Origin of the sequence: Bradyrhizobium lupini, assembly GCF_040939785.1 — a bacterium.
In the GTDB taxonomy this organism is placed as follows: Bacteria; Pseudomonadota; Alphaproteobacteria; order Rhizobiales; family Xanthobacteraceae; genus Bradyrhizobium; species Bradyrhizobium canariense_D.
This window is the reverse complement of sequence record NZ_CP162553.1, coordinates 3468111-3525179: the sequence shown is the minus strand read 5'-3', so window position 1 is coordinate 3525179 and position 57069 is coordinate 3468111. Positions and strand designations below refer to the sequence as shown.

The following is a 57069-nucleotide window of genomic DNA, read 5'->3' as shown; positions in this document are numbered from 1 at the left end:
GGCGCGATCGCGGCGGGTGCGGCCGGGATCGATCCGAAGTTCGTGGTCATGCATCAGATGTGGCTCGGCGGCGGCTTTGGCCGCAGGCTCGATGCCGACATGATGATTCCGGCGGTGCAGGCGGCGAAGGCCATCGGCAAGCCGGTGAAGGTGATCTATACGCGCGAGAACGACATGACGATGGATTTCTCGCGTCCGCTCACCTACCAGAAAGTGAAGGCAGGCGTGGACGGCGACGGCAAGCTCATCGCGCTCAGCCACGACGTGGTTTCGGCGTGGCCGACCCAGCGCTGGGGAATACCCGATTTCCTGACGCCCTCGGTCGACAAGAAGGGTCCGCTCGACTCCTTCACGGTGAACGGGGCCGACTTCTTCTACACCGTGCCCAACCATCATGTGCGCGCGATCAAGAATGAGATGGCGCACAACGCGACGCCGTCCGGCCAGCTCCGCTCGGTCGCGCCGGGCTGGACCTTCTGGGCGGTCGAAAGCATGATCGACGAGATCGCGGCGGCGGCGGGCAAGGACCCCGCGCAGTTCCGCATCTCGCTGCTCGACGGTGCAGGCAAGAACGACGGCGGTGCGCAGCGGCTGCGCAATACGCTGCTCGCCGCGATGGGTCTTGCCGGCTACGGCACCAGGAAGCTGCCGAAAGGTGAGGGCATGGGCGTGGCCTGCGTCTCGTCGCAGGAACGCGCGACCGCAAGCTGGACGGCCTGCGTCGCTCACGTCGCCGTGGCGCCATCGGGCGAAGTGACCGTGAAGAAGCTCACGGTCGCCACCGATGTCGGCACGCAGGTGCATCCCGACAACATCCGCGCCCAGGTCGAGGGTGCGGCGCTGTGGGGCCTGTCACTGGCGATGTACGAGAAGGCGACGCTGAAGGACGGTGGCATCGAACAGACCAATTTCGACAGCTACACGCCCTTGCGCATGAGCCAGGTGCCGGAGGTCGCGATCGCCGTGATCGCCAATGGCGAAAAGGCCACTGGCGTCGGCGAACCCGCGGTGACAGTGATCGCACCCGCGATCGGCAATGCCATCTTCAACGCCTCGGGCGCCCGCGTCCGGGCCCTGCCGATCACGGCCGAAGCCGTGAAGGGCGCGATGAAGGCGTAAGGCTGGTTGCGATTGTTGACCTGACATGATCCGCCGGGGGCAGCCCCCGGCGGATTCGTCGTTAAAAAAGCTCTGTGTTTGCAACCACATCTCTACTGTGCATGGGGTTGTTTTCGAGGTTTTTGATTGGAACCGCCGGGGACGCGAATTCCGTAAAATTGTCCCAGATTCCGCAGGGTTCCATTGAGCACGCCTCTTAAGGGCCGGAGAACCTGATCCGGCTTAGGCTTTTGCCCGAAACACGCCCGTGCTCTTGGGGAAGCCATGAACGCCTCAGCCAAACCCGCCGCCAAACGCCGGCTTCTGCTCGCCTCCGACCGGAGCGACGAGAGCACCGAGCTCGCCAGCATTCTCAAGGCGGTCGGCGACGTTGCCACTGTAACGACGCAGGAGCTCCCCGAGCAGCCCTCGCGCGATCTCTCCGGCCTCGTGGTCGACATCAATCTGCGCTCGCCCGACAGCGTGCAGCGGGTGCGCAACAAGCTGCGCGGCGACGCCTATCGCGCCATGCCTCGTCTGTTCGTGCTTGCGGACGCCCTGCATCACGGCACCATGCAGGCCTGGGCGCTGGGCGCCACCGACACCATCTCGCGGCCGCTTCAGCCCGAGGACATCCTGCAGCGCATCCGTGCGGCCTTCCCCGACACCGCCGTCTATGACGCGACCGATCGCGGCAAGACGCTCAATCGCGGCGTCGAGGCCGCGCACGCGGTACTGAAGAAGATGTTCGAGAAGCTGCCGCTCGGCGTACCCCTGACCTTCGACGACATCATCGCCGCCGAGAGCAAGATCCTGAAGGCGATCAAGCACTCCTCGCTGCGCGAGTGGCTCACCACGGTTGGCTGCCACCATGTCGGCAGCTACCGGCATTGCCTGTTCGTGACCGGATTTGCGGTCTCCTTCGCCCAGCACCTCGGCATGCGCGAGGACGACCAGCGCCGGCTGACCCGTGCCGCGCTGCTGCACGACGTTGGCAAGGCGTTCGTTCCCTCCGCGCTGCTCGACAAGGCCGGCAAGCTCACCGACGAGGAGATGGCCGAAGTCCGCCAGCATCCGCGCCGCGGCTATGACGCGCTCGCGGCTCAAGGCGGCTTTCCGCCGGAGATGCTGGACGTCGTGCTGCATCACCACGAATTCCTCGACGGCTCGGGCTATCCCAACAATCTCTCGTCGAACCAGATCAGCGATATCGTGCGGGTCACGACGATCGTCGACATCTACGCGGCACTCGTGGAGAAGCGCGCCTATCGCATGCCCTTCACCCACTCGCGCGCGTTTGCGATGATGGAGGGCATGGGCGGCAAGCTGGACCAGCAGCTGTTGCAAGCGTTCCGCCCGGTGGCGCTGGGGTCGTTCTGAGCTCGGTGTCGTCCTGGCGAAAGCCAGGACCCATTACCCCGAGCGCTCGTTTGGCGAACACTGTGGCAACGACCATCCGGCCCATTGCATAGATCACGCGGTATGGGTCCTGGCGTTCGCCAGGACGACGTTGTGGTAATCGCTCGTGCTACCCCACCATCTTCCTCAGCTCCGCCTTCGCCACCTTCTCCAGCGTCGAGCGCGGCATGTCGTCGACGAAGCGGATCTCGCGCGGCACCTTGAAGTCGGCGAGGCCGGCGCGGCAGGCGGCCATCACGGCCTCGTGCAGATCGGGCCGCGCAGCGGCGACGCCACCCTGCGGGATGACGAAGACGACCGGCACCTCGTCCAGCATCGGATGCGTCTTCGCCACCACGGCGGCCTCGCGCACGCCGGGGACCAGTGCGACCACCTGCTCGATCTCCGACGCGGCGACGTTCTCGCCGCCGACCTTCAGCATGTCCTTGCTGCGGTCTGCGAAGCGAATGTAGCCGTTCTCCAGCCGCCCCACGCGGTCACCGGTGAGAAAGAAGCCGTGCTCGTCGAAGCTCTCGCGCGTCGCCTTTTCGTTGTGCAGATATGCGGCGAACAGCGACAGGCCGACAATGCCCTTGATCGAGAGATTTCCGGTGCCGTCGATTTCGGTCGGCCGCCCGTCGTCGTCGGTGATGCGGATTTCATATTCCGGCGCGGCGCGGCCGATCGACATCGGGATGTTGGGCTGGTCGATCTCGCCGACGATGCCGTGGGTGATGGTCTCGGTCATGCCCCACCAGCCGATGATCTTGACGCCGAAGGCGGCGAAGGCCGGCGGCTCGTTGATCGCGGTGCCCCACAAACGGAATTTGTGATCGCGCGGGATGTCCTGTTCGAGCAGCGCCTTCATGCAGAACGGGATCGTCGAGGTCCAGGTCGAGCCGTGCTCGCGCGCAGCGCCCCAGAACCGGCTGGCGGAAAAGCGCGGCTGGATCACGCAGGTGGCGCCGACCCATAGCGTCGCCAGCATCGAATAGGCCAGCGCGTTGGTGTGGAACAGCGGCAGATAGGCCTGATGCACGTCGCTTGCGTGCAGGTCTTCGTGCGCGGCGTTGATCTTGGCGCCCCACAGCGCGTTGGCGTGGGTCCACAGCACCGCCTTGGGGCGCGATGTCGTGCCCGAGGTGTATTGGACGCTGCACGGCGCGAGCGGATCGATCGCGCGCCTGGGACGGTCGGCGCTGTCGGCGAACAGCTCCTCAAAGCTGTCGCCGCGTGAGACCGGGTTCTCGGGCGGCGCGCCCGCATCGTGCGAAGTCACCGCCATCCAGCGGATGTTGCGGCAATTCTGCGCGACGATCTCGGCATAGGCCGGCTGTGTGATCCCGGCGACCGCGCCGCAATGATCGGCAAAATAGTCGAGTTCGGCCGGCGCCGAGCGCGTGTTGGTGGTCACCGCGATGGCGCCGAGTTCGACACAGGCGAACCAGGCCAGCAGCGCCTCGATGCAATTGTCGAGGTGAATGAGCACATATTCGCCCGGCTTCACGCCGCGCTTCGTCAGTCCCGCCGCGAGCGCGCCGACCCGCTCGTGAAACTCGCCATAGCTCCAGCGCCGCGCAGGCGCGTCGAACGGCGCCCAGATCAGGAACGGATGTGAGCTGCGCACGTCAGCCCGCATCTTCAGCAGCCAGGGCACATCGAGCCCGTCGAATGGGCCGACGATTCCGGCGGCGGCTTGCGAAGTCGGCATATGTCCTCCCGTGCAGCCTGCATCTTGCCGGCGGCCGCGTTTTGATGATTGCGTCTTCCTGCTCTCTCAGCCCTCATGCGACGGTGCGTGGGGCAGGCGGCTTGGCCTTACCGGCCGCCGTCCTCGTATGACGAAATCTCGATCAGGCTGCCATCCGGATCCCTGCAATAGACCGAGCGCAGCGTGCCGCGGGCGCCCTGCTTGGGAATCGGGCCCTCTTCGATCGCAACGCCATGTGCCTTCAAATGCGCCACCACCTCGTCGGGGCTGGCGGAGGTGAGGAAGCACAGATCCTCGCTGCCGGCGGTCTGGTGGTCCGCGGTGAACCACTCCACCTTGTCGGCATCGCGCGGCCGGACGTTGATCTTCTGGTTACCGAATTGTAGCGACGTCCGCGGCGCTTTGCCGCCGCCGGGGTCGAACACCTTGACTTCCATGCCGAGAATCTTGCCGTACCACTCGGCGGTCACTGCGACGTCCGCGACGTTGATCACGAGATGATCGAGGGCTTCGACCTTGACCGCCATGCCTTATCCTTTCGTCGTGATGCGCCCCGTGTACTTTCCGCCTGCGGCAAGCTTTGTTACAACCGCGCCGACGCCATTTTCAAGCTATCTGGCTTCAAGAACAACACGTTGGGAGAACCCTTGAGATGATCACACGCCGTACCGCGCTGAGCCTGCTCGCCGCCAGTCCGCTTGCAGCCAGCCCGCTGTCGAAGGCCCTTGCCGCCGATTACCCGACCCATCCGGTGAAATGGGTGGTCGGCTATCCGCCGGGCGGAGCCACCGACATCCTGGCGCGCCTGATCGGCCAGCGGTTGTCGGAGAAGTTCGGCCAGCAATTCGTGATCGAAAACAAGCCGGGTGCCGGCAACAATATCGCCACCGAATCGGTCGTCAACGCCGAACCCGACGGCTACACGCTGCAACTGGTCAATCCGGCCAACTTCATCAACGCCTCGCTCTACACCAGCCTGAAGTTCAACTTCGTGCGCGACATCGCGCCGGTCGCCTCGTTCCAGCGCGTGCCGAACGTGATGACCGTCAACAAGGACGTGCCGGCCAAGACCGTCGCCGAGTTCATCGAATACGTGAAGGCCAACCCCGGCAAGGTCAACATGGCCTCCTCGGGCAACGGCACCTCGGTGCATCTGTCCGGCGAGATGTTCATGGCGCTGACGGGCTGCAAGATGCAGCACGTGCCCTATCGCGGCGCCGCACCCGCGATCACCGACATGCTCGGCGGCCAGGTGCAGGTGATCTTCGACAACATGCCCTCGATCATCCAGCACATCCGCTCCGGCTCGCTCCGCGCCATCGGCGTCACCACGGCGGAGCGCTCGCCGCAGCTGCCCGACGTGCCGGCGATCGGCGAGACCGTGAAGGGCTATGAGGCGAGCGCGCTGTTCGGCATGGGGGCGCCGAAGAACACGCCCAAGGAGATCATCGCCAAGCTCAACAGCGAGATCAACACGCTGATAAAGGAGCCGGACATGGCCAAGCGCCTGGTCGAGCTCGGCGGCGAGCCGCGGGCGCAGACGCCCGAGGCGTTCGGCGACGAGATCAAGGCCGAGACCGAGAAATGGAAGAAGGTGGTCGAGTTCGCCGGCCTGAAGGTCGAGTAGCGATCTTGTGATGTCCGGGAATGGAGCCCTGCCGTTCGGCAGGGCTTTTTTTCTTGGATGCCGTGCCATTGAGCTGGAATAAAGCGGCTTCGTGAAACCTGATGGGTATATGGCGCGTATGATGCGCTGTGAGGAGAGGAGTAGATCATGCGTAAGACGCAATTGGTGCTGGTGGCACTCGGCGTGACGGCCCTTGCCGGCTTCGCGACGGTTACGCCGGCAGCGGCGCGCGACTATCCTTGGTGTGCCCAGGGCGGTGAGTATGATTATCCGGGGGAATGCTCCTACAGCAGCTATGAACAATGCCAAGCCAGCGTGTCCGGCCGGCTGCTGTACTGCGATCGCAATCCCCGCTTTGCCTACAGCCAGGTTTCTCCGGCGCAACCGCGATCGCACCGGCGGCCGCGCCCCGTCGCGCCGTACTAGCGAGCTGGCTGACTTCAGCCCGGTTGGAGCGCCTCGTATAGGCTCGACGCCTCCAGCCGGCCCGCGTTGCCGCTACCGCTTCGCGTCGGCCTGCTCGATTCCGTTGCATGAGATCAGCATCGTGTAGGGCCGCGCATTGCCCGCGATGTCTGTGGTCTTGATCTCGCCTTTCGGTTCGGCAGTCTGGTAAGGCACCACGGAGTTGTCGAGGAAGTCGCGCAACGCGCCGGTCTTGATCGCGAAGTTGATGTTTTCGGGGATGTTGCCGGTCGCAGCGGCCATCCGTAATCCGTCCAGCTTTCCCGTAACGACGCCAACGATCTGCCCGGTGGTGTCGAACAGCGGGCCGCCGCTATTGCCGGGCTGCACCGGCGCACTGATTTGCAGGAAACGCGAATCGTTGCGCATGCCGCTGAGCGAGCTGACGATGCCGGTCGTGACGGTGAAGTCCGAAGTCAGCAGCCCATGGAAGGGAAAGCCGATCGCGACGACGGAATCGCCGGAGCGGATCGAGCGGTCGCGGATCCGGGCGAACTCCTTGAACATGGTCGTCGACGGCGCCTGCAGCAACGCGAGGTCGTTGTTGGCGTCGCTCGACACCACGCGCAAAACCATTCCGGCTTCGCCCGTGAGATTGCCCTTGATGTCGCCGATGCAGCCATTGATCACATGGTTATTGGTGACGACGTGTCCGCTGGCACTCACGACGAACCCGGTGCCGCTCTTGGCTCTGGCAGGTTTGCTGCCGTTGGCTGGCGGTCCCTGCTTGTCCGGCGCTGGCTGCGGCTTGGCGGCGATCTTGGTGAAGTCGCCGGCCTTGTCGAGCCCGTCGGCTTTCACCTTGGTGACGCAATTGGCCAGTGCCGCAATCACGGGCCCGGCCGAGGTCAGGTCGAAATTCAGCACGGTGCGGCCGCTCGTCGCGACCATCAGGCTTGCCTTCTGAAACGTTCGTACCACGTTGGCAGGCATGACGGAGCTGAGCATGTTCGTCTGGTTGGCCGTGGCGAACAGTCTGGCCTGCTCGTGTCCGTCAAAGATGACGTCGATCGCGGCGTTCTCGCCCTGCTTGAAGCGGTAGCTGGGACTGGCAAAGCTCAAGATCCACGAGCCCCCAGCATTCTGGCCGACGACGAGAATGACGCCGTTGGCATAAGGCGCCGTCGCGGCACAATGCGAAAAGGCTCCCGTTTCGTCATTGCTGAACGCGCCGCCGACCCAATTGCCGATTTTGACGCTGCCGAATGGGCCGGCTGCCTGTGCTGCGGTGACGACGCTCACCTGCAATAATGACGCAACGATGAATGACTTAAGCCACATACTCTCCCCCCAGCGCGTTCGCGCGCATCTTATCTGCGGGAGGACGTCTCGCGCAACCGGCAGTTGTCTGTTGAGGACGGATCCTCTCGGGCGACCTTCGGGACTTGCCTTTACTTTGCAATCCGATATACTTTGCGGTACAAAGTAACGGACGGATAGACCCGGCAGGGATAGGCGGAGCGAGGTTTTGGCGTTGCCAATGCGCGATCTCGACAAGGCACTGGCCGACATCGTGGCGATCCGCAGCCAGATTGCGGCAGGCACGGCATTTCGCGGTTACGGCCCGGCGACGATGGCCGCGACCGGCGCGGTCGCGCTTCTCACCGCGATCCTGGAATTCTGGCTGCTTGGTGATGCCACCAGCGAACCGCTCGGCTTCTTCTTCGGCTGGTTCATTGCCGCCGCGCTCTCCGGCCTGATCATCGGCATCGAGATGCGCGCGCGTTCGCGCCGCCATCATTCGGGCCTCGCTGATGCCATGATCCACCAGGCCGTCGAGCAATTCCTGCCCGCTGGCGTTGCCGGTGTGCTGCTTGCGGTGGTGATGTGGAAGTTCGCGGGCGAAATGCTGTGGCTGCTGCCGGGCCTGTGGCAGATCCTGGTGTCGCTCGGCATTTTTGCCTCCGTCCGTTCGCTGCCGCGCACCGTGGCGCTCGCCGGCGCCTGGTATTTCATATCCGGCTTTGCGGTGGTGGTGCTCGCGAGCCAGACCCATACGCTGTCGCCATGGACCATGGGCCTGCCCTTCGTGATCGGGCAATCGGTGATGGCGGGCATTCTGTATTTCGCATCGGGAGACCATGATGTCGAAGATTGACAGCGCACCCTTCTCTTATGAAGGACTGGACCGCGTGATCCACGAGAAGGCGAGGCTCGGACTTCTGACCTCGCTGATGGCGCATCCGAAAGGTCTGGCGTTCGCCGATCTCAAGCAGCTCTGCGGCCTCACCGACGGCAATCTCAGCCGGCATCTCGCCGTGCTCCAGGAAGCCGGCCTCGTCGAGGTGACCAAGGGCTATGAGGGCAATCGCCCGCACACGACCTGCCGCCTGACCAAGGCCGGCCGCCGCCGCTTCCTCGACTATCTCGCCGTGCTCGAACGCCTGGTGCGCGACGCAGCCAAGGCTGCCGGCCGCGAGGCGGCGCCGCTCGGCCGTCTCGGTATCGTCTCGACCTGATCCTCCCCCTTTTTTGACCGGAGACTTTGCAATGCAAAGTGACCTTGTGTCCCGCAACGACAAGCTTCACGTCGGCATCATCATGGATGGCAACGGCAGATGGGCGACGCGGCGCGGCCTGTCGCGCGTGCGCGGCCATGAGGCCGGCGTCGAGGCGATCCGCCGCATCGTCGAGGCCGCGCCCAAGCAGGGCATCGGCACGCTGACGCTCTACGCCTTCTCGACCGACAATTGGCGAAGGCCGAAGGCCGAGGTCGCCGCGCTGATGACGCTTCTGAGATTCTACCTCGGCAACGAGGTGCAGAGCCTGGTCAAGAACGGCGTGCGCCTCACCGTGATCGGCCGGCGAGACCGCCTGCCCGACGGTATCGCCAATGCGATCGCGCGCGCGGAAGACGCCACCGCGCACGGTGGCACGCTTCATCTGCGCATCGCCGTCGACTATTCCGCCCGCGACGCCATCCTCAACGCGGCGGCGAAGGCGGCGGCGCTGACGAGTCTCACCCGCGAGGCGTTCTCGCAGCTCGTCACCGGCGAGGCCGGTTTGCGCGACGTCGACCTCATCATCCGCACCTCGGGTGAGAAACGGCTGTCGGACTTCCTGCTCTGGGAAGGTGCCTATGCCGAGCTGCACTTCACCGAGCGGATGTGGCCCGAATTCGACGCAGGCGATCTCGCTGCGGCCCTGGCCTCCTTCCACGGCCGCGAGCGTCGCTTCGGCGGCCTCCAGGCGATCGTGCCGGAGGAGGTGCCTTCACTCTCTCGCGTGTGACGCCCGGCACCGAGCAACGAACTGTTCGTTTTCGGCCGCAAGATTGGCAGCACCGTCCAAGCGGTAAGCGCGCGGTCTCGGCTAGGTGTGCATTCGATGCAACCTGCCGAGAGCCGCGCGCATGTCACAGCCATTGCTGGATGCCATTGTCGAGTCAGCGCTTCGTATCAGGCCGGCCAGTGCGTCCGATGTCGAGATCCGTTCGATCTATTTCACGGGCCTCTCCACGACATCGCGCAACAAGCGCTTCATGGGCGCGCGGGCGGACTTTGCAATGATCGCGGCCGAATGCGTCGCCAAGCCAGCGATCCCGATCATTTCACCCTGCTGGCCGAGATCAGGCAGGAAGGGCAGGGCACGATCATCGGCGAAACCAGATACGCCTACGATGCGGCTGCACGGCATGGTGATTTCGCCATCTCTGTTGCCGATGGCTTTCAGCGCCAGGGCGTCGGCCTCCAGATGATGACGGCGATGGAGAGGCACGCGAGCGATCTCGGTCACGAGATGATTGCAGCCGAGACCGCGCGCGTGAACGCCGAGATGCGCGGTCTTGCGAAGAAAGCGGGGTTCGAGGACACCGGTCTCGGAGACTGGCAGTCGGTCCATCTCGCGAAGCGTCTGTCGCGATAGCCGGGCTTGCCGCGAACCGAGCAAGCGCGACCGAAGTCGGCGGACGTGGCGGAGCTGGACCCGAGCGTCGAATTCTGGTGTCGTGGCACACCCTCAATCGCGTGTCTCCCAATGACCTCCTTCAAGACCATTCGTGCTCGCGCCGAAAAACGCAAGGGCGGGCCCAAGGCGCTCGAAAAGCTGATGCCGGAAAAGCCCGACCTGAAGGGCCTCGCCAAACGCGGCGACGACCGCATCCTCGCAGAGATGACGAAGCGTGTGTTTTGCGCGGGCTTTGCCTGGAGCGTGATCGAGACGAAATGGGACGGGTTTGAAGACGCCTTCCTGCGTTTCCTGCCGGCCAAGCTCACCTTCCAGCCGGAGGATTATTGGGAGGGCCTGCTGCGCGACGCGCGCATCGTGCGCAACGGTGCCAAGATCATGTCGGTGCGCGACAACGCGGCTTTCGTCCAGGCGATCGCAAGAGAGCACGGCAGCTTCGGCAGGTTTCTGGCGAAGTGGCCGCCGTCCGACCAGATCGGCCTGCTCGATCTCCTGAGCAAGCGTGGCAGCCGGTTGGGTGGCAACACCGGCCAGATGCTGCTGCGGTTCGTCGGCTGGGACGGCTTTGTGACGTCCAGGGACGTCGTGGCCTGCCTGCGCGATGCCGGTCTCGACATTGCCGAAGAGGTCAAGTCGAAGGGCGATCTCGCCAAGGTGCAGGCGCAGTTCAAGGCTTGGGCCGAGGAGACCGGGTTGTCCTACACATATCTGTCACGCATCTGCGCGCTCTCTGTTGGCGAGAACCGAAGCGAGTAACGAATTCGGCTCTTGGAATCAGCTCTTGGAATTTGGCTCTTTGGGATGTTGAATCATGTGCATCCTGTGGCGATCTGGTGCCGCAAGCGCGGCAGACGCGACGCGCGATCACGAAATGCATTTCTCCGGAACATTTGTGCGCAGCACCTGTTCGGGAGATTGGGCCAGGCGAACATAGGCGCAGGGAACGCCCGCTCTGGCTCAGCTCAATGAAACCGACGTGACAAAAAACGGAGCAGCTCATGAAGCTCACATCCGAACAGGTGAAGCAGACCGTCAACCAGCTCGGCGCTCAAGTGCTGCCCGACGAGCATCCCGCCATGCCGCAGCTCAACAGCATGTTCGGCGAGCACACTTTCTTCGTCGATGAGACGGGGCTGAAGGTCGTCGAGCCCACGGCGCCGCCGGGCACCGAGCGCCAGAGCGGCGAAGTGGTCAGCCTCGCGGATTGGGGCGATTCCGAGCTGACTCGCCTGATGGCGCACGAGCCCGAACCGACGGGCGTGATCGTCGTGTTCGAGCACGTGAGGCATTGATCGGGCCCCAGCGGAGCGACCTTGGGTGGCAAGTCTGAAAACCCGCCACCGTAGATTCGCGTTGCGAGCGCGCTCTACGTGGCTGTCTGCGTCCGTCGAAAGCCCGTCGGTTTGGTTCAGATGCCGAGAGTCAGCTGCGGCGGCTCCGCATCGTCCCCGGCTTGAGCGAAGACAGCGAGACCCCCAGCAGCCTGACGCTCTTGGGCAGCGGAATCTCGACTTCGAGCAGGCCGCAAGCCAGCCGCTCAAGATCGTCCCGGCCTGCAACCGGCGAAAGAGCGGACCTGCTGCGCGTGATGATCTCGAAGTCGGCAAACTTGATCTTCAAGGTGACGGTGCGGCCACGGCTGCCCGTCGCATCGCAATGGCGCCACACCTTGTCGACGAGCGGCTTGAGCTCGGCGACCAGCGCGTCGAATTCGGTGAGATCGCTTGAGAACGTGGTCTCCGCGCCGATGGACTTGCGGACCCGGTTGGCCCGGACCGGCCGTTCGTCGATACCGCGCGAAATCCAGTAGTAATAGGCGCCCGACTTGCCGAAATTCGCATTCATGAACTCCAGCGTCTGACGACGAATATCGAGACCGGTGAACATGCCGAGCGAGTTCATCTTCGCACCCGTGGCCGGGCCTATCCCATGGAATTTTCCGACCGGCAGGGTCTCGACGAAGGCGGGTCCCATCTCCGGTGAAATCACGAACTGACCGTTGGGCTTGCGATGATCGGAGGCGAGCTTGGCCAGGAACTTGTTGTAGGAGATGCCGGCCGAAGCGTTGAGGCCCGTCTCGGCCTTGATCCTCTCGCGGATCCTGAGCGCAACATCACGCGCCAGCGGGATGCCTTGCAGGTTTTCCGTCACGTCGAGGTAGGCCTCGTCGAGCGACAACGGCTCGATGATCGGGGTATGCTCCGCGAAGATGTCGCGGATCTGCCTAGAGATCGCCTTGTAGACCTCGAAGCGCGGCTTGACGAAGATCAGATCGGGACATTGTCGCTTCGCCGTCACGGATGGCATGGCAGAGCGAACGCCGAACTCGCGGGCCTCATAACTGGCGGCCGCGACGACGCCACGTTCCGCGGAGCCTCCGACGGCGACCGGCTTTCCGCGCAGCTCCGGATGGTCGCGTTGTTCCACGGACGCGTAGAAGGCATCCATGTCGATATGGATGATCTTGCGGACGGGCGAAGCTTCGCCGGTCGCCGTGTCGGATTCGCTCATGGCAAGATGATACAATCGAGCGATGAGAAGCGCGAGGTGGGTGTGGTTCAGCGCTCGAGACAGGCTGGCCGCCGCTCCGGGATGTCCCACTTCATCAAAAAACAATCTCAGGCTTGTGAGTGGCCAGCATGGCCACGCGCTCTAATATGAGCCTGCGGAGGACAGCCCATGCAATACAGCTCCGAACTCATTCGAACGATGCGTCAGGCGCTGGAGGCCGTGATGGCCAGCGTGCCGCCCGATCAGTCGGTCTTCGGCCTGAAGGCGGCCGTAGCCGAATGCATCCTGATAGCAGCCGCACATGGTCAGACGTCGTACGCCGGACTGGTGACGTCGGCTTCCGACCAGGTCCAGACGATCATCTCGATGCTGAATTGAGCGTGGGGCTTGCGCTGAGCAGGCGATGGCTCCGGCGCGAGCGGTATCAAGGAAATTCGGGTGAGGGTGCTCCCAGCGCGGACTGGAAGAGACTGGCGCACCCGACACGATTCGAACGTGTGACCTTTGCCTTCGGAGGGCAACGCTCTATCCAGCTGAGCTACGGGTGCTAGTCGAGGTTCATTTAGCCGATTGGCGGAGGGTGGGCAACCGCTTCCGCCGGCTTCGTCCAGGCTGATTTGGGCTAGGCTGATTTACGAGTCGCGCGGTCAGGAACCGGCACGCCGTCCCGCCCGAGCTTGGCGAACTCGGCGAGCAGCCGTTCGGAGCACATGACGCGGTTGCGGCCGAGCCGTTTGGCCGCATAGAGCGCCTGGTCGGCCGCGCCCAGCAGCCGTTGGGGGCTGTCGTCGGTTTCGTCCGGAATGTGGCTGGCGACGCCGACGCTGAGGGTGACGTGGTCACCGGCCCCGATGGCGCCATGGGTGATCCGCAAGGTCATCACGGCGCAGCGGATCTCGTCGGCGATGGCGCAGGCGGCATCGCAATCCATGTCCGGCAGGATCAGCGCGAATTCCTCGCCGCCATAGCGGCTGGCGAGATCGAGCGGGCGCACGGCATGCCGGCTGACGACGGACGCGACCGCGCGCAGGCATTCATCGCCGCTCTGGTGGCCGTGGCGGTCGTTGAACAGCTTGAAATGATCGACGTCGACGAACAGCAGCGCCATCGGCTTCTGCGTCCGCTGGGCGCGGGCCCATTCGCTCATCAGCATCTGGTCGAACGCGCGGCGGTTCGACAGGCCGGTCAACCCGTCCTTGGTGGCAAGCTCCTTCAGGGCCATCTCGGCGCGCTTCTGGTCGGTAAGGTCGCGCAGCGTCTCCACCACCGCGATCAGATGGCCGGCCTCGTCGTGGATCGGCCCGGCGTCGATGGCGAGATAGAGCTGGCTGCCGAGCTTCGGCATCACGCACCAGTTTTCGGCGCTGAAGCCAAGCCCGTTGTGGCCGCGCGCGCCATACTCCGAATAGAACTCCGGCAGCTGTTCAGGGCGGTCGAGTGCGACGAGGTCAGCGAGGCAAGGGCGCCTGGTCTCGTAGAAGGCCTGCCAGTGCTTATTGGTGCCGATCACCTCGGAGGCGGCGACACCGGTCAGCCGCTCGCAGGCCCTGTTCCAGATCACGACGCGGCGCTTGGGGTCGATCACGAAGGTCGGCACCACCAGATGCTGCATCAGCCGCACGGCATAGGAATCCGCAACGTCGACCGTCTTGGCTGGCGTTTTCCCCGGCTTCGCCACCTCAGGCCACCGCCGCCACCGGCAAGGCATGGCTCGAACCGAACAGCTTTCGCACTTCGCTGGCCGGCTTCGGTCTGCTGAAGAGATAACCCTGCATCTCCGTGCAGCCGAGCGCACGCAGCATCTCGCGCTGCGCCTCGGTCTCGACGCCCTCCGCGACCGTGGTCATGTCGCTGGCGGCGGCGATGTTCACCACCGCCTGCACGATCACGGGCGCGCCGCTCGTCTCGGCGATATCAGCGACGAAACAGCGGTCGATCTTGATCTTGTCGAACGGGAAGCGCTTCAGATAGCTGAGCGAGGAATAGCCGGTGCCGAAATCGTCGAGCGCGATGCGCACGCCGATGGCGCGGAGCTGGTGCAGGATCGAGAGCGCCGCCTCGTCGTCGCGGATCAGCACGGCCTCGGTGATCTCGAGCTCGAGCCGGGAGGGGGCAAGTCCGGAAGCGGCGAGCGCGCCGGCGATCCGCAGTGCCAGCGTGTCGCATTTGAGCTGCACCGGCGAGACGTTGACCGCGACACGCACATGCGCCGGCCAGGTCGCGGCCTCGTTGCAGGCCATGCGCAGCACCCAGTCGCCGAGCTCGTTGATCAGGCCGGTGTCCTCGGCAATCGGAATGAACTCCGCCGGCGACACCATGCCGCGCTCGGGATGCCGCCAGCGCAGCAGCGCCTCGCAGCCTGTGACCTCATTGGTGCGCAAGTCGACCAGCGGCTGATAGTGGATCTCGAAACCGCCGTTCACCAGGGCCTGCCGCAGATCCTGCTCCAGGCTCAGGCGCGCCTTGGCGCTCGCATCCATCTCCGGCTCGAAGAAGCGGTGAGTGCGGCGTCCTCCGGCCTTGGCGCCGTACATCGCGAGATCGGCATTCTTGATGAGCTGGTCGAGATCGGTGCCGTCCTGCGGCGCCATCGCGATGCCGATGCTGGCGTCGGTGGAGAGCTGATGGCCGAAGCAGTGATAGGGCCGGCGGATCGCCTCGAAGATCCGCGTCACGAATGACACCACGTCGGCGGACGACTTGATGCCGGTCTGGATCATCGCGAATTCGTCGCCGCCGAGCCGCGCGATCAGGTCGTCCTGTCCGAGGCAGCCGCGGATGCGGGCGGCGATTCCTTCAACAGCTCGTCGCCGATGTGATGGCCGAGCGAATCGTTGATGCCCTTGAACTCGTCGACGTCGATATAGAGCAGCGCGAACTGACTGCCGCCGCCGACCTTCTCAAGTTCGCGCTCGATCTGCTCGCGGAATAGCGTCCGGTTGGGCAGGTCGGTGAGCGCATCGTAATGCGCCATATGCGCGATCTTTTCGTCGGCGCGCCGTCGTTCGGTGACGTCCTCGACCACGTTGATGAGGTAACGCGGCTCGCCGGAATTGTCGCGGATCCCGATCCGGGTCGAGGTGATGTAGCGCATTCCCTTGGCCTGGCTCTGCCAGGCATGTTCGTCTTTGAACAATCCCTCGGTCATCTGCAGCGCCTTGCTGTCGTCGTCGGTGACGACTCTGGCGGAGGCATCCGGGTAAATGTCGAAGGGAGTCTTGCCAACGATGTTTTCACTCGATTGGCCGAATTGCTCTTCGGCGGTCCGGTTGACGAGCAGATATTGCCGCGTTTGAGCATCCTTCACCGTGATCTGCGATGGGATGTGGTCGATGATCTCGCGTAGGAACATGTAGTTGCGGTCGCGTTCCTGCTCCAGATTGCGGCGTTCGGTGATGTCTTCGATCGTGGCCACCCACCCGCCCTGCGCGAGTGGGGGTGTTGATGACCTGGAAAGCGCGGCCGCTCGGCAAGTGATGGCTTCTGGTGGAGACCGTGCCCTCCGCGACGATCCTCATGACGTCGGCGCAAAATGCCTCGACATCGCCTTCGAACGCGCTGCGCTCCTTGCGATGATACATCGCCTCGCGGATGTGACAGCCGGGCTTGATGACGTCGTGGGAGAGGCCGAACATGTCGGCGTAGCGGCGGTTGCAGGTGACGATGTATCCGGCTGCATCGTACAGGATCAACCCTTGCGACATGTTGTTCAAGGCGGTGTCGAGCCGCCCTCGCTCCGCTTCCAGCCGCTGCTGCGCCTCCCGATTCTGCCGGCTGATCTGGCGAACGATCAGGAACAGGATCAGCGCAATCACAGTCGCCGAAAGCGCGGCGGTGGTGACCATGAAACCGGTCTGCTGCCGCCAGTCGGCCAGCGCCGCGCTCGTGGTGTTGGTCGCGACGATGACCAGCGGGAAATGCGAAAGCGAGGCGCCGGAGCCGAGGCGCTCGTCGCCGTCGATCGGGCCCCTGACGCGCAGGGTGTGCCGGCCACCTTCGGCCAGCATCTTGCGCATCAGCGGCGCGTCCTTGAAGTCCCTGCCGATAAGCTCTTCGACATGCGGGTAGCGCGACAGCATCTTGCCATTGCGGTCGAACAGCGAGATCGCCGTGCCCTCCGCAAGCGCAACGGATGCGAAATAGTTCTGGTAGCTGTCCGGATCGATCCGGCGGACCATCGTGCCGAGGAAGCTGCCGTCCACGCCGTTCAGCCGACGCGCGACAATCGTGGTCCATTTGCCGATGATGAAACTGCGGACCGACTCCAGAATCACCGGTTCGGCCACCGGATCGGATTTGAAGGTCTGGAAGTAGGCGCGCGAGGAGATGTTGATTTTGGGTAGCGGCTGGGCTCGCGACCAGTTGATCAGTTCGCCGTCGGCATCGTAGATCGCGATGTCGCCGAGATAAGACACCGAGCTGATCTTGCTCAGCAGCATCTGGTTCGTCGCAGGTCCGGACATGCGCTCGCGGAACATCGCGGCGGAACTGATCTCCGGCAGGTTCATCTGCCCGATCACATCGGCGGCGACGACGTCCGCATCTTCGAATTGCTGATCGAAGTGCCGCGCGATCAGCTGCACCGTATTTTCCAGCTCGCGCTCGCGGTTGGCCAGGGTACGTTCGCGAAATTCGCCGACGGCTATGGCGGTCACGGCGAAGATCCCGGCGACCAGCAACACGCCGCACAAAGTGAGCCACAGCACCGGTCCGCGCCGAATGGCTGCCTCCCAGCCGTGCTTCGCGGCTAGGATCATTCGTGACGCAATCTCTGCAAAGACCTGGCGCATTCCCTCCCCCTGGAAGGACAGGAATACACCGCACAAATGGCGTAAAGCTTAGGAAAGCCAGTTACCTGGGCGTTAATCTCGTTGCGCGAATACGGTTGCGCCGAGCGAGCCGCCGCGCTGCATCATGAATCGCGCGTTAATGCGCGCTGCCCGCACTCTTGTGGTCGCCGGCACTGCGCAGCCGTCCCACCACGCCGGTCGGAAAGAAGTAGACGCTGGCGATGAAGAGCAGTCCGAGCCACAGCAGCCAGCGGTCGGGATGCAACAGCCCCGGCAGCAGTGGCAGGCCGGCTTCCGACGCCGCCTTGGAGGCGACGCCCATCAGCGCCTGCAGATAGTTCTGGGCGAGGATGAAGATGGTGGCGCCGATGATCGCGCCGTAGATCGTGCCCATGCCGCCGATCACGACCATCAGCAGGATGTCCAGCATGATCGAGAAGCTGAGCGAGGTATCGGGGCCGGCATAGCGCAGCCACAGTGCATTGAGAATGCCGGCGCCGGCGGCGACCAGTGCGGCGATGCAGTTGGCGTAGCTCAGGTGGAAAACGGTGCGGAAGCCGAGCGCCTCGGCGCGGAAGCGGTTTTCGCGGATCGCCTGCAGCACGCGCCCGAACGGCGAGTTCACCACCCGCAGCAAAGCGAGGATCATCAGGGCGGAGACGGCGAACACCAGATAGTAGGTCAGGAGGCGGCCGTTGACCTCGAATCCCAGCACGTTCTTCGAGATCAGCACCGTGCCGGGCCTGAGCAGCTCGGGCAGCTGAAAGCTGCGCCCGTCCTCGCCGCCGGTCAGCCAGGACAGCTGCGAGGCCAGCACTTGGAAGGCGGATGCGACCGCCAGCGTGATCATGGCAAAGAAGATCGCGGCGACCCGCAGCGAGAACAGTCCGATTGCAAGCGCAAGCAGCGCGGCAAGCGGCAGGCCGACCACGATGCCGGTTGCGACCGCGCCCCAATTCGGGCCCATCCCGTACAGCGCGATCGCGATCGCGTAGCTGCCGATCCCGTAGAACATGGTGTGTGCGAATGACACCGAGCCGGTATAGCCGAGCAGGAGGTCGTAGGAGGCGACCAGCGCGGCGAAGACGCAGATCTTGGCCGCGACGTTCAGCGCCTTCGCCCCGGGAAACAGGAACGGCGTCGCCACCAGCGCCAGGATGATGAGGACGAGAACGAGCGTGAGCACGCGGCTGCGCGGCGGATCGCCTGACAGGATCATCATCGGCTGGTCACCGCATAGAGGCCGCGCGGCCGCCACATCAGAATGGCGACCATCAGCAGGATGTTGGAGACGAGGGCGAGCTTCGGCACCAGGAAGCCGCCGTAATTGGCAATCATTGCCACCAGGATCGCTCCGATGAAGCAGCCGCCGATCGAGCCGAGGCCCCCGATGATGACGACGATGAAGATCAGGACGGTGAGGTCGTCGCTCATGGAGGCGTGGACCTGCTCGCGATACAGCGCCCACATCACGCCGCCGAGGCCGGCGAGCGCCGATCCCGTCATGAACACGCCGAGGAACAGACGGCGGATGCGATAGCCGAGCGCCTCGACCATCTCGCGATTCTCGACGCCGGCGCGGATCAGAAGCCCGAGCTTGGTTCGGTTGAGCACCAGCTGGATCGCGATGAAGACGGCGAGGCCGATCAGCGTCGCCAGCACGCGGTATTTCGCGATCGCGACGTCGCCGAGGATGAAGGAGCCGCGCAGCGAGGTCGGCAGCGGCGTCGGGATGATCTGCGGCCCCCACACCGCATAGAGCGTCTGCTCGGCGACGATCAGGCCGCCCGTCGTCATCAGGATCTGCTTCAGATGCTGGCCGTAGACGGGCAGGATCAGCACCCGCTCGACGATCAGGCCGAGCGCGCCGGACACCGCCATCGACAGCAGTGCCGCCGGCGCCAGCACCGCGAGGTTGATCCACAGCGAATCCGCCTGGAGCGAGGCCGCGAACGGCGCCAGAACGAGGGTCGCGACATAGGCCCCGACCGCGATGAAGGCGCCATGGCCGAAATTGAGCACGTCCATCAGGCCGAACACGAGCGTCAGGCCGGAGGCCATGATGAAGATCATCATGCCCATCGCGAGGCTCGCGGCCGTCAGCGTCAGCCAGGTGCTGGGCGAGCCGATCAGCGGGATCATCACCAGGGCGACCGCGATCGGCAGCAGGATCGGCGCGATGTCGCGCTTCGGCTTCGGCAGCGGATCGGTTGCGGCGAGCTCGGTCATTGATGCGTCTCCAGGCTCAGGCCGAGCAGCCGCTCCTGCAGTGGCACGTCGGCGGCCAAGGCGGCCATCTCGCCGCGATGAACGATGGTGCCGTTGTCCATCACCAGCACGTCGTCGCCGAGCTCGCGGGCGGCAAAGAAATTCTGCTCGACCATCAGGATCGTGGCGCCCTTGCGCTTGATCTCCTTCAGGCACTCGATCAGCGCCATCACGATTGCTGGGGCCAGCCCCTTGGTCGGCTCGTCGATCAGCAGGAGCTTGCGCGGTTCGATGATGGCGCGGGCAATCGACAACATCTGCTTCTGTCCGCCCGAGAGACTTCCCGCGCGCGACAGCCAGAACCGGCGCAGCGCGGGGAAGAAGCCAAAAATCCAGTCCAGCTGGGCGTCGTCGAGTGGTCCGTCGCGCGCCGCCAGCACCAGATTTTCCTTCACCGTGAGGTCCGAAAACACCGCCATGCTCTCCGGCACGTAGCCGACGCCGAGCCGCGCGACGTCGGGCGTCGCACGGCTCTCGATGCGCTCGCCGGCGAGGCTGATCTCGCCGGAGGAGGCCTGCCAGAGGCCCATGATGGTGCGCAACGTCGTGGTCTTGCCGGCGCCGTTGCGGCCGAGCAGCATCGTGGTCTGCCCCTGTGCGACAGCGAGATCGATGCCCTGGAGGATGTGATAGCGGCCGATATGAGTGTGAACACCGGAGAGCCTCAACAGATCGGTCATGCTGCGCTCCCTGCAACTTTATTGGGCGCGACGCCGAGATAGGCTTCCTGCACGATCGGTGACGCAATCACCTCGGCAGGCCTGCCGTCCGCAACAAGCTGCCCGTTATGCAACACGATGATGCGGTCGGCGAGCGATCGCACCACGTCCATCTTGTGCTCGACCAGGAGAATGATCCTGCTTTTGTCCTGCTTGAGCTGCGCGATCAGGTTCAGCACGACCGGCACCTCGTCGATGCTCATGCCCGCGGTCGGCTCGTCGAACATGAACACCTTTGGCTCGAGCGCCATCATCAGCGCGACCTCGAGCTTACGCTGATCGCCATGCGACAGTGCGGTCGCGGCGACGCCACGGCGGCCGCCGAGCGCGACCTGATCCAGGATAGCATCGGCGCGGCCGATCAGATCACGGCGGACCATCCAGGGCCGCAACATGTCGTAGTGAGTGCCGTTGGCGGCCTGCACCGCGAGGCGGACGTTTTCCTCCACCGACAGATTCGGAAAGAGGTTGGTGAGCTGGAAGGCGCGCCCCAGGCCTGCGCGCGTCCGCATCGGCGCGGAATGCTGGGTGATGTCGGTGCCGTCGAACAGAATGCTGCCGCTCGATGCGCGGAGCTGGCCGGAGATCAGGTTGAAATAAGTGGTCTTGCCGGCGCCGTTCGGGCCGACGATCGCGGTGAGTTCGCCCGGGCGGAAGCTGCAAGTGACGCTGTTGACCGCGACATGGCCGCCGAAGCGGATGGTGAGGTCGCGGGTTTCGAGGGTCAGCGTCATGGCGGATCTGGCAAATGATGAGAGGAGAATTTGTCCGCGATCAGGCTGCGCTCCCTCTCCCGCTTGCGGGAGAGGGTGGGAGAGGGTGTCTCCTCAGGCGAGAACCCCAAGAGGACAGAGCCTTCTCCCGGCCTCTCCCGCAAGCGGGAGAGGTGAAGGAAGAAAGATCAGCGCTTGTTCTTGATCGGAACGTCCATGTCTTCGATCTTCAGTTCGCGCACCGGCTCGAGCACGGCCCAGGCGACATTCGGATCGACCTTGACCTTGAAGTGATACATGCTCTGCAGCGCCTGATGGTCTTCCTTGCGGAACATCATCTTGCCCTTCGGCGTGTCGAACTCCAGGCCTTCCATGGCCGTGATCAGCTTCTCGGTATCGGTCGACTTCGCCTTGGTGACGGCGGCGACGACGGACGTCGCGGCGGCGAATCCGCCTGCGGTGAAGAAGTCCGGCGGCGCGTTGAAGCGCTTCTGGTGCTCGGCGACGAGCCAGTCATTCACCGGGTTCTTCGGGATCGCGTAGAAATAATAGGTCGCGCCTTCCATGCCGGGCAGGCCCTTGTAGGCGGCGAGCGCCGGCAGGATGTTGCCGCCGGTGGACAGCTCGATGCCGTAGCGCTTCGGATCCATGTCCTGGAGTTTCGCCAGCGGATTGCCGGCGCCGGCCCAGATCACCCAGATCACCTTGCGGCCCGGCTTGTCCTTCAGCGCGTCGAACAGGCGCTGGCCGACCGCGGTGAAGTCGGTGGTCGAGGTCGGGGCATATTCTTCGGCGGCGAGCGTCGCCCCCGTCTTGCCGAGCGCCTCCTTGAAGGCGGCGACGCCGTCGCGGCCGAAGGCGTAGTCCTGCGCCAGCGTCGCGACGGTGACGCCCTGCTTGCCGATCGCGACTGCGTTCGAGATCGCGTCCTGCGACGAGTTGCGCGCGGTGCGGAAGATATAGCGATTCCACTTCTCGCCGGTAATCTGATCCGCGACCGCGGGCTCGACGATCAGGATTTTCTTGTTTTCCTCGGCGACGGGCAGGATCGCGAGTGCCGCGGCCGACGAGGTCGTGCCGATCGCGATGTCAACCTTGTCGTCCTGATAGGCTTCCGCGAGCGCGGCCTTGGAGAGATCCGGCTTGCCCTGGTCGTCCTTGGTGATGACGACGATCTTGCGCCCGTCGAGCGTCATGGTGCCCTTGGTGGCGTATTCGAACCCCATCTGCAGGCCGGTCTCGGTCTGCTTGGCATAGGCCTCGAGCGGGCCGGTCTTGCCATAGATCAGCGCGATCTTGAGATCGTCGGCCTGTGCGGAGGTGCCCGCGGCGAGGGCGAGGATGGTTGTTGTTAAGATGAGCGATCGGCGCACGATGGTCCCTCCTGATGAATTCTTTGGCCATAGCGATTTGCACAACCGTGCGGACATTGCAATTCCACCTTCCGGCGGACCACGCGACGGGCATGTGTGACATTGTCCGGCCCGGCCGCGCCGGATCGCTTCTGCCGAGGAAATCGGCAGATGCAATTGTTGACCTCACCCGTGGAACGGGTCGCTCAGGCTTTGCAAAGTAACGATCAGGCCGGGGGTTACCGCCGGTATCCGTTCGCGCGGGAATAGCCCTGCCGGTTCTGCTGCGTCGAGCGGTTTGTGACGCTGGCGCGTGCTTCGCTGGAGACGGGCGTTGCGAGCTTCAGCTCCTCCAGGAAGATCGGCCGGGAGAAATAATAGCCCTGCGCGTAACGGATCTTGGTCGCAGCCTGGAGGTAGGCGAGCTCCTCGTAGGATTCGATGCCTTCGGCAATCACGGTCATGCCGAGCGCTTCGCTCAGGGATTCGATCGCGCGCAGGATGCCCTGGTTGCGCGGACGCTTATGGATATCGGTGATGAAGGAGCGGTCGATCTTGATCTCGTCCGCGGTGATGTCGGCCAGCGCCGAGAGCGAGGAATAGCCGGTGCCGAAATCGTCGATCGAGATGGCGACGCCGAGCTTGCGGAACATCGGCAGGATCTCGGCCTGGAAATGATTCTTGGCGACGAAGGCGTCTTCCGTCACCTCGATCATGAAGCGCTGCGGAAAGCCGGTGTAGTCGAGCGCTTGGGCAAAGCTGCGCATGAACTCCGGGTTGCCGGCCTGCTTGGCCGCGACGTTGATGCTGATGGTCGCTTCCGCACCGAACGTCTCGTTGATGAGGTCGATCGACTTGACGATCTCGGCGAGCACGAGATGGGTCAGCTCGTCGATCAGCCCGAGCTCGGTGGCAAGATTGATGAACGAGCCGGGCGCCTGGATCACGCCCTCGTCGTCGCGCAGCCGCACCAGGGCCTCGATGCCCTTCACGTCCTGCGTGCGGATGTCGACCTTGGACTGGAAGGCGCAGCAGAAGCGCTTCTCCAGGATGGCCTGCCGCAGCGACTGCTCGATCTTCATCCGCGCCAGCGCCTCGCGTTCCATGCTGGAATCGAAGAAGGCCGCCGATCCCTTGCCGTCATTCTTGATGCGGTACATCGCGATGTCGGCGTTCTGGCGCAGTGTCTCGAAGCTGCTTCCGTGATCGGGGTAGAGGCTGATGCCGACGGAGGTTGAGGCGAACACTTCCGAATTGTCGATGAAGAACGGCGCCGTCAGCCGCTCCAGCGTCGACTGCATGAATTCGGCGACTTCCTCCTGGTTCTGGATCGGCGATAGCAGCAGCAGGAATTCGTCCCCGGAGATGCGCGACAGCATGTCCGAGTCGCGCAAGCCGCGTCCAAGCCGCTTCGACAGCTCGACCAGCAGGGCGTCGCCCACGGCGTGGCCGTAATAGTCGTTGATGTGCTTGAAATTGTCGACGTCGAGAAAGGCGAGCGCAAAGCGATCGCCGGTGCGACCCTGCGCGAGCAGGCTGGTGGCGCGATGCTCGATCACGCGTCGCGAGGGCAGGCCGGTCAGATCGTCGAAATAGGCCGAGCGGAACAGCTGGTCCTCGAAATTCTTCTGCTCGGTGATGTCGGAGGAGGCCGAGATCAGCAGCTCGCGTCCGTCGAGGCGGACCGGACGATGGGTGGTCAGCAGCACCTGGCGTGCGGCTCCGTCGTGGAGCGCTTCCTCGGCGACGACCGCCTGGCCGGAGCTCAGGGCCTGCCGGCAGGCTTCGAGGCGCGACGCGAGATCGCGCGAGGGGCGGCTGCCGTCCATGCCGAGCTGGGCAGCCGCGACATCGTTGACCAGGAGAAGTTCGCCTTGCGCGTCCTGCACGGTCAGGCCGGCAGGCAGCATTCTAACGATTTCCTTGAGAAATCCGAGTTCGGCTTCGCTCGCGCCGGAATATTTGTTGTCGTTCATAGAAGTCATGAATCTTGTTGTTTCAGCGCGCCTTTGCAATGGCCGCGATCTTGCGCGGTTCCCTCTTAAGTTTGGTTAAGGGGCCCGGAGAATTACGGTGGTGTTTTGCGGCGATGCGACGCGCGCAGCCTATCGTCATTAACAGGGCGTCAACGCGTCCGGTGAAACCGCGAACGACGCGCGCGAACGGGTTTCGTTGGCGCCGCGTCTAACCGTCCTTGGGGATACGGCATTGCATGGTGCAATGAAGTCCGGTCCTGAGATAGGAGACCTCCGTCTTGCCGTCGAAGGCCGACAGCGCCGACTTCAACAGCTTGGTGCCGAAACCCGGCTCGGAGATCTTGTCGACGCTCGGACCCTCGGTTTCATCCCAGGTCACGGTCAGGCGATCGTCGCTGACGGTCCATGACACCTGCAACAGCCCGCGCGGCGCGGAGAACGCGCCATATTTGCCTGCGTTGGTGGCGAGTTCGTGAAACATCAGGGACAGCGTGACCGCAAGTTTCGGCGGCAGGAACAGCCGGTCGCCGTTGAGCGTGAAGCGGACATGGCCGTAAGGGCCGAGCTCGGAGATCAGGAGGTCGCGAATGTCGCAGCCGGCCTTGTCGATCCGTGAGATCAAATCGTCGGTCGCGGCAAGCGACCGCAGCCGCGGATCGATCCGGGCCCAGATCTGCGGCTGATCGTGCAGCACCTGATGCAGCACGGCATGCACCGTCGACAGCTTGTTCTTCAGCCGGTGCTGGAGCTCGTCGACCAGCAGCTTGCGGTAGTCTTCTTCCTCGATCAGGCGTCTGGAAATCCGCCGCTGCTCGACGAGGAGCGAGCGATAGTGCTCGACGCCCCAGATGGTGAGCGCGCAGACCGCCCAATATAGCGCCAGCAGGGCGAATCGCGCGTTATCGGCAAAGGCATCGCCGAAATTCACGACGACGCCGAGCACGCCGCCCACCAGCGCCGTGATGATGCCGATGCGGAAGCCGCCGAACGCGGCTGCAAAGAACACGGCCGGGAAATACGGCGTGAAATAGACGTCGGGCCGCACATGGGCGAGGGCCCAGCGCGCCAGCGTCGCAACCAGCAGGCAGGCGACCGCAAACGCAAGGCTCAGGCCGAGCGACGGCGGTGCCACGCCCTGCCAGCCCTTGCGGAATTCGTCGATCAGCTTCCCCATGCGCAGTCCGGTCGCGATATGCGTTCGACAATCGAGCGATCGCCAGGAATGTTACGCATGTCGCCGGCCCCAAGCAAAGCTTGCCTTGTCGGAAGCTGGCAGGAATAGTGCCTGCCGCGGCGCCGACCGTCGCGGCGCCGTCGTCGATCGGTGTCCGCCATTTGGCGTCAAGAGGTTCGAAAACAGGGACATTCCATGGGCAGGCTGGATGGCAAGGTCGCGGTGATCACGGGCGCGACGAGCGGGATCGGGTTGCGGACCGCAGAAGTCTTCGTTGCCGAAGGTGCCAAAATTGTGATCGCGGGCCGGCGCATACCGGAAGGCGAGGCCCTGGCGAAGCAGCTCGGGGCGAATTGCGTCTTCCGCCAGACGGATGTGACGGCCGAAGCGCAGATGCAGGCGCTGATCGCGCTCGCGGTGGACAAATTCGGCCGCATCGACTGCCTGTTCAACAATGCCGGCGGTCCGGCGCAGACCGGCGGCATCGAAGGCCTCGAGGTCGAGCGCTTTGACGCGGCGATGGCGACCCTGCTGCGCAGCGTCATGCTCGGCATGAAGCACGCCGCGCCGCACATGAAGAAGCAGGGATTTGGCAGCATCATCAACAATGGCAGCATCGCCGGCCGTCTTGCCGGCTTCTCGTCATCGATGGTCTATGGTGCAGCCAAAGCGGCGGTGATCCATCTCACCAAATGCGTGGCGATGGAGCTCGGCGAATCCAACGTCCGCGTCAACTCGATCTCGCCCGGCGCCATCGCGACCGGCATTTTCGGCAAGGCGCTCGGGCTTTCGACCGACGCGGCGGAGAAGACGCCGGCCGTGATGCGCGAGGTCTACAAGACCGCGCAGCCGATCCCGCGCGCCGGCCTTCCCGATGACATCGCCCATGCTGCGGTGTTCCTGGCCAGCGACGAATCCAGCTTCATCAACGGCCATGACCTCGTCATCGACGGCGCGATGACCGGCGGCCGCAACTGGAGCCAGCAGCAGCAGGGCTACGTGGCCCTGCGCAAGGCGTTCGATCAGGGGGCCGGGTAGTTTTCGTCATTGCGAGGAGCGAAGCGACGAAGCATTCCGCAGAGGAAGTCAGGATTGCTTCGCATCGCTCGCAATGACGACTGCGATGCTCAAACCGCCTTCACCCGCACCCGCAATCCGTCGCGCGGCTTGGGGATCGGCCACATCTGCCAGTCGGGCTTGTAACCCGGCTCCAGCGATACCTCGATGTTCTGCAGGAAGTGCCGCGCGAAGCATTTGGCCTGCATGTAGGCGAAGTGCAGGCCGAGGCACATATGCGCGCCGCCGCCGAACGGCACCCAGGCGAAGCGGTGGCGGTTGCGCTGGGCCTCTTCGGTGAAGCGCAGAGGATCGAAGCGGTCCGGCTCCGGCCAGATCTCCTTCATGTGGTGGGTGTAGAGCGGATTGACGCCGATCGCGGTGCCGGCCGGAATCGAAAAACCCTTGAAGCTGAAATCGCGCATAGCGCGGCGCGGCATCGAGGGCACCGGCGGCTTGATCCGCAGCGCTTCCTTGAACGCCATCTCCGACAGCGGCATCTTTTCGAGATCGTCGAAGCTGCTTGGCGCGTCAGGGGCGAGCCCCAGCGCCATGACTTCCGCGCGAAGCTTGTCCTGCCAGCCGGGATTTGCCGCGAGTTCGCCAATGAACGACGTCAGCGACGAGGTCAGCGTGTCGTGCGCCGCCATCATCAGGAAGCTCATGTGGTCGATGATGTCCTGTTCCGAGAGCAGCGCGCCGTCCTCGTGGGTTGCGCGGCAGAGCTGCGAGAACAGATCATCACCGCCGAGATTGCCGCGTCGCAGCGGAATCTGCTCGCGGAAATAAGCCACGATGCGCTTGCGTCCCCTGACGCCGGCCGCCATCTGCGTGCCGGGCAGCGGTCGGCGGATCGGGGCGACGGCAGCGGCGACCATGTCGATGAAGGCCCGGTTGATCTCGTCGACCTCCGGCCCGATATCGGCGCCGATAAAGGACGCGGCGGCGAGATCGAGCGTGAGCTGCTTCATCGCCGGATAAAGCTGCATCTCGCCGGGCTTGGCCTTCCACTGCGCGACGCGGGCGGCGATGCCGCGGTCGAGATCGCTCAGATACGACTTCATCGGGCCGGACTTGAATGCGACCGACAGCGCCTTGCGGTGCAGCCGGTGCTCCTCGAAATCCAGCAGCATCAATCCCCGCGGAAACAACAGGCCGAGCACCTTGTTCCAGCCATGGGTCGAGGAGAACAGCTTTTGCTGGTCGAACAGCACGAGCTCGTTGGCCTCGGGGCCGAGCAGCACGATATTGGTCTCGCCGAAGAAATGCGTGCGATAGACGAGGCCGTATTTGGCGCCGTTCGCCTCGATATGCCCTTTGGGGTCCGCGAGCACCTGGAAGGTCTTGCCGATGATCGGCCAGCCTTCGTCGCCGGGGATGTGGGTCAGCTCGTTGCGCTTGGGCGGAGTGAAGCCGTGCGCAGGGGCGGCCACATTCTGCATCGACATGACGATTGCTCCGGTTGGCTGGACCCGGCCAACATAACACAATCCAGCTGCGATGACTCCGCGCCTACCGCTTCGCCGCTTCCTTCTGCAAATCCGGCGCATTGACGGCCGGAATCGCAACGCGGCCGGCGCCGGTCACCTTCAGCGCCTCGGCGGCCTTTTCGTTTTCCATGATCTTGGCCATCACGGCCTGTCCCGCGCGCTCGAAGATCGCGCGGTTCTCGATCACGAATTTTTGCGACTTGCGCAAGCCGTCGATGTAGCCGTTGATCTCGGGCACCACGTAGCGCGCGACCATGTCCCAGCTCCGGCGCGTGTTCTCCGGATTGGCCCAGTCGTGCACGAAGCCGATGACGGCGCCGATTCCGCCGGAGACCTGCATCACGTTCTTGATCATCTTGACGAGGTCGTCCGGCGTGCCGATGACGGAGGCTGCGCCGTCGACGAAGGCGGTCTTGTCCACCGCCTCGTCGGGTGAGGCGAACGCGGTGAGCCCGGGCCGTTGCAGCGTGCCGACATTATATTCATTGTGCCAGCGCATTAGGCCGGGGCCGGCCTCGCGGCGCGCCTGCTCGCGGGTCTCGGCGATGTGCCAGGTCAGCAGCACGCGCCAGTTCGCGCGATCGACTTTGGTGCCGTGCTTTTTCGCCGCGTCCTCGGCGAACTGCCATTGCTGCTGCAGCGACATCAGCCCCTGCGTCGTCATCGAGCCCAGCGAAATGATGCCGATGCCGTATTTGCCGGCGAGCGTCATGCCGGAGGGCGAGATCTGCGAGGCCACGACGAACGGCATCTCCTCCTGCAGCGGCAGGAGCTGCAGCGCAGCGTCGTTCATGGTGAACCAGTCGCTCTTCGCCGTGACGCGCTCGCCGCTGAAGAGGCGGCGGATCACGCCGATCGCTTCGTCCTGGCGGTCGCGCTGCGTCATCGGATCGATGCCGAGCGTATGCGCGTCGGAGGCGAGCGCGCCGGGACCCGAGCCGAAGATGGCGCGGCCGCCGGTCATGTGGTCGAGCTGCACCATGCGCTGCGCGACGTTGTAGGGATGATGGTAGGGCAGCGACACCACGCCGGTGCCGAGCCTGATCCGCTTGGTGCGCTCGCCGGCGGCCGCCAGGAACATCTCGGGGGAGGCGATCATCTCCCAGCCGGAGGAATGATGCTCGCCGCACCAAAACTCGTCATAACCGAGGCTATCCAACTGCTCGACCAGGTCGAGATCGCGCCGGAACTGGAGCATCGGATGCTCCCCGATCGGATGATGCGGGGCAAGGAAGGCTCCGAACTTCAGGCGCGCCATGGCGTTCTCTCCGGCTTACATTTTTTTGTTTGTGGCGCGAAGCTACGTGCTGGAGACAGCGAACGCAATCGTGCGATGTCCCGCGCGGCGGAATGCAGCCATGCGTATGTCGTCTTCCTCTCCCGGCACGCTGAGAGAGGCGGAACGCGCGAGGATCCTACCTTCGAGGTAATCGCGGCGCCGCATGCGGTCTGAGATGATCGGCAAGGACATCCGAGGATCACGCGCCGATGCATCAAACCGTCACAAAGCAGGTCGACACGTCGCGTCGCTGGTGGGTGCTGGCGATCGTCGTGGCCGCCCAGTTCATGTTCGGCGTCGATGCCTTCGTGGTCAACGTCGCCATTCCCACCATCGCGGTCGAGTTGAAGGCGTCGCCGGCTCAGATCGAATCCGTCATCGCGATCTACCTGATCGCCTATGCCACGCTGGTCGTCACCGCCGGCCGGCTTGGGGACATTCACGGCACCAGGAACGTGTTCCTGGCACGTCTGCTCGGCTTCACCCTGACGTCGCTGTGGTGCGGACTGGCGCGATCCGGTTCGGAGTTGATCGTCGCGCGATTGACGCAGGGTGCCTCCGCCGCGCTGATGGTGCCGCAGGTGCTGGCGACGCTGCATCTCCTGTTCACCGACGAACAGCGCAACCGCGCCTTCGCCATCTACGGCATCGTGCTGGGACTCGCGGGTGCCGCGGGCTTTCTGCTCGGTGGTCTCCTGGTCACGATCGATCTCGCCGGCACCGGCTGGCGCTCGGTGTTCTTCGTCAATGTGCCGTGCGGTCTCGTGATCGCGGTGGCGGCCTGGCGCATCATGCCCTCGGCACCGCATCGCGCCGGCACACGGCTTGACATCACGGGCAGCATCGTCCTGTTCGCCGGATTGCTGTGCATGATCGGTCCGCTGCTGCTGGGTCACGATGTCGGCTGGGCACCGTGGCTGTGGCTGGTGATGGCGGTCGGCGCCGCGATCCTCCTGGGGTTCCCGAAGCTGGAGCATGCGGTGACACGCGCCGGCGGCATGCCGCTGATTGATCTCTCGCTGCTGGCGGACGCCGCTTTCCTGCGCGGCCTTGGCGCGGCGTTCTTTTTCTTCTCCGCCAATCTCTCGTTCTATCTGGTCATGACGCTGTTCATGCAGCGAGGGCTGAAAATCCCGCCGCTCGCGGCCGGCATGGCCTTCATTCCGCTCGCGCTCGCTTTCGTCGTGGCCTCGCGCCACAGCGGCGCACGGGCGCGCCATCGCGGCACCAGGGTCTTGATCGAAGGCTGCGCGCTTCAGATCGGGGGCCTCGCGGCGCTTGCGCTGGTCGCGTTCTCTGTCGACGCGCCGTCTGCGCTCCTGCTCGCGCTCACCATGGTCGTGTTCGGCTACGGTCAGGGGCTGGTGATGGCGCCGCTCTCCGGCGCGGTGCTCTCGACGGTGAAGCCTGTGGCCGCAGGTTCTGCCTCCGGCATGTACGGCACCACGGCGCAGATCGGAAATGCGGCCGGAGTGGCCGCAATCGGCGCCGTGTTTTTCGCCGTCGAAGCGGTGCAATCAGCGCGCGCAGGATTTCTCGTCTCGCTCGCGCTGTTCGTGACATTAATCATGATCTGCACCGCGTTCCTGGCGTGGATGCGCGTTGTATCTGCACGAAGTTGAGGCATTGCGGTCAATACGTGCTGATTTCTGCAGGTTTTCCTGAGATTTAGCACCTCATCGACAGCACACGGTCTTTTTATTTTGCGCTGCAGCAACTATTTGGTTTGGGTGGACGTTGAACGTCGCCTGCCAGGAGCTGCCGTGTCGTTAACCAGAAATGTCGATCTCTTGAGACGTCTGCCAAAGCTGGACGGATTGCGCTTCGCCGAGTTTGGCCGGAGCGCCGATGCGTCCAGTCCGTTGCAAGAGGTCACGGGCTTCGGCGACAATCCCGGCAATCTGCGCCTGTTCGCGTTCGTGCCGCCGCAACTGCAGAAGCCGCGCGCGCTCGTCGTCGTGCTGCACGGCTGCGGCCAGACGGCGGCAAGCTACGACCTCGGTGCCGGATGGTCGACGCTCGCCGAGCACTACGGCTTCGCGCTGTTGATGCCGGAGCAGCAGCGCATCAACAACAGCAACACCTGCTTCAACTGGTTCAATCCGGAAGACATGGCACGGGACAGCGGCGAGGCCTGTTCGATCCGCGAGATGATCGCGCATATGACCGAAACCCATCGCGTCGATCCCCGCCGCATCTTCATCACGGGCCTGTCGGCCGGCGGCGGCATGACGTCGGTGATGCTCGCGACCTACCCTGAATTCTTCGCGGCCGGTGCGGTGATCGCGGGACTTCCCTACGGCATCGCGACCAATCTGCGCGAGGCGCTCGACGGGATGTTTCATTCCCCGGAGCGGCCGGCGCGTGAACTTGGCGATCTGGTGCGGCGGGCCTCGAATCATCGCGGGCCCTGGCCGAGGATCTCGGTGTGGCACGGCAGCGCCGATCGCACCGTCAATCCCGGCAATGCCAACGAGATCGTCAAGCAATGGCTCGACCTGCACGATCTGCCCGAGGCGCCGATGGCGGAAACTGACATCGACGGCTATCCGCGCCAGGCCTGGTGGAACAAGGACGGCGAGACGCTCGTCGAGTCCTACGCCATCACCGACATGGCCCACGGCACGCCGCTCGGCCTTGCCGACAACGACCAGCGCTATGGCGTGGAAGGCGCGTTCCTGATCGAGGCCGGCATCTCCTCGTCTTATCACATCGCCAAATTCTTCGGCCTCACCGGCTGGATTCCCGACGCTGCGAAGAAGGCGGAGGCAAAGCCGACGCCGGCCCGCTCGCCCGCGCCGCATCTGGCGCGCTCGATCCGCGCCGCGATCGCCGAAGAGCCGGCCGAGCCGAAGCGCGAGGAGGCCCGCGGCTTCGATCTCGGCCAGATCATTACGCGCGCGCTCACGGCCGCGGGATTGATGAAGTAACTCAGGCCGTCGCGCCGATAAGGCAGGAGTTTTGTGCCCGTCGTCGCTGCGATCCGCGAATGGGGTGACCGCAACCTGAGCCAGCCCGCGGCGTTCGCAGACGCCGCGGAATAGGCGCTCACATCTCGCCGGTGATGAACGGATTTGTCATCCGCTCCTGGCCGATGCTCGAGCCGGCGCCATGGCCGCAGATGAAGCCGACATCGTCGCCGAGCGGCAGCAGCTTGGTCTTGATCGAGTCGATCAGCGTCGCGTGACTGCCGCCGGGCAGATCGGTGCGACCGACCGAGCCCGCGAACAGGACGTCGCCGACATGGGCGAAGCGCAAGTCCTTGTTGAAGAACACCACGCTGCCGGGCGAGTGGCCGGGGCAATGATAGATCTCGAACTGGAGATCGCCGATGGCCACGCTGTCGCCTTCGTCGAGCCAGCGGTCCGGCTCGAAATTGCGCACCCCCGTCATGCCGAAGCGCGCGCCGCTCTCGACCACGTTGTCGAGCAGGAATTTGTCCGCGACGTGCGGGCCCTCGATCGGCACCTTCAGCGCGTCGCGCAGTTCGGCCGCGCCGCCGACATGGTCGATATGGCCGTGGGTGAGCCAGATCTTCTCCACGGTGACGCCGGTCTGCTTGATGGCGTCCAGGATCTTCGGCACGTCGCCGCCGGGATCGATCACCACGGCCTTCTTGGAAGGCTCGTCCCAGATGATGGTGCAATTCTGCTCGAACAGCGTCACGGGGACGATGATCGCGCCTGCCTTCGCGCTGGCCTCAGCTTGTGTCTCGTTTTGCTCGGTCATGGCGCCACAATGCCGATTTTTGCCATGCCGCCAAGCAAAAGATTTCTCCCCGGGGCCTGGGAACAACCGCAGACATCGTCACACGGCCGTCCCAATTCGCCTGCTGGTTTGAACCGGAGCGCTCCTTCCGCGTTCTCCCGCGCAACAAGCAGTTTTGGATGGATTTCCCGCATGGCTCAGGGCGGCAGCAATTGGTGGCGCGACGGCATCTTCTATCAGGTCTATCCGCGCTCCTTTCAGGATTCAAACGGCGACGGTGTCGGCGATCTCGCCGGCATTTTGCAGCGGCTACCTTATGTGAAATCGCTCGGCGTCGACGCGATCTGGCTGTCGCCGATCTTCCCCTCGCCGATGGCCGATTTCGGCTACGACATCTCCGACTACACGGGCATCGAGCCGCTGTTCGGCACGATGGCGGATTTCGATGCGCTTCTCGCCGCCGCGCACGACAACGGCCTTAAGCTGATCCTCGACCTCGTGCCGAACCACACCTCGGACCAGCATCCCTGGTTCGTCGAGAGCCGTTCCTCGCGCGACAATCCCAAACGCGACTGGTACATCTGGCGCGACCCGGACGAGGGTGGCGGCGTGCCGAATAATTGGCTGTCCGAGTTCGGCGGCAGCGCGTGGCAGTTCGACGAGACCACCGGCCAATACTACTATCACGCCTTCCTCGCCCAGCAGCCGGATCTCAACTGGCGCAATCCCGATGTCCGCGCGGCAATCTATGACGTGATGCGGTTCTGGCTGGAGAAAGGCGTCGACGGCTTTCGCGTCGACGTGATCTGGCATCTGATCAAGGACGCCGAGTTCCGCGACAACCCGCCCAATCCGCATTATGCCGAGGGCCGGCCGCCGAACGAAAAGATAATGACGCAATATTCCACCGACCAGCCGGAGGTGCACGACGTCATCGCCGAGATGCGCCGCGTCACGGATGCCTATGATGCCCGCGTCCTGATCGGCGAGATCTATCTGCCGCTGCATCGCCTCATGGCCTATTACGGCAACGATCTCACCGGCGCGCAGATGCCGTTCAACTTCGCGCTGCTCTCGACCTTCTGGAGCGCGCGCTCGATCGAGAAAATCGTCGAGGATTACGAGAAGGCGCTGCCGAAGGGCGCCTGGCCGAACTGGGTGCTCGGCAATCATGACCGTCCACGCGTCGCAAGCCGCGTCGGGCCGGAGCAGGCCCGCGTCGCCGCCATGCTGCTGCTGACGCTGCGCGGCACGCCGACGCTCTACTATGGCGACGAGATCGGCATGCATCAGCTCGCGATCGCGCCCGAGGACGTGCGCGACCCCTTCGAGAAGAACGTGCCCGGCATCGGTGTCGGCCGCGACGGCTGCCGCACACCGATGCAGTGGGATTCTTCCAACTTCGCCGGCTTCTCGGACGTCAGGCCATGGCTGCCGCTGCCGGAGGATCACATCCGCAACAACGTCGTCGATCTCGAGGCCGATTCACGTTCGATCCTGACGCTCTATAAGCGTCTGATCGCGTTGCGGCAGGGCTGTCCGCCGCTGGTCGCGGGCGACTATCATCCGCTTGCCGCGCAAGGCGATCTCCTGATCTATCGCCGCGAGGCCGAGGGCAGGGCGGTGACCGTGGTGCTCAATCTCGGCCCTGAGCCGATCGCGGTCACCACCAGCGCGATCAGGTTCGGCAGCGAGATTCTGCTGTCGACATTCCTGGATCGCGAGCGAGAGCGGATCGAAGGCGTGCTGGATCTGCGCGGCAACGAGGGCGTGATCATCACGCCACCCTGACCGTCGTCCTGGACAAGGCGAAGCGCAGATCCAGGACCCATTGCCCCAGGGAGTGGTTTGACGAAGATTCGTGGTGATAGCTTCGTACAACAATCACCTATTGGGGTAATGGGTCCTGGCTTTCGCCAGGACGACAACGGAGTGCGTGGTCGCACTGACTACCCCGGATGCTTGTTCCCTCGCACCGTCCCGTCGATATCGCTCCGCTTCAACAGATAGTCCAATCCGCCGACGCGGTACCAGCGATAGCCATAGGGCTCCAGCACGACGCGGTGCTGGCCGCGCTTGTCGGCGTGGCTGTGGTCCTCCGCGAGCAGATTGATCAGGTGCGCGCCGGCCTCGCCTGGCAGCCCCGCCGAGAACGCGATCTCGCGCGGCTTCTCGTCGAGATTGTGCACGAACAGCACGGAATTGTTGCGCCAGTCATAGCGCATGATGAACACGGCGGGATCGCGCGTCGCGATGATCGAAAAATCGCCCCAGCCGATCTCCGGCACCTCCTTGCGCATGCGGACGATGCGCTCGGTCCAGTTCAGCATCGAGTTGGGATCGCGCCGCTGCTTGGCGACGTTGACGTGCGGATAGCCGTACGGTCCTTCGTCGATGACGGGCAAGGCCGGCTTGTCGCTGGTGGTGAAGCCGCCATGCGGCTCCGTCGACCATTGCATCGGCGTGCGCGCGCAATTGCGCTCGGGGAGCGAAAGATCATCGCCCATCGCGATCTCGTCGCCGTAGCGGATCACGGGCGTTCCCGGCAGCGTGCACATCAGGCTGTAGGCGAGCTCGAGCCGCCGGCGGTCGCCACCGAGCATCGGTGCCAGGCGACGGCGAATGCCGCGGTCGTAGAGCTGCATGTCCTTGTCAGGACCGAAGCTTTTGAACACGGTGTCGCGCTGCGCCTTGGTCAATCGCCCGAGATCGAGCTCGTCATGATTGCGCAGGAACAGGCCCCATTGCGCCGAGGCGGGCCGCGGCTTGGTCGCCTTCAGCGCTTTCCCCAGCGGGCGGGAATCGGACGAGGCCAGCGCATAGAACAGATGCTGGTTGACCTGGAAATTGAACATCATATGCATGCGGTCGGCATCACGGCCGAAATATTCCATGTCCGTCTTCGGCAGCACGTTGGCCTCGGCGAGGATGATGGCATCGCCCTGCCGCCATTGCAGGAATTCACGGAACGTCCGCAGCATGTCGTATTGTTCGGCCGGCTTTTTCACTTTGGCGCCTTTGGTCGCGATGACGAAAGGCACGGCATCCATCCGAAAGCCTGAGACGCCGAGTTGGATCCAGAAGCCCATGATCTTCAAAATCTCGGCCTGCACGCGCGGGTTCGAGGTGTTGAGGTCGGGCTGGAAATCGTAGAAGCGGTGGAAGTACCAGGCGCCGGCTTCCTTGTCGCGCGTCCATGTCGATTTCTGAACGCCGGGAAAGACCATGCCCTGATTGGCGTTGGCCGGCTTCTTGTCGGACCAGACATACCAATCGCGGTAGGGCGAATTCCTGTCGCTCCGCGCCGCCTTGAACCAGGGATGCTGGTCGGAGGTGTGGTTGACGACGAGATCGATGATGACGCGAATGCCGCGTTGCTTGCAGCCATGAGTGAACTCGACGAAATCGCCGAGCGTGCCGTAGCGGGCATCGACGCTGTAATAATCCGCGACATCGTAGCCGTCGTCGCGGCCGGGCGAGGTCTGGAACGGCATCAGCCAGATCGTGGTGATGCCGAGGCCGTGCAGATAATCGAGCCGGCGCAACAGGCCCTTGAAATCGCCGATGCCATCGCCGTTGGCATCCATATAGGTGCCGACGGACAGGCAATAGATGATGGCGTTCTTGTACCAGAGATCGTCGATCATGCGCGCGCAGCCTCGGTGGTTCCGCCGAGGTGCGGCGGCTGCGTGATAAGTGTTAAGAGCGAGAGCGGTTCCGTACCCCGCCGTCGTCCTGGACAAGCGAAGCGCAGATCCAGGACCGAATACCACAGGCCGAAATTTGACGAGGACTGGTGGTGATCCCCTCGTGCACCAACGATCCCTTGGGTCACGGTCCTGGCTCCCGTGCGCAATTGCGCACTAGGCCAGGACGACGACGGAGGAATCGGCTATCCTCCCCCGATGGACAACACCGCCCGCATTGCCCTCGTACCGCCGCCGGACCGCCGACAATCCGAGACGGCGCTGGCGATCGCGCGCGGGACGGCGCGGTTGCTGCGCTCGCTCGGCTTCACCTGCATCAGCGAATTGCCGCTGCCCTCGGGGCGACGCGCCGATCTCGTCGCGCTGAACGAACGCGGCGAGGTCTGGATCGTCGAGATCAAATCGTCGGTGGAGGATTTGCGCGCCGATCAGAAATGGCACGAATACCGGGCGCATTGCGACCGGCTGTTCTTCGCCTTCACGCAGGACCTGCCTTGCGAGATCTTTCCGCAAGATACCGGCTTGATCATCGCGGATGCCTATGGTGCGCACCTGCAATGCGAGGCGCCCGAGCACAAGCTCGCTGCGGCCACGCGCAAGCAGATGACGGTGCGGTTCGCCATGGCGGCGGCGTTGCGGATCAACCGGCTGGTCGATCCGCAGGGGCATGCGGAGTTTTGGGAATAGCGGCGCCGCGAGCGCGATGCCGTAGGGTGGGCAAAGCGGAGCGTGCCCACCATCCAGGTCAAAGATTGAAGCAGACATGGTGGGCACGGCGCTTTGCGCCTTTGCCCACCCTACGGCACCGTTATCGCGGCGCGCGCTTGGCCAAAATCCGCTGCAACGTGCGCCGATGCATGTTGAGCCTGCGTGCCGTCTCCGAGACGTTGCGGTTGCACATCTCGTAAATGCGCTGGATGTGTTCCCAGCGCACGCGGTCGGCCGACATCGGGTTCGCCGGCAACTCGGACTTGTCCGAGCCGGTCGAAAGCAGCGCCGCGACGACGTCGTCGGCGTCCGCGGGTTTCGAGAGATAATCGACCGCGCCCATCTTCACCGCGGTGACGGCGGTGGCGATGTTGCCATAGCCGGTCAGCACGATCGCGCGGGCGTCGGGGCGCTTCTTCTTCAGCGCCGAGACCACGTCGAGACCGTTGCCATCACCGAGCCGCAGATCGACCACGGCGAATGCCGGCGCCGCCTTGCCGATCTGCGCCAGACCGTCCGAGACGGTGTCGCATGACGTCACCGCAAAGCCGCGCGTTTCCATGGCGCGCGACAGCCGCTCCAGAAACGGCTTGTCGTCCTCCACGATCAGCAGCGAGCGGTCGGTCTGTTCGTTCAGTTCGGCGATGGCGTTCAAGGTTTCGTCCTCTCTCCAGCGCGTCTACATATGGCGGCGCAATCGGGCGGTGCCAAGGGCGCCAATGGTCGATCGGCCCCGTTGTGCGACGCAAGGTCGCGGCTATCCTATTGTTTCTTCGAAGGTCTCGATAGCCTCAAAACGGTCTCGCGGCCACGTGATCTGGACCACTGCGCCATGGTCGGGAAAGGTCCGGTTGGTAAACGAGACCTTGGCGCCGGTGCGCTCCAGCAAGGTGCGCGCGATGAACACGCCGAGCCCGAGGCCGCCGCCTTCGTCCTTGCTGCGCCGCCGCGACAAATAGGGCTCGCCGATCCGGTTCAGGATGTCAGGCGGAATGCCGGGACCATCGTCGGAGATCACGAGCTCGATTGTGTCCTTGTTCCACCACGCATTCACCTCGACGGTGGTGCGGGCGAAATCGACCGCGTTCTCGACGATATTGCCGACGCCGTAGAGGATCGCCGGATTGCGCGAGCCGACCGGTTCGGCCACGATGGCGACGGCGATGCGCACCTTGATATCGACGCCGAAATCGCGGTGCGGCGCCACCACCTCCTCGATCAGCTCCGACAGCTTCATGCGGTCGAACGGCGCGCCGGTGGAGGAGAGCTGGGTGATCTTGCTCAATATGTCGCGGCAACGCTGCGTCTGCTCGCGCAGGGTCTTCAGGTCGGCGGCAAAGTTCGGCTCCTTCACCGTCTTCTCCAGCTCGCGCGAGATCAGGAAGATCGTCGCGAGGGGCGTGCCGAGCTCGTGCGCTGCGGCTGCGGCCAGGCCGTCGAGCTGGGTCAGATGCTGCTCGCGCGTCAGCACCAGCTCGGTCGCGGCCAGCGCGTCGGCGAGCTTGCGCGCCTCCTCGGTGACCTGGAACGAGTAGAGGCTGGTGACGCCGATCGCGAGCGCGATCGAGAGCCAGACGCCGACGAGATAGATCGGCGGCAGCACCAGCGGATCATCAGAATCCCAGGGCAGCGGCAGATGGAAGAAGAACAGGACCGAGGCGCAGGCGACAGCCAGCACGCCGAGGCCGAAGGTGAAGCGGGCCGGCAGCGCCGTCGCGGAGATCAGCACGGGCGCGAGGAACAGGAACGAGAACGGGTTCTGGAGTCCGCCGGTGAAGAACAGGAGACCCGCCAGCTCCACGATGTTGAGCGCGAGCAGTCCGGCCGCCTGCATCGGCTCCAGCCGCTGCAGCGGATTGGACACGGTCTGGAGCGCCAGATTGAGCGCCGCCGACAGGGCGATGATGCTGACGCAGGGAACGATCTCGACATTGAATTCCAGCCCCTGCGCCACGATGAAGATCGCGGCGAGCTGGCCGAGCACCGCGAGCCAGCGCAGTCGCAGGATCGTATCCAGGCGGATATGCCGCTGCGCGGGGCGAAAGTCGGAAGCGGCAAGTTCGGTCATTTCGGCCAATGGGGCGGTGCCTTCTCGATCACAAGCGCGCGGCTCACGGAACCGCCGGATTACAAGCCTTGCGCTCTCCGCTGCAATAGCAGAAGAACGCCCAGCATGACGGAGAATGACAAGGCTTCAAGCTGGCCGACTGTCGCGGATCGCAGCCTCTCCGCGGCAATCGCGGTCGATCACCTGGTCAAGGTCTACAAGCAGACCCGCGCCGTCGACGACATCTCCTTTTCGCTTCCGCGCGGCAGCATCACGGGGCTGCTGGGCGGCAACGGCGCCGGCAAGACCACGACCATCGCGACGATCATGGGCCTCGTGCTGCCGACCTCCGGCCGCGTGCAGGTGCTCGGGCATCGGATGCCGGAGGACAGCGCGTCCGTGCTGGGTCGGATGAACTTCGAGAGCCCCTATGTCGACATGCCGATGCGGCTCACGGTGCGTCAGAACCTCACGGTGTTCGGCAAGCTCTATGCGGTGAAGAACCTCTCCGATCGCATCGCTGAGCTCGCCGACGATCTCGATCTCACCGAGTTCATCGACCGCGCCAACGGCAAGCTCTCCGCAGGACAAAAGACGCGCGTTGCGCTTGCCAAGGCGCTGATCAACCAGCCCGAGCTGCTGTTGCTGGACGAGCCGACCGCCTCGCTCGATCCCGACACCGCCGACTGGGTGCGGGGGCATCTGGAGCGTTATCGCATGGCGAACAACGCCACCATCCTCTTGGCGTCGCACAACATGCTCGAGGTCGAGCGGCTCTGCGATCGCGTCATCATCATGAAGCGCGGCCGTATCGAGGACGACGATACGCCCGAAGCCATCATGGCCCGCTACAACCGCACCACGCTGGAAGAGGTGTTTCTGGACGTCGCGCGCGGAAGGGTGAACGGCGCGCAGGAGGTGGCACGATGAGCCAGGCCGTATGTTGCGACCGTAGCCCGGGTGAGCGAAGCGATACCCGGGAACGCCGCCAGCAAGGTCCCGGATATCGCTTCGCTCATTCGGGCTACGCGGTGCCGCAATGACCGAACTCTCCCTCCACCGCGGCATCTCCGTCCACCGCATTGGCGCGATGATCCTGCGCTATTGGTACCTGTTGCTGTCGTCCTGGCCGCGGCTGCTCGAGCTGCTCTACTGGCCGGCGCTGCAGGTCATCACCTGGGGCTTTCTGCAGCTTTACATCGCGCAGAATGCCAACTTCTTCGCGCGTGCCGGCGGCACCCTGATCGGCGCCGTCATTCTCTGGGACATCCTGTTTCGCGGGCAGCTCGGCTTTTCGATCTCGTTCCTGGAAGAGATGTGGGCGCGCAACCTCGGCAATCTCATGATGAGCCCGTTGAAGCCGATCGAATTTCTGCTGTCCCTGATGATCATGAGCCTGATCCGGCTCGCGATCGGCGTCATCCCCATGACGCTGCTCGCGTTATTCCTGTTTCACTTCAATGTTTATGCGCTCGGCGTGCCGCTGATCGCGTTCTTCTGCAATCTGATCTTCACGAGCTGGTCGGTCGGCATTTTCGTCTCCGGACTGGTGCTGCGAAACGGCCTCGGCGCCGAGAGCATCGTCTGGACCTTGATGTTCGGCATCATGCCGCTCGCCTGCGTCTACTATCCCGTCAGCGTGCTGCCGGTCTGGTTGCAATACATCGCCTGGACGCTGCCGCCGACCTACGTGTTCGAAGGGATGCGCGCGCTGCTGATCGAAAACACCTTCAGGACCGATCTGATGCTGAGCGCGTTGGCCATCAACGCGGTGCTGTTGCTTGCATCTTTTGGGGCATTCCTTGCCCTTTTGCGCAGCGCCAGGATGCAGGGCTCGCTGCTGTCAGGCGGCGAATAACGTCACTTTCTCGTGGATTCTGCCCGGTTTGGGCACCTCGGCCACGTAGATGTACGGAACCATGCATTGACGCAATATTACGCATTCGGCAGTATGCTGCGATGCGAAGAGGAATATAGCGATGCCGATTGGTGAGTTTGGCGGCGCGCCGCCCTTGGTGGCCGAAGGCAGTCCTGTCCTGACGACGCCGATGTACTGGATGTACGAGATGGGGCAAGCCTCTCTCAATCCAGCGCGTGCGATCACGGACGCGACCAAGCTCCTGTTTCAGAATCCGCTGAACCCCTGGGCACGCACCGAGGTTGGCAAGTCGGTTGCCGCGGCCTGCGAATTGTTCGAACGCACCACCCGCCGCTACGGCAAGCCGGAATGGGGCCTCAACGACACCGAGGTCAACGGCATCCGCGTTCCCGTCGAGGTCCGCTCGGTCTGGGAAAAGCCGTTCTGCCGCCTGCTCTACTTCGATCGCAAGTTCGCCCGTCCACTGCGCAGTCCGCATCCACGCGTGCTGATCGTCGCTCCGATGTCCGGCCATTACGCGACGCTCCTCCGCGGTACCGTCGAGGCTTTCCTGCCGGCGCATGAGGTCTACATCACCGATTGGGCCGATGCCCGCATGGTGCCGCTCAGCGACGGCCGCTTCGATCTTGACGACTACATCGACTACGTCATCGAGATGCTGCATGTCCTCGGCGGCAACACGCATGTGCTGGCGGTGTGCCAGCCCTCGGTTCCCGTCGTCGCTGCCGTTTCGATTATGGAAGCGCTACGCGATCCCTTTGTGCCGACCTCGATGACGCTGATGGGCGGCCCGATCGACACCCGGCGCAATCCGACTGCGGTGAACAACCTGGCCCAGGAGCGCGGCATCGACTGGTTCCGCAACCACGTCATCACCAAGGTGCCGTTCCCGCATCCGGGTATGATGCGCGACGTCTATCCGGGCTTCTTGCAGCTCAACGGCTTCATCAGCATGAATCTCGACCGGCATATGGATGCCCACAAGCAGCTATTCGCCAACCTGGTGAAGGGCGACGGCGACCTCGTCGACAAGCATCGTGACTTCTACGACGAATATCTCGCGGTGATGGATCTCTCCGCCGAGTATTACCTGCAGACCGTCGACACCGTGTTCGTGAAGCATTCGCTGCCGAAGGGCGAGATGACCCATCGTGGAACACGCGTCGATCCCTCCAAGGTCACGCGCGTCGCGTTGATGACCGTCGAAGGCGAGAACGACGACATCTCCGGCATCGGTCAGACCGAAGCAACGCACACATTGTGCAGCTCGATTCCCGATCACCGCCGCGTTCATTATGTCCAGAAGGGCGTCGGACATTACGGCGTGTTCAATGGCTCGCGCTTCAAATCGGAAATCGTGCCGCGCATCCACGACTTCATGGTCTCGGCGGCGAATCCGAGCTCATTGCAGGCTCTCGCGGCCGAATAATCGCGTTTTTCGGCTTTCCCGCTGAAAATCGACGCCCTGTCGGAGGCTCCGACAGGGGCGAGTTCCCGCTAGATTCGCGGTATTTAGGTAGCTTTGTAGGAGTGAGTCCAACCTCACCCCTTGGGGGTGCCACATGCGCCGAACGGGGGCGAAAAAAGCCGGTTCCAACCCCAGTCTGTAGGGTCTCCCGGACGCCAGACCCCTGTATATTGGGCAAATGATTTGTTTTTGCGCCGAGCGCTTTCCCTGGCGGCGGTTATGGCAGAATCCGGGCGCTCTCCTGCCCCCCGGACTGACAGACATGGCCACTCGCGCACTCCTCTATCGGCGGCCCCACGAGCCGAAGACCCTCCTGATCACCCATGGATCGCAATATTTTGCGATTCGACTGCGCCGGCATCGCCGCGCGCGCCGTTACACGCTCAGAATTCATCCGAGCGATCGCGAAGCCATCCTCACCATGCCGCCGCGCGGCACGCTCGCCGAAGCAAAAGACTTCGCGCAGCGCCACGGCGCGTGGATCGCGGCACGTCTCGGCCGTTTGCCGAAGGCCGCGCCGTTCCAGCCTGGCACAGTGATACCACTTCGCGGCACGGCCCATCGCATCGTTCATCGCGCCGGCACGCGCGGTACGGTGTGGACGGAAGTGCGCGACAGCGGGGAGCGCATTCTCTGCGTCGCCGGCGGCGTCGAGCATGCGGACCGTCGCATCAGCGACTTCCTCAAGCGCGAGGCTCGCCGCGACCTTCAGCGTGCGGCGGAATCCTATGCCGCCGAGCTCGGCGTCAAGGTCAAGCGGCTCTCGATCCGCGATCAATCCAGTCGTTGGGGCTCCTGCACCTCGGCCGGCTCGCTGTCGTTCTCCTGGCGCCTGATCCTCGCGCCGCCGTACGTGCTCGACTATCTCGCCGCCCACGAGGTCGCCCATCTCGTTGAGATGAACCACTCGGCGCGGTTCTGGCGCGTCTGCGGCAAGGTCTGCCCGTCGATGGAGCGCGCCAAGAAGTGGCTCGATACGTACGGCAACGACCTGCACCGCTACGGGGTCGAGGATTAGGCCCTCGCTGCCAACCTCCATCTGACGCTGTCATCGCCCGGCTCGACCGGGCGATCCAGTGTTCCGAGGCGGTTGTTATTGAACCGAGAGGCCGCGGCGTACTGGATTCCCGCGTTCGCGGGAATGACAGTTGAGAATGCAGCGACGTCCGCGCGTACTCAATTCATCCCTCTGCTCAGGCGCTGACATCCGCGCTTGTCCCCGGCTGCGTGCGCGAGGCGAGATAGGATGACTGCAATTGCACGCCGGCCTTCTGGCCCTCGGCCAGCATCGCCTGGAAGGCTGCGTCGAGTTGATCGCGGCTATAGGTTGCGGAGCTGCTTTCACGCGGGGTCCATTGCGATTGCGTGATCGCGGTGGAAGCTTTTTCAACGGTGCCACCGAGCCGCTCGGCGTATCTGTCGGCCCGCCACTGCGCCAGATCTGGTCCACTCAGATCGGGTGGATCCTCCAGCTTGCCGATCTTTCCAGCCGCCTCGTTGGTCATCGTTGAGGACCCGCCATTGTACAGGGTGGCGACCACCTTGCCGTCGACCTTCACCTGAGCATAGGTGTTCTCAGTGGCATCGTCCGAGACGACCGACTGAGTTGCGCTCGTGTCATGGGTCATCAGCCAGTTCGTTGCCATGAGGTCGCGCAGGTGAGGATTGTCCGCCGCCGATATCGACTTGGCGCCTGTCAGGGGCTTGACCTGCGAGACGTCAATCCGAAAGCCGTCGGTCGCAGCATCAGTCGCATCCGGTCCCGCCGGCTGAAGACTCGATGTCCTATTCGAAGCGGACGTTGATGCGGGTCGCAGATGAGGCAACGCCGCGCTGGATACACCCGACATCATGGAACGCTCTCCGATACTTGCTCAACCTGTGAGAGCAAATCCCGGGCCGCCGACCGGAGCTTGAAGAGACTGGTGTTTTTGCGTTCCGGGAGCTGCGGGGATCGGCCGATTTTGCCATGGTAGGCAGGACTTGCCGAAGACGACACCGGTGGCGAACCGGGAGAGCCGAGATAGCGGCCGCGTTCGGGATGATGGCCGAACGGTTCTGTTTTGCCCGAGGTGTCAAATGGCTTTGCTGTCAGAATCAGCCGTCTTGCGACTCACGCAAGCCGTTGATTTCGTTATCCTCGGCTACTGTGCATGGGGTTGTTTTCGCTTGTTTTTGTTTTGAGGTCACCCGGACCTCAGGTCGGCGCTAGCGATTCCCGCCGAACAGCCGGTCCATCAGCCAGCCATCGAGTCCTGCGGCTGCCTCCGGTCGCGCATTGGCGCGCGTGGGGGTGGGCGATAGCCGCCGTTGCTGGCCGGTGCGGGTCCGGGCGCTGCCGCTGTTGGCGGCGACACCTGCGACGTCGCCTGCGCCAGGTTCGACAGGCCCCAGCCACCTGGAGAGCTCGGCAAGGCTGCTACCGGCACGCCCTCGTGCGCTGTGCGCATGAAGCGCGACCAGACTTCGACCGGCAAGCCGCCGCCGGTGGCCTTCTTGGTCGGCGAGTTGTCGTCATTGCCGAGCCACACGCCGGTGACGAGGTTGGCGGTGTAGCCGATGAACCAGGCGTCGCGGTAGTCCTGGCTGGTGCCGGTCTTGCCGGCCGCTGGCCAGCCCGGGATCTCCGCCTTCTTGGCGGTGCCGCTGATCAGCGTTTCCCGCATCATCGCGTTCATCATGCCGACATAGCGCGGGTCGACCACCTGGTTGTGCTCGTCCGCCTGGCGCATGTAGAGCAGCTTGCCACTGAGCGTCCTGATCCGCGTGACGACATGCGGCGTCGCCGTGAAGCCGCCATTGGCGAAGGGTGCATAGGCGCCGACCAGCTCGACCATCGAGACTTCGGAGGTGCCGAGCGCGATCGAGGCGTTGGGCTCGAGTTTCGAGGAGATGCCGAGCCGGTGCGCGGTGCGCACCACGTTCTTCGGCCCGACCTCGAGGCCGAGGCGAATGGCGACCGTGTTGAGCGACATCGCGAGCGCCTGGGTCAGCGTCACCGCGCCGAAATATTCGTGGGTGTAGTTCTCAGGCCTCCAGCCCTTGACCTCGATCGGCGCGTCCTGGCGGACCGTGTCGGGCGTCAGCCCCTGCTCGAGCGCGGTCAGGTACACGAACGGCTTGAACGAGGAGCCCGGCTGGCGCCTGGCGGTGACCGCGCGGTTGTACTGGCTCTCGGAATAGTTCCGCCCGCCCACCATGGCGCGAACCGCGCCGTCGGGCGTCATCGCCACCAGTGCGCCCTGGCTGACATTGAATTTCACGCTCTTGGCCGCGAGCTCGTCGATGATGGCGGCTTCCGCCACGCTCTGGAGCTTCGGATCGATCGTGGTCTCGACCTTGATGCTCTCGTCGATCTGGCCGACCAGATCGTCCAGCACCTCGCCGATCCAGTCGGCGACGTAATTGACCGTGCCGGCGCCGACCGGCTTCACATTGTAGGAGGGTTGGCCGATCGAGGCCTGCGCCTGCGCTTCGGTGATGAATTTGGCATCCGCCATCGCCGTGAGCACGATTTTCGCGCGCGCTTCTGCGCCCTCGGGGTTGCGGTTAGGCGCGAGCCGCGAGGGCGATTTGACGAGACCGGCCAGCATCGCCGCTTCCGCGACGGTGACGTTCTTGGCCGATTTGCCGAAATAGCGCTGCGCGGCGGCCTCGACGCCGTAGGCGCCGGAGCCGAAATAGACGCGGTTGAGATAGAGCTCCAAGATCTCGTTCTTGGAATGCTTGCGCTCCAGCCAGATCGCGAGCTCCGCTTCCTGCAGCTTGCGCGCCATGGTGCGCTCCTGGGTCAGGAACAGGTTTTTCGCCAATTGCTGCGTCAGCGTCGAGCCGCCCTGCGACACGCCGCGATGGAGCACGTTGGTGACGAGCGCGCGCAGGATGCCCACGGGATCGATGCCGAAATGCGAATAGAAGCGTCGATCCTCGATGGCGATGAACGCCTTGGGCAGATATTGCGGCAGATCCTTCAGCGAGACGTTGGCGCCGGCCATCTCGCCGCGTTGCGCCAGCATGCTGCCGTCCATGCCGACGATCTGGATCGTCGGCGGCCGCTTGGGGATTTCCAGCGACTGGATCGGCGGCAGATGAGCGCCGACATAGATCACGACGCCGATCACGGCGATCGCGCCCCACAGGCCCAGCACCGCGCCCCAATAGACCAGGCGGCCGAGGCTCGCGCCGATGCGTGACTTGGATCGGCGCTTGGCACTGCCGCGGCCGGCTGGCGCCTTCCGCTCGCGCGGCGGCTCGTCGCCGGCATCCTCGCTCTTGCGCTTGGCAGATGATTTCGTTGATTTCTTCGGCCTCTCATCGCCGCCAGGAATGCGGTCGGCCGCGGTCAGGCGCAGATCGGCGAGTGCCGCAGGCAAGCCGAACAACGGCTCCTTCCGCCCACCCTTTTTCTTTCCCAACCCCATACGCAAACGCCCGGTCAGCCCGCCCCGCCGCACGCTAGCGGTCGCTGTTTAAGGCCCGGTTACCCAGAGCTTAACGCGCGATTAGGAGGTGCGGCATTCGCTGGCCGCAGTTCCGCTGGGAGGTCGGCAGAGCTAGGATCGCCGGCATAAAAGAAAAGGAAACTCAGATGGGCCACATCGATCCAACCAAGGAGATTTTCGCGCAGTTCCGGGACAACGACCGTCCCGGCCCGATCCACATGCTCAACCTGGTGCGCTTACGCAAGGAGGCAGCCTATCCAGATGGCCGCAAGGCGAGCGGCGCGGAAGCCTATGCGGCCTATGGCCGCGAGAGCGGCCCGGTGTTCGAACGCCTCGGCGGCCGCATCGTCTGGCAAGGCAAATTCGAGTTGATGCTGATCGGCCCCGAGACTGAGCGCTGGGACCATTGCTTCATCGCCGAATACCCAAGCGTCGCCGCGTTCGTCGAGATGATCCGCGATCCCGTCTATCGCGAAGCGGTTAAGCACAGGCAGGCCGCCGTGGAGGATTCACGGCTCATTCGGCACGCGGTGCTGCCGGTGGGCAAGAACTTTGGCGAGGTGCCGGCCTGAGCGGCGTCGGCGGAACTCCCTCCTCAAGGTGGATGGCCGGGCTTGACTCGGCCATCCACGCCTCACCTGCTTGCTCCGAGAGAACTAACCCGCCGGACCCGCATCTTCCAGGAGCGGGCCGAACAGCTCCCAGCGTTCGCCGTTGAACTTCATCATCTGAAGCTGCTTGTTGACGCGGTAGTCGGTCGCCGAGGTGTTGGCCTTGATGCCGGGCAGGGCGATATCGCTGGTCACGTCCTTCAGCGAAGCCGCCTGCTTCATGACGTTTTCGCGCGTCAGGTTGTCGCCGCACTGCTGCAGCACGTGGGCCAAAAGCTGGGCGGTACCGTAGCCGTAGGTATTGAAGTTCGAATCCTTGTCGCCGTCCGGATAGTACTTCGCCATGAAGTCGAAATACTTCTTCAGGCCGGCATCGTCCTTCCAGGTCGGATCGAGCGGATCCTTGCCGTAATTGACGCTGATCACGCCCTTGGCGGCGTCGAGACCGGCAGGCTTCATCACCGCGCCGACCGAGGTGGCGTTGATGTCGACGATCTGCACCGGCTTCCAGCCGATCTCGCCGATCTTCTTGATCGCCTGCGCCGCTTGCTTCGGCGTGCTGGCGCTGAAGAACAGATCGGCGCCGGCATCCTTGATCTTGAGGATCTGCGAATCGACGGTCGGGTCCGAGACTTCGTAGGAGGACTCGTTGACGATCATCTTGGCGGCCTTGTCGCCGAGCCCGGCCTTGATGCCGTTCAGATAGTCCTTGCCGAGATCATCGTTCTGATAGAGCACGCCGACTTTGGCGTTTGGATATTCCTTCAGGATGTACTGGCCGTAGATGCGGCCCTCGACGAAATAGTTAGGGTTGTAGCCCATCGTCCACGGAAAGTTCTTCGGGTCCGTGAACTTCGAGGCGCCGGTGGCCGCGAACAGCTGCGGCACTTTCTTGGAGTTGAGATATTTTTGCACGGCCGCATTCGATGGCGTGCCGATGATCTGGAAGGTCAAGAGCACCTCGTCGCTCTCGACCAGCTTGCGCACCTGCTCCACTGCTTTTGGCGGCGAGTAAGCGTCGTCATACTGGATCAGATTGATCTTGCGGCCGTTGATGCCGCCCTGGTCGTTGATCATCTTGAAATAGGCGGCCTGGGTCTTGCCGATCGACGCGTAGGCCGATGCCGGTCCCGAGAACGGCACGGTCTGGCCGACTTTGATCTCGGTATCGCTCGCCCCCGGATCATATTTCTTCTGGGCATTGGCCGCCGAGACCGATAGCGCCAGGGTCAGCGCCGTTGCCGTGGCCAGATGCAGCATTCCATTCCTCATTCGCATTTCCTCAATGTTTGTTGCCGGTGATCAATCAGGTGCGCCTGTGCGCACCTGATGTCACCGCTGACGGCGATAGTGGATGAGGCGTTGTTGCAACGCAAGTTTGGGCGTGCGCCCGCAGTTCGTAGCATGCGCGGCTGCGCAGCAGGTTTGTAAGGTGGGCCAGCGCCGGCGGATGCGCGAAGTGCAGTCCGCCGGGCGTAACCCGCCCTATGAGATATCCGAGAGGCTAACCCGCTGGACCCGCATCCTCCATGATCGGGCCGAACAGCTCCCAGCGTTCGCCGTTGAACTTCATCATCTGCATCTGCTTGTTGACGCGGTAGTCGTTCGGCCCGGTGTTGATCTTGATGCCGGGTAGCGCGAAGCTCGGGGTGAAGTCCTTGATGTTAGCGACCTGCTTCATCACGTTCTCACGCGACAGGTCGTCGCCGCACTGTTTCAGCACCTGCGTCAGCAATTCGGCGACTGAATAAGCATAGGTGTTGACGGTATTGAGCTTGTCGCCTTCGGGGAAATACTTGTCCATGAAGGCAAAGAACGCTTTCACGCCCGGATCGTCCTTCCACTGCGGATCGCCGGGCTCCTTGCCGTATTGGGTGGAGATGATGCCCTTGGAGATGTCGAGACCGGCGGGCTTCAACGTCGCCGAGATCGGGCTCGCGTTGATGTCGAGGATGTGCACCGGCGTCCAGCCGAGCTCGGCGACCTTCTTGATCGCCTGCGCCGCGAATTTGGGTGTCGAGGCATCATAGAAAAGATCGGCGCCCAACGACTTCAGTTTGACCACCTGCGAGTCCACCGTCGGATCGGTGACCTCGTAGGACACCTCGCCGACGATCATGCTGGCTGCCTTGTCGCCGAGACCGCTCTTGAGGCCGGCGAGATAGTCGCGGCCCATGTCGTCGTTCTGGTAGAGCACGCCGATCTTGGCGTTCGGATGCTCCTTGAGGATGTACTTGGCGTAGATGCGTCCCTCGGACACGTAGTTGGGATTATAGGCGATGGTCCAGGGATAGTTCTGCGGATCGTTGAAGCGCGCGGCGCCGGTCGAGGCCAGCAGTTGCGGGATCTTCTTGCCGTTGAGATATTTTTGCACGGCAGCGTTCGCGGCCGTGCCGATGATCTGGAAGGTGAACAGCACCTCGTCGCCTTCGACGAGCTTGCGCACCTGCTCGACCGTCTTCGGCGGCGAATAGGCGTCGTCATACTGGATCAGATTGATCTTGCGGCCGTTGATGCCGCCCTGATCGTTGATCATCTTGAAGTAGGCGGCCTGGGTCTTGCCGATATTGGCGTAGACGGAATAGGGCCCGGAGAACGGCACGGTCTGGCCGATCTTGATCTCGGTGTCGCTCGCGCCGGTGTCGTATTTCTTCTGGGCGAGAGCTTGGTTGGCGGAGAACGCGAAGGCGAGCGCCGCCGTGGCGGTGATGAAGGCTCTGCGATTGCTCATGTGGGCTTGTTCCTCCTGACGGAATTTCCGACCGACGGTCTTGTCCCGTTGATTGCCAACGGTCGCCATCGCTGTCGGAGATTGTGGAGGAACGGCAGGCGCCGCGCAAGGATCGCGGTGCCGCGCTATGGCATCTCAGGTCAGGAACAAGGCCAACAGCGCGAGCGCCGCCGGCAGCGCCTGCACGATCAGGATCCGCGTGCTGACGGTCGCCGCGCCATAAGCGCCGGCCACGATCACGCAGAGCAGGAAGAACGCCTTGATCTGGAACGCGAAGGCCGGATTGCCGTGCACCAGCCCCCAGACCAGGCCGGCGGCCAGGAAACCGTTATAGAGTCCCTGGTTCGCGGCCAGCACCTTGGTGATCGCTGCCTTCTCCGGCGTGTTGCGGAAAACCTTCAAGCCCTGCGGCTTGTCCCAGAGCAACATCTCCAGGATCAGGAAGTAAGCGTGCAGTGCGGCGACCAGCGCCACCAGGATATTCGCGATCCAGATCAAGTTGAGCTCCCCCAGCGTCAGCTTTCGGGTGGACGCTAGCACGGCTGGCGTGGCAAGTGCGATGGCGTGTTTCGATGCAATGGTGCCGCAATGCCCGCGCGACCGACCAAACCGCCTGTAAGCTTCGGCCTCGATCGGCTGGCGACGCCGATCGGGATCGCGCTGCTGATCACCGACGCTGAGGGCGCCTTGCGCGCGCTCGACTGGGAGGATTACGAGCACCGCATGCGCGAGCTCTTGCGCCTGCATTACGGTCTGGTGGACCTGAGTGACCAGCCCGCGCCCGCGGCCATGCGGACTGCGCTGTCGGACTATTTCGACGGCGATCTCGGCCAGCTCTCAGACATCGCCTGGCGCATCGCCGGCACGCCGTTCCAGCAGAAGGTCTGGAATGCATTGGCGCAAATCCCTGTCGGCACCACAATGAGTTACGGCGCGCTCGCCGCAAGGATCGACACGCCCAAAGCCATTCGCGCCGTCGGCCATGCCAACGGCTCCAATCCGATCAGCGTGGTGCTGCCGTGCCACCGCCTGATCGGCGCCGATGGTTCTCTGGTGAAGTATGGCGGCGGCCTCGAGCGCAAGCGCTGGCTGCTGCGGCATGAAGGCGTGGCGGTCTAAGCGCCTGTTTGACAACGGTTGAGCGATTGGCGGCGGCCGGCGATGGGCCGTCGAGCGAGCCTTCGGCCGCTCTCCCCCGCCGTGACCGAATCCATCAGACGTTCGACGTCATTACTTTCTGCACGATCTTCCAAGTCCCGTTCACCTTCAAGCACGACAACAGGTCTGTGAAGTAACGCGGCGGGATGCGCAATTTCACCTTCAAAAGCGCGAGCTCTCCTTCAACATCCGTCGACAGGATCTGATCGTCTCGCTCGAAGCCCTGTTGCTTTGGAGCTTTCATGTCGCGGACCGCTGCCAGCCAGGTCGCAATCGGCGTCACGCCCACGTTGCCGTCCTCGGCGACCTTCGTCACGGAACTCAAGGGGTGAAATATGGATGCAAATTTCTCGGCATCCATTTCATAGGCAGCATCGAAATAGGTTTGCGCAAGGGAGTGCAAGGCGGGAACGTCCGTATTCATTGTCATCCTCAAAGCCGTTACACCGGGCATTCATGCGGCCCGGCCCGGCCAGCCGTGCCGAGCGTCAGCCTGGCGCCCCGTGCAGAAAAGCACCGTAAGTCGTCGAATTGCGGGTGGGAGCCTACGGCATAGTTGTTTATGAAGCCAGCCGACTTGCACGGCATGGGCTTATGATCGATATTCATAGACGATGACAAACGAATTGAACGAGCTCGCGACGTTCGCAATCGTGGCTAGTGAACGAAGCTTTACGCGCGCTGCGATAAAGCTGGGTGTGTCTCAGTCTGCCTTGAGTCACACAATCCGGAGGCTTGAGCAACGGCTTGAGCTGCAGCTGCTCGCTCGAACAACCAAGAGCGTTGCGCCAACCGCTGCGGGGGCAGCTCTTTTGGAAGACTTGTCTCCGGCGCTTGAGCAAATTCGTCACGCCCTCGACAAGGCCCGAAGTGTTCGGCAGCGACCCGAAGGTCGTCTCCGAATCGTAATGTCACGATCAGCTGCCGTGATGGTGTTGTTGCCGCGGTTGAGAGCTTTCGCTGAGTCCTACCCGGACATCGTTCTGGACGTTGTTACCGTCACTGGCCCCGTGGACCTTGTTGCAGGCGAGTTCGATGCCGGTATCCAGCTTGGCGAGTACATTCAAAAGGATATGATCGCGGTTCGCCTCACGCCCGAACTGCGATTGGCGGTAGTGGGCTCGCCAAGCTATTTCGCTTCACGAAGCATCCCCAAGAAACCAAAGGATCTGAACGATCATCGGTGCATTACGCTGCGTCTTGCGGGTGGACCATATCGGTGGGAGTTTCAGCAGGGACGAAAGTCGGTCACGATCAACGTGAACGGCCCACTCATCATTGACGATACCCACTTGGTGATCCAGGCGGCGCTCGCCGGGGTTGGTGTGGGACTCGCTTATGAAGAGCAGGTCGCCGAATATGTTGCGAAGCGCCGCCTTGTCCGGGTGCTGGAGGATTGGACTCCGCCAATTCCGGGCTTCTTCATGTATTATCCCAGTCGTCGGCATCAACCGGCGACGCTGTCTGCGCTGGTGAACGCGCTGCGATTCTCCGAACAAAAGTCGGCGCGATGATTCAGCGGGGAATGACGAGAGAAGTCAGGCCGCTGGCTGAACCGCCTTGTCGCCGGCCATCACGTGGGTCAGCGCGCTCTTGATCGCGGCCTGACGTGTCGGCGCGCTGATCTGTGCGCCCAGGAGATCGGTGACGTAGAACACGTCGCGCGCGCGCTCGCCGAAGGTCGCGACATGGGCCGAGGCGATGTTGAGGTTGAGCTTCGAGATCGCGGTGGTCAGCTCGTAGAGCAGCCCGGGGCGGTCGAGGCCGGACATTTCGATCACTGTGTAGCGGTCGGACCATTGGTTGTTGATGGTCACTTCCGGCTCGATCACGAACGGCCGCGCCTTGCCGCGCACGGTGCGCCGGGCCACCACTTCGGGCAGACGCAGCTTGCCTTCCAGCACGTCCTCGATCATCTCGCCGATGCGTGTGGCGCGCCGTCCCTCGTCCTCGTCGCGGTCGTATTCCCTGGAAATCGAGATGGTGTCGAGCGCGCGACCGTCGGTCGTGGTGTAGATCTGGGCATCGACGATGTTGGCACCGGCCGAGGCACAGGCGCCTGCGATGATCGACAGCAGCCAGGGATGGTCGGCGGCGAAGATGGTCAGCTCGGTGACGCCACGCACCTCGTCGAAGCCGACATTGATCGCGAGCTTGTGGCCCGCCTGCTCGCTGGCACGGACGAAGCGCGCGTGGCGGATCTTGCGCGGCAGCTCGACCTTGAGCCAATAGGCCGGATAGTGCCGGGCGATATAGGCGTCGAGCTCTTCCGCCGGCCATTCCGCGAAGGCGTTACGGAATTCGGCATACGCGGCCGTGAGCCGCTTGCCGCGGTCTACCTCCGAGAAGCCACCCGTCAGCACCGGTTCGGTCTCGTAGTACAGCGAGCGCAAGAGCTGCGCCTTCCAGCCGTTCCACACGCCTGGGCCGACGCCGCGGATGTCGGCGGTGGTCAGGATCGTCAAGAGCTTCATCTGCTCGACCGACTGCACCACGGCGGCGAAATTCTCGATGGTCTTGCGGTCGGAGAGATCGCGCGACTGTGCGACCGTGGACATCGTCAGATGCTCCTCGATCAGCCAGGCCACGAGCTCGGTGTCGGCCGGACTGAAGCCGAGCCGCGGGCAGAGCCGTCGCGCCACCTTGGCGCCGGCGATCGAGTGATCCTCGGGCCGGCCCTTGGCGACGTCGTGCAGCAGCGTCGCAATGTAGATCACGGAGCGATGCTCCGGCCGGATCTTGCGCATCAGGTCGCTCGCCACCGCGAATTCCTCGATGCCGCCGCGTTCGATGTCCTGGAGGAACCCGACGCAGCGGATCAAATGCTCGTCGACGGTGTAGTGATGATACATGTTGAACTGCATCATCGAGACGATCTTGCCGAAGGCACGGATGAAATGGCCGAGCACGCCGGTCTCGTTCATCCGCCGCAGCACGATTTCCGCGTTGTCGGATGTCAGGATCTCCATCAACAGCCGGTTGGCTTCGGGATTCTCGCGCATCTGCGCGTTGATCAGGCCGAGCGAACGCGTCACGTCGCGCATCGCGTCCGGGTGGAAGGCGAGATTGTTCTTCTGCGCCAGACGGAAGATGCGGATCAAATTGACCGGATCATGCTTGAACACGTCGGGCGCGGCGACGTTGATGCGGTTGTTGTCGACGATGAAGTCGTCGCTGTCGGGCACTCGCCGCTTCACCGCGGTGGGGCGCAGCCGCGCCATCATCCGGCTCAGCACCGGCGCGGGCTTGGCCTGCTGGTCCTCGAGCTTGGCGCAGAGGATGGCGGTGAGGTTGCCGACTTCCTTGGCGACCAGGAAGTAGTGCTTCATGAAGCGTTCGACGTCCTGCATGCCGGGATGCGAGGTGTAGCCGAGCCGGACGGCGATCTCGCGCTGGAGGTCGAAGGAGAGGCGCTCTTCAGGGCGACCGGAGTAAAAGTGAAGATTGCAGCGCACCGACCAGAGGAAGTCGGCGCAGCGGCGGAAGGTGCGGTATTCCTGCGCGTCGAACACGCCGCGGTCGACCAGTTCGTCGGTGTCGCTCACGCGGTAGACGTACTTCGCGATCCAGAACAGCGTGTGCAGGTCGCGGAGCGCACCCTTGCCGTCCTTGACGTTGGGTTCGACCAGATAACGCGATTGGCCGCCGCGGCGATGCCGCTCCTCACGCTCGGCGAGTTTCGCGGTGACGAACTCGGACGCGGTGCCTTGCACGACCTCCTTGTCGAAGCGGGCAACCAGCTCGTCATAGAGCGGCCGGTCTCCGGTAAGGAAGCGCGTCTCCAGGATCGCGGTGCGGATGGTCATGTCGCCGCGCGCCTGCCGGATCGACTCGTCGACCGAGCGCGTGGCGTGACCGACCTTCAGCCCCATGTCCCAGAGGCAATAGAGAATGGCCTCGGCGACCTGCTCGCCCCAGGCGGTCTGCTTGTAGGGCAGGATGAAGAGCAGATCGATGTCGGACTCGGGGGCCATCAGGCCGCGGCCATAGCCGCCGGTCGCCACCACTGCCATGCGCTCGGCACCGCTCGGAATCGGCGAGCGGTAGAGATGGCGGGTCGCGGCCGAATACAGGATGCGGATGATCTCGTCCTGCACGTGGCACAGCCGCTCGGCGCAGCGCCGGCCGTGACGGTCCTTCAGCAGGATCGTCTGTGCCGCAGCGCGCGAGGCAATCAGCTCGGCCTTGAGCAGTTGCGCCATGGCCGTGCGGAACGCGTCCTCGCGTCCCTGGTGCTTCTCGGCAAGCGCATCGACCGCGGCGGTGATCCGCGCGGTGTCGAAGCGATCGTCCACCTCGGCCTTGTGTTCAGTCGCGACGCTGTCCATGTCTCACCGGATATAAGAGGCGGCCGGCGCTGTCACCCGCCATTCTCTCGCAATAGTCGTTCCATGCTGGAAAGGTGCGGCTTTGGGCAAAGCTGTTCTCAGCCGGCGCGCTTTCGAGGGATGGATTTTCTCGTTGATTTCTAGATCTAACTCATTGAAAAACAATGAAGTTTTGAGGAGGTCGGGCATGACCAGGATTACACGACGCATACTGTTGGCGGGAGCGGTCGCTCTTGCCATGTCCCCCGCGGCGCGGGCGGCGGATCCGCTCAAGGAAATCCGTATCGACTGGGCGACCTATAATCCGGTGTCGATGGTCCTGAAGCAGAAGGGGCTCCTGGAAAAGGAGTTCGCCAAGGACGGCATCACCGTCACCTGGGTGCAGTCGGCCGGCTCCAACAAGGCGCTCGAATTCCTCAATGCGGGCTCGATCGACTTCGGCTCGACCGCGGGCTCGGCGGCGCTGGTCGCGCGTATCAACGGCAACCCGATCAAGTCGATCTACGTCTATTCGCGTCCCGAATGGACGGCGTTGGTGACATCAAAGGATTCCAAGATTGCTAGTGTCGCCGATCTCAAGGGCAAGCGGGTCGCGGTGACGCGCGGCACCGATCCGCACATCTTCCTGGTGCGCGCATTGCTTGGCGCAGGTCTCACCGAAAAGGACATCACGCCGGTGCTGCTCCAGCACGCCGACGGCAAGACCGCGCTGATCCGCGGCGACGTCGATGCGTGGGCCGGGCTCGATC

The 57069-nt window shown here is 63.8% G+C and carries 47 protein-coding genes, 1 tRNA gene and 4 pseudogenes (2 of these 52 running past the window's edge); 25 read left to right on the top strand and 27 right to left on the bottom strand.

Annotated elements, in window-relative coordinates; translation table 11 throughout:
* Nucleotides 1-1119, top strand: partial view of a molybdopterin cofactor-binding domain-containing protein gene (locus AB3L03_RS16595; protein WP_204513067.1) — the end only. Its footprint begins 1164 nt before the window's first position; 1119 of the gene's 2283 nt are visible here — the last part of the coding sequence; the start codon falls outside the window, past its left edge; its stop codon occupies nt 1117-1119.
* 264 nt (nt 1120-1383) lie between these two features.
* Entirely contained in the window at nt 1384-2478 is a 1095-nt protein-coding gene (locus AB3L03_RS16590) for an HD-GYP domain-containing protein (protein ID WP_204513068.1), read from the top strand.
* A 148-nt stretch (nt 2479-2626) separates the two neighbouring features.
* Here AB3L03_RS16590 and AB3L03_RS16585 read toward each other — a convergent pair whose 3' ends face one another.
* Both AB3L03_RS16585 and AB3L03_RS16580 read right to left on the bottom strand, forming a co-directional pair.
* On the bottom strand, nt 2627-4207 hold the full coding sequence (locus AB3L03_RS16585; RefSeq protein ID WP_368508930.1) for an AMP-binding protein: 1581 nt from the start codon (nt 4205-4207) through the stop codon (nt 2627-2629).
* 107 nt (nt 4208-4314) lie between these two features.
* Nucleotides 4315-4734, bottom strand: a complete 420-nt coding sequence (locus tag AB3L03_RS16580; protein ID WP_368508929.1) for a VOC family protein — start codon at nt 4732-4734, stop codon at nt 4315-4317.
* Nucleotides 4735-4859: 125 nt separating this feature from the next.
* Here AB3L03_RS16580 and AB3L03_RS16575 point away from each other — a divergent pair, with 125 nt between their 5' ends.
* The gene (locus AB3L03_RS16575; RefSeq protein ID WP_368508928.1) at nt 4860-5834 is read left to right on the top strand and encodes a Bug family tripartite tricarboxylate transporter substrate binding protein; all 975 of its coding nucleotides are present in this window, start codon (nt 4860-4862) and stop codon (nt 5832-5834) included.
* Nucleotides 5835-5981: 147 nt separating this feature from the next.
* The gene (locus tag AB3L03_RS16570) at nt 5982-6260 is read left to right on the top strand and encodes a DUF3551 domain-containing protein (protein WP_083926408.1); all 279 of its coding nucleotides are present in this window, start codon (nt 5982-5984) and stop codon (nt 6258-6260) included.
* Between the two features lie 72 nt (nt 6261-6332).
* On the opposite strand, the gene AB3L03_RS16565 is transcribed toward AB3L03_RS16570, so the two are convergent.
* Complete coding sequence (locus AB3L03_RS16565) at nt 6333-7580, bottom strand: S1C family serine protease (protein WP_368508927.1); 1248 nt, start codon at nt 7578-7580, stop codon at nt 6333-6335.
* Between the two features lie 199 nt (nt 7581-7779).
* Between AB3L03_RS16565 and AB3L03_RS16560 the strand changes: the two genes are divergently transcribed.
* The 6 genes from AB3L03_RS16560 to AB3L03_RS16535 all read left to right on the top strand — a co-directional run bounded on the left by AB3L03_RS16560 (nt 7780) and on the right by AB3L03_RS16535 (nt 11497).
* Nucleotides 7780-8397 carry a hypothetical protein gene (locus tag AB3L03_RS16560; RefSeq protein ID WP_368508926.1) on the top strand — a complete coding sequence of 206 codons (618 nt, stop codon included), beginning with the start codon at nt 7780-7782 and terminating at the stop codon, nt 8395-8397.
* Entirely contained in the window at nt 8384-8758 is a 375-nt protein-coding gene (locus AB3L03_RS16555; RefSeq protein WP_007616058.1) for a transcriptional regulator, read from the top strand. The genes AB3L03_RS16560 and AB3L03_RS16555 overlap by 14 nt, the downstream gene beginning before the upstream one ends.
* Before the next feature lie 31 nt (nt 8759-8789).
* Entirely contained in the window at nt 8790-9530 is a 741-nt protein-coding gene (locus AB3L03_RS16550; RefSeq protein ID WP_018455855.1) for a di-trans,poly-cis-decaprenylcistransferase, read from the top strand.
* A gap of 288 nt (nt 9531-9818) precedes the next feature.
* Complete coding sequence (locus AB3L03_RS16545; protein WP_368508925.1) at nt 9819-10163, top strand: N-acetyltransferase family protein; 345 nt, start codon at nt 9819-9821, stop codon at nt 10161-10163.
* A 111-nt stretch (nt 10164-10274) separates the two neighbouring features.
* Complete coding sequence (locus AB3L03_RS16540) at nt 10275-10961, top strand: DNA-3-methyladenine glycosylase I (protein WP_368508924.1); 687 nt, start codon at nt 10275-10277, stop codon at nt 10959-10961.
* 242 nt (nt 10962-11203) lie between these two features.
* A complete protein-coding gene (locus tag AB3L03_RS16535) occupies nt 11204-11497 on the top strand; it encodes a hypothetical protein (RefSeq protein ID WP_007598221.1) in 294 nt (97 codons plus the stop codon).
* A gap of 116 nt (nt 11498-11613) precedes the next feature.
* Here AB3L03_RS16535 and dinB read toward each other — a convergent pair.
* Nucleotides 11614-12716: pseudogene (gene dinB / locus AB3L03_RS16530) on the bottom strand (DNA polymerase IV).
* A 168-nt stretch (nt 12717-12884) separates the two neighbouring features.
* On the opposite strand from dinB, the gene AB3L03_RS16525 reads away from it, so the two are divergent.
* The gene (locus AB3L03_RS16525) at nt 12885-13094 is read left to right on the top strand and encodes a hypothetical protein (RefSeq protein WP_368508923.1); all 210 of its coding nucleotides are present in this window, start codon (nt 12885-12887) and stop codon (nt 13092-13094) included.
* Nucleotides 13095-13187: 93 nt separating this feature from the next.
* Here AB3L03_RS16525 and AB3L03_RS16520 read toward each other — a convergent pair.
* The 10 genes and pseudogenes from AB3L03_RS16520 to AB3L03_RS16475 form a co-directional block, all read right to left on the bottom strand.
* Nucleotides 13188-13264: transfer RNA gene (locus AB3L03_RS16520), tRNA-Arg, on the bottom strand.
* A 74-nt stretch (nt 13265-13338) separates the two neighbouring features.
* On the bottom strand, nt 13339-14394 hold the full coding sequence (locus tag AB3L03_RS16515; protein WP_368508922.1) for a diguanylate cyclase: 1056 nt from the start codon (nt 14392-14394) through the stop codon (nt 13339-13341).
* 1 nt (nt 14395) lies between these two features.
* A pseudogene (locus AB3L03_RS16510) lies at nt 14396-17506 on the bottom strand (EAL domain-containing protein).
* A 136-nt stretch (nt 17507-17642) separates the two neighbouring features.
* A complete protein-coding gene (locus AB3L03_RS16505) occupies nt 17643-18728 on the bottom strand; it encodes a branched-chain amino acid ABC transporter permease (RefSeq protein ID WP_368508921.1) in 1086 nt (361 codons plus the stop codon).
* The gene (locus AB3L03_RS16500) at nt 18725-19735 is read right to left on the bottom strand and encodes a branched-chain amino acid ABC transporter permease (RefSeq protein WP_027566072.1); all 1011 of its coding nucleotides are present in this window, start codon (nt 19733-19735) and stop codon (nt 18725-18727) included. The genes AB3L03_RS16505 and AB3L03_RS16500 overlap by 4 nt, the downstream gene beginning before the upstream one ends.
* Nucleotides 19732-20454, bottom strand: a complete 723-nt coding sequence (locus tag AB3L03_RS16495; protein ID WP_368508920.1) for an ABC transporter ATP-binding protein — start codon at nt 20452-20454, stop codon at nt 19732-19734. Before AB3L03_RS16495 ends, AB3L03_RS16500 begins: the two co-directional genes overlap by 4 nt.
* Nucleotides 20451-21227 (bottom strand): ABC transporter ATP-binding protein, encoded by a 777-nt coding sequence (locus AB3L03_RS16490; protein ID WP_368508919.1) that lies wholly within the window; start codon nt 21225-21227, stop codon nt 20451-20453. The genes AB3L03_RS16495 and AB3L03_RS16490 overlap by 4 nt, the downstream gene beginning before the upstream one ends.
* Before the next feature lie 167 nt (nt 21228-21394).
* Nucleotides 21395-22579, bottom strand: coding sequence for a substrate-binding domain-containing protein (locus AB3L03_RS16485; RefSeq protein WP_368508918.1), 1185 nt, complete (start codon nt 22577-22579; stop codon nt 21395-21397).
* 218 nt (nt 22580-22797) lie between these two features.
* Nucleotides 22798-24534 carry a bifunctional diguanylate cyclase/phosphodiesterase gene (locus AB3L03_RS16480; RefSeq protein WP_204514042.1) on the bottom strand — a complete coding sequence of 579 codons (1737 nt, stop codon included), beginning with the start codon at nt 24532-24534 and terminating at the stop codon, nt 22798-22800.
* Between the two features lie 208 nt (nt 24535-24742).
* Nucleotides 24743-25708 (bottom strand): sensor histidine kinase, encoded by a 966-nt coding sequence (locus AB3L03_RS16475; protein WP_085349750.1) that lies wholly within the window; start codon nt 25706-25708, stop codon nt 24743-24745.
* A 195-nt stretch (nt 25709-25903) separates the two neighbouring features.
* Between AB3L03_RS16475 and AB3L03_RS16470 the strand changes: the two genes are divergently transcribed.
* The gene (locus AB3L03_RS16470; RefSeq protein ID WP_204513082.1) at nt 25904-26746 is read left to right on the top strand and encodes an SDR family NAD(P)-dependent oxidoreductase; all 843 of its coding nucleotides are present in this window, start codon (nt 25904-25906) and stop codon (nt 26744-26746) included.
* An 89-nt stretch (nt 26747-26835) separates the two neighbouring features.
* On the opposite strand, the gene AB3L03_RS16465 is transcribed toward AB3L03_RS16470, so the two are convergent.
* The gene (locus AB3L03_RS16465; RefSeq protein ID WP_094183357.1) at nt 26836-28212 is read right to left on the bottom strand and encodes a cytochrome P450; all 1377 of its coding nucleotides are present in this window, start codon (nt 28210-28212) and stop codon (nt 26836-26838) included.
* 64 nt (nt 28213-28276) lie between these two features.
* Complete coding sequence (locus tag AB3L03_RS16460; RefSeq protein ID WP_018455870.1) at nt 28277-29512, bottom strand: LLM class flavin-dependent oxidoreductase; 1236 nt, start codon at nt 29510-29512, stop codon at nt 28277-28279.
* A gap of 230 nt (nt 29513-29742) precedes the next feature.
* Between AB3L03_RS16460 and AB3L03_RS16455 the strand changes: the two genes are divergently transcribed.
* Both AB3L03_RS16455 and AB3L03_RS16450 read left to right on the top strand, forming a co-directional pair.
* Nucleotides 29743-31155, top strand: coding sequence for an MFS transporter (locus tag AB3L03_RS16455; protein ID WP_368508917.1), 1413 nt, complete (start codon nt 29743-29745; stop codon nt 31153-31155).
* 141 nt (nt 31156-31296) lie between these two features.
* Complete coding sequence (locus AB3L03_RS16450; protein ID WP_368508916.1) at nt 31297-32463, top strand: PHB depolymerase family esterase; 1167 nt, start codon at nt 31297-31299, stop codon at nt 32461-32463.
* A 118-nt stretch (nt 32464-32581) separates the two neighbouring features.
* Here the strand turns inward: AB3L03_RS16450 and AB3L03_RS16445 are convergent, their stop codons facing one another.
* Nucleotides 32582-33262 carry an MBL fold metallo-hydrolase gene (locus AB3L03_RS16445; RefSeq protein WP_085361953.1) on the bottom strand — a complete coding sequence of 227 codons (681 nt, stop codon included), beginning with the start codon at nt 33260-33262 and terminating at the stop codon, nt 32582-32584.
* A gap of 171 nt (nt 33263-33433) precedes the next feature.
* Here AB3L03_RS16445 and AB3L03_RS16440 point away from each other — a divergent pair, with 171 nt between their 5' ends.
* Nucleotides 33434-35032, top strand: coding sequence for an alpha-amylase family glycosyl hydrolase (locus AB3L03_RS16440; protein WP_368508915.1), 1599 nt, complete (start codon nt 33434-33436; stop codon nt 35030-35032).
* 158 nt (nt 35033-35190) lie between these two features.
* Here the strand turns inward: AB3L03_RS16440 and AB3L03_RS16435 are convergent, their stop codons facing one another.
* Nucleotides 35191-36888, bottom strand: coding sequence for an alpha-amylase family protein (locus tag AB3L03_RS16435; protein WP_018455875.1), 1698 nt, complete (start codon nt 36886-36888; stop codon nt 35191-35193).
* 258 nt (nt 36889-37146) lie between these two features.
* Here AB3L03_RS16435 and AB3L03_RS16430 point away from each other — a divergent pair, with 258 nt between their 5' ends.
* Nucleotides 37147-37635, top strand: coding sequence for an MmcB family DNA repair protein (locus AB3L03_RS16430; RefSeq protein WP_018455876.1), 489 nt, complete (start codon nt 37147-37149; stop codon nt 37633-37635).
* A 121-nt stretch (nt 37636-37756) separates the two neighbouring features.
* Here the strand turns inward: AB3L03_RS16430 and AB3L03_RS16425 are convergent, their stop codons facing one another.
* Both AB3L03_RS16425 and AB3L03_RS16420 read right to left on the bottom strand, forming a co-directional pair.
* Nucleotides 37757-38311 (bottom strand): ActR/PrrA/RegA family redox response regulator transcription factor, encoded by a 555-nt coding sequence (locus AB3L03_RS16425; RefSeq protein WP_007598178.1) that lies wholly within the window; start codon nt 38309-38311, stop codon nt 37757-37759.
* Nucleotides 38312-38413: 102 nt separating this feature from the next.
* Nucleotides 38414-39724 (bottom strand): ActS/PrrB/RegB family redox-sensitive histidine kinase, encoded by a 1311-nt coding sequence (locus AB3L03_RS16420; protein WP_018455877.1) that lies wholly within the window; start codon nt 39722-39724, stop codon nt 38414-38416.
* A 105-nt stretch (nt 39725-39829) separates the two neighbouring features.
* Here AB3L03_RS16420 and AB3L03_RS16415 point away from each other — a divergent pair, with 105 nt between their 5' ends.
* The 4 genes from AB3L03_RS16415 to AB3L03_RS16400 all read left to right on the top strand — a co-directional run bounded on the left by AB3L03_RS16415 (nt 39830) and on the right by AB3L03_RS16400 (nt 44068).
* Nucleotides 39830-40633: an ABC transporter ATP-binding protein gene (locus AB3L03_RS16415; protein ID WP_085349757.1), complete on the top strand. Its 804-nt coding sequence runs from the start codon at nt 39830-39832 to the stop codon at nt 40631-40633.
* A gap of 109 nt (nt 40634-40742) precedes the next feature.
* Nucleotides 40743-41561 (top strand): ABC transporter permease, encoded by an 819-nt coding sequence (locus tag AB3L03_RS16410; RefSeq protein WP_018455879.1) that lies wholly within the window; start codon nt 40743-40745, stop codon nt 41559-41561.
* A gap of 121 nt (nt 41562-41682) precedes the next feature.
* Nucleotides 41683-43011 carry a polyhydroxyalkanoate depolymerase gene (locus tag AB3L03_RS16405; RefSeq protein WP_018455880.1) on the top strand — a complete coding sequence of 443 codons (1329 nt, stop codon included), beginning with the start codon at nt 41683-41685 and terminating at the stop codon, nt 43009-43011.
* A 217-nt stretch (nt 43012-43228) separates the two neighbouring features.
* Nucleotides 43229-44068, top strand: a complete 840-nt coding sequence (locus AB3L03_RS16400; protein ID WP_026233044.1) for a M48 family metallopeptidase — start codon at nt 43229-43231, stop codon at nt 44066-44068.
* 175 nt (nt 44069-44243) lie between these two features.
* On the opposite strand, the gene AB3L03_RS16395 is transcribed toward AB3L03_RS16400, so the two are convergent.
* Together AB3L03_RS16395 and AB3L03_RS16390 are read right to left on the bottom strand one after the other, a co-directional pair.
* Complete coding sequence (locus AB3L03_RS16395) at nt 44244-44903, bottom strand: hypothetical protein (protein WP_085361949.1); 660 nt, start codon at nt 44901-44903, stop codon at nt 44244-44246.
* Between the two features lie 355 nt (nt 44904-45258).
* A pseudogene (locus AB3L03_RS16390) lies at nt 45259-47471 on the bottom strand (transglycosylase domain-containing protein).
* 167 nt (nt 47472-47638) lie between these two features.
* Here AB3L03_RS16390 and AB3L03_RS16385 point away from each other — a divergent pair.
* Nucleotides 47639-48064: a DUF1330 domain-containing protein gene (locus AB3L03_RS16385; protein WP_018455884.1), complete on the top strand. Its 426-nt coding sequence runs from the start codon at nt 47639-47641 to the stop codon at nt 48062-48064.
* 84 nt (nt 48065-48148) lie between these two features.
* Here AB3L03_RS16385 and AB3L03_RS16380 read toward each other — a convergent pair whose 3' ends face one another.
* From AB3L03_RS16380 to AB3L03_RS16370, 3 genes are all read right to left on the bottom strand, one after another.
* A complete protein-coding gene (locus tag AB3L03_RS16380; protein ID WP_085385519.1) occupies nt 48149-49375 on the bottom strand; it encodes an ABC transporter substrate-binding protein in 1227 nt (408 codons plus the stop codon).
* Nucleotides 49376-49607: 232 nt separating this feature from the next.
* Entirely contained in the window at nt 49608-50834 is a 1227-nt protein-coding gene (locus AB3L03_RS16375; RefSeq protein WP_026233046.1) for an ABC transporter substrate-binding protein, read from the bottom strand.
* Nucleotides 50835-50969: 135 nt separating this feature from the next.
* Nucleotides 50970-51332, bottom strand: a complete 363-nt coding sequence (locus AB3L03_RS16370; protein ID WP_231189569.1) for a DUF1304 domain-containing protein — start codon at nt 51330-51332, stop codon at nt 50970-50972.
* A 90-nt stretch (nt 51333-51422) separates the two neighbouring features.
* Between AB3L03_RS16370 and AB3L03_RS16365 the strand changes: the two genes are divergently transcribed.
* The gene (locus tag AB3L03_RS16365; protein ID WP_368508914.1) at nt 51423-51953 is read left to right on the top strand and encodes a methylated-DNA--[protein]-cysteine S-methyltransferase; all 531 of its coding nucleotides are present in this window, start codon (nt 51423-51425) and stop codon (nt 51951-51953) included.
* 94 nt (nt 51954-52047) lie between these two features.
* Here AB3L03_RS16365 and AB3L03_RS16360 read toward each other — a convergent pair whose 3' ends face one another.
* Nucleotides 52048-52416: a nuclear transport factor 2 family protein gene (locus AB3L03_RS16360; protein ID WP_085349795.1), complete on the bottom strand. Its 369-nt coding sequence runs from the start codon at nt 52414-52416 to the stop codon at nt 52048-52050.
* Nucleotides 52417-52606: 190 nt separating this feature from the next.
* On the opposite strand from AB3L03_RS16360, the pseudogene AB3L03_RS16355 reads away from it, so the two are divergent.
* Nucleotides 52607-52735, top strand: a pseudogene (locus tag AB3L03_RS16355) (LysR family transcriptional regulator); the annotation flags it as partial.
* Nucleotides 52736-52921: 186 nt separating this feature from the next.
* Nucleotides 52922-53506: a LysR substrate-binding domain-containing protein gene (locus AB3L03_RS16350; RefSeq protein ID WP_317246493.1), complete on the top strand. Its 585-nt coding sequence runs from the start codon at nt 52922-52924 to the stop codon at nt 53504-53506.
* A 24-nt stretch (nt 53507-53530) separates the two neighbouring features.
* On the opposite strand, the gene AB3L03_RS16345 is transcribed toward AB3L03_RS16350, so the two are convergent.
* Nucleotides 53531-56320 carry a [protein-PII] uridylyltransferase gene (locus AB3L03_RS16345; RefSeq protein ID WP_085361945.1) on the bottom strand — a complete coding sequence of 930 codons (2790 nt, stop codon included), beginning with the start codon at nt 56318-56320 and terminating at the stop codon, nt 53531-53533.
* Between the two features lie 187 nt (nt 56321-56507).
* On the opposite strand from AB3L03_RS16345, the gene AB3L03_RS16340 reads away from it, so the two are divergent.
* Nucleotides 56508-57069, top strand: partial view of an aliphatic sulfonate ABC transporter substrate-binding protein gene (locus AB3L03_RS16340; RefSeq protein WP_204513094.1) — the 5' portion only. The gene runs 410 nt beyond the window's last position; the window shows 562 of its 972 coding nt (coding positions 1-562); it begins with the start codon at nt 56508-56510; the stop codon falls past the right edge of the window.

Bases quoted from the DNA above. Each gene is read 5' to 3' on its own strand.
- AB3L03_RS16590 (WP_204513068.1), top strand. From the start codon at position 1,384: ATGAACGCCTCAGCCAAACCCGCCGCCAAACGCCGGCTTCTGCTCGCC.
- AB3L03_RS16585 (WP_368508930.1), bottom strand. From the start codon at position 4,207: ATGCCGACTTCGCAAGCCGCCGCCGGAATCGTCGGCCCATTCGACGGG.
- AB3L03_RS16580 (WP_368508929.1), bottom strand. From the start codon at position 4,734: ATGGCGGTCAAGGTCGAAGCCCTCGATCATCTCGTGATCAACGTCGCG.
- AB3L03_RS16575 (WP_368508928.1), top strand. From the start codon at position 4,860: ATGATCACACGCCGTACCGCGCTGAGCCTGCTCGCCGCCAGTCCGCTT.
- AB3L03_RS16570 (WP_083926408.1), top strand. From the start codon at position 5,982: ATGCGTAAGACGCAATTGGTGCTGGTGGCACTCGGCGTGACGGCCCTT.
- AB3L03_RS16565 (WP_368508927.1), bottom strand. From the start codon at position 7,580: ATGTGGCTTAAGTCATTCATCGTTGCGTCATTATTGCAGGTGAGCGTC.
- AB3L03_RS16560 (WP_368508926.1), top strand. From the start codon at position 7,780: ATGCGCGATCTCGACAAGGCACTGGCCGACATCGTGGCGATCCGCAGC.
- AB3L03_RS16555 (WP_007616058.1), top strand. From the start codon at position 8,384: ATGTCGAAGATTGACAGCGCACCCTTCTCTTATGAAGGACTGGACCGC.
- AB3L03_RS16550 (WP_018455855.1), top strand. From the start codon at position 8,790: ATGCAAAGTGACCTTGTGTCCCGCAACGACAAGCTTCACGTCGGCATC.
- AB3L03_RS16545 (WP_368508925.1), top strand. From the start codon at position 9,819: ATGCGTCGCCAAGCCAGCGATCCCGATCATTTCACCCTGCTGGCCGAG.
- AB3L03_RS16540 (WP_368508924.1), top strand. From the start codon at position 10,275: ATGACCTCCTTCAAGACCATTCGTGCTCGCGCCGAAAAACGCAAGGGC.
- AB3L03_RS16535 (WP_007598221.1), top strand. From the start codon at position 11,204: ATGAAGCTCACATCCGAACAGGTGAAGCAGACCGTCAACCAGCTCGGC.
- AB3L03_RS16525 (WP_368508923.1), top strand. From the start codon at position 12,885: ATGCAATACAGCTCCGAACTCATTCGAACGATGCGTCAGGCGCTGGAG.
- AB3L03_RS16505 (WP_368508921.1), bottom strand. From the start codon at position 18,728: ATGATGATCCTGTCAGGCGATCCGCCGCGCAGCCGCGTGCTCACGCTC.
- AB3L03_RS16500 (WP_027566072.1), bottom strand. From the start codon at position 19,735: ATGACCGAGCTCGCCGCAACCGATCCGCTGCCGAAGCCGAAGCGCGAC.
- AB3L03_RS16495 (WP_368508920.1), bottom strand. From the start codon at position 20,454: ATGACCGATCTGTTGAGGCTCTCCGGTGTTCACACTCATATCGGCCGC.
- AB3L03_RS16490 (WP_368508919.1), bottom strand. From the start codon at position 21,227: ATGACGCTGACCCTCGAAACCCGCGACCTCACCATCCGCTTCGGCGGC.
- AB3L03_RS16480 (WP_204514042.1), bottom strand. From the start codon at position 24,534: ATGAACGACAACAAATATTCCGGCGCGAGCGAAGCCGAACTCGGATTT.
- AB3L03_RS16475 (WP_085349750.1), bottom strand. From the start codon at position 25,708: ATGGGGAAGCTGATCGACGAATTCCGCAAGGGCTGGCAGGGCGTGGCA.
- AB3L03_RS16470 (WP_204513082.1), top strand. From the start codon at position 25,904: ATGGGCAGGCTGGATGGCAAGGTCGCGGTGATCACGGGCGCGACGAGC.
- AB3L03_RS16465 (WP_094183357.1), bottom strand. From the start codon at position 28,212: ATGTCGATGCAGAATGTGGCCGCCCCTGCGCACGGCTTCACTCCGCCC.
- AB3L03_RS16460 (WP_018455870.1), bottom strand. From the start codon at position 29,512: ATGGCGCGCCTGAAGTTCGGAGCCTTCCTTGCCCCGCATCATCCGATC.
- AB3L03_RS16455 (WP_368508917.1), top strand. From the start codon at position 29,743: ATGCATCAAACCGTCACAAAGCAGGTCGACACGTCGCGTCGCTGGTGG.
- AB3L03_RS16445 (WP_085361953.1), bottom strand. From the start codon at position 33,262: ATGACCGAGCAAAACGAGACACAAGCTGAGGCCAGCGCGAAGGCAGGC.
- AB3L03_RS16440 (WP_368508915.1), top strand. From the start codon at position 33,434: ATGGCTCAGGGCGGCAGCAATTGGTGGCGCGACGGCATCTTCTATCAG.
- AB3L03_RS16435 (WP_018455875.1), bottom strand. From the start codon at position 36,888: ATGATCGACGATCTCTGGTACAAGAACGCCATCATCTATTGCCTGTCC.
- AB3L03_RS16430 (WP_018455876.1), top strand. From the start codon at position 37,147: ATGGACAACACCGCCCGCATTGCCCTCGTACCGCCGCCGGACCGCCGA.
- AB3L03_RS16420 (WP_018455877.1), bottom strand. From the start codon at position 39,724: ATGACCGAACTTGCCGCTTCCGACTTTCGCCCCGCGCAGCGGCATATC.
- AB3L03_RS16415 (WP_085349757.1), top strand. From the start codon at position 39,830: ATGACGGAGAATGACAAGGCTTCAAGCTGGCCGACTGTCGCGGATCGC.
- AB3L03_RS16410 (WP_018455879.1), top strand. From the start codon at position 40,743: ATGACCGAACTCTCCCTCCACCGCGGCATCTCCGTCCACCGCATTGGC.
- AB3L03_RS16405 (WP_018455880.1), top strand. From the start codon at position 41,683: ATGCCGATTGGTGAGTTTGGCGGCGCGCCGCCCTTGGTGGCCGAAGGC.
- AB3L03_RS16400 (WP_026233044.1), top strand. From the start codon at position 43,229: ATGATTTGTTTTTGCGCCGAGCGCTTTCCCTGGCGGCGGTTATGGCAG.
- AB3L03_RS16395 (WP_085361949.1), bottom strand. From the start codon at position 44,903: ATGATGTCGGGTGTATCCAGCGCGGCGTTGCCTCATCTGCGACCCGCA.
- AB3L03_RS16385 (WP_018455884.1), top strand. From the start codon at position 47,639: ATGGGCCACATCGATCCAACCAAGGAGATTTTCGCGCAGTTCCGGGAC.
- AB3L03_RS16380 (WP_085385519.1), bottom strand. From the start codon at position 49,375: ATGAGGAATGGAATGCTGCATCTGGCCACGGCAACGGCGCTGACCCTG.
- AB3L03_RS16375 (WP_026233046.1), bottom strand. From the start codon at position 50,834: ATGAGCAATCGCAGAGCCTTCATCACCGCCACGGCGGCGCTCGCCTTC.
- AB3L03_RS16365 (WP_368508914.1), top strand. From the start codon at position 51,423: ATGCCCGCGCGACCGACCAAACCGCCTGTAAGCTTCGGCCTCGATCGG.
- AB3L03_RS16360 (WP_085349795.1), bottom strand. From the start codon at position 52,416: ATGAATACGGACGTTCCCGCCTTGCACTCCCTTGCGCAAACCTATTTC.
- AB3L03_RS16350 (WP_317246493.1), top strand. From the start codon at position 52,922: ATGGTGTTGTTGCCGCGGTTGAGAGCTTTCGCTGAGTCCTACCCGGAC.
- AB3L03_RS16345 (WP_085361945.1), bottom strand. From the start codon at position 56,320: ATGGACAGCGTCGCGACTGAACACAAGGCCGAGGTGGACGATCGCTTC.